General features: G+C 56.0%; 53 protein-coding genes and 1 riboswitch (2 of these 54 cut by a window edge). Of the genes, 31 read left to right on the top strand and 22 right to left on the bottom strand.

The window, feature by feature from the left end; translation table 11 throughout:
- Positions 1 to 559, top strand: the 3' portion of a protein-coding gene (aroG, locus tag F3J37_RS09080; RefSeq protein ID WP_166933060.1) for a 3-deoxy-7-phosphoheptulonate synthase AroG. It extends 494 nt beyond the left edge of the window; the window shows 559 of its 1053 coding nt (coding positions 495–1053); its start codon lies beyond the left edge, outside the window; its stop codon occupies positions 557 to 559.
- Between the two features lie 63 nt (positions 560 to 622).
- On the opposite strand, the gene gpmA is transcribed toward aroG, so the two are convergent.
- The 6 genes from gpmA to modE form a co-directional block, all read right to left on the bottom strand.
- Positions 623 to 1375 carry a 2,3-diphosphoglycerate-dependent phosphoglycerate mutase gene (gene gpmA / locus F3J37_RS09085; protein ID WP_034821185.1) on the bottom strand — a complete coding sequence of 251 codons (753 nt, stop codon included), beginning with the start codon at positions 1373 to 1375 and terminating at the stop codon, positions 623 to 625.
- 152 nt (positions 1376 to 1527) lie between these two features.
- Complete coding sequence (gene galM, locus F3J37_RS09090) at positions 1528 to 2562, bottom strand: galactose-1-epimerase (protein WP_166933062.1); 1035 nt, start codon at positions 2560 to 2562, stop codon at positions 1528 to 1530.
- Complete coding sequence (gene galK, locus F3J37_RS09095) at positions 2556 to 3704, bottom strand: galactokinase (RefSeq protein WP_166933064.1); 1149 nt, start codon at positions 3702 to 3704, stop codon at positions 2556 to 2558. The genes galM and galK overlap by 7 nt, the downstream gene beginning before the upstream one ends.
- Positions 3705 to 4748: a galactose-1-phosphate uridylyltransferase gene (gene galT, locus F3J37_RS09100; RefSeq protein ID WP_038648145.1), complete on the bottom strand. Its 1044-nt coding sequence runs from the start codon at positions 4746 to 4748 to the stop codon at positions 3705 to 3707.
- 303 nt (positions 4749 to 5051) lie between these two features.
- On the bottom strand, positions 5052 to 6524 hold the full coding sequence (gene modF / locus F3J37_RS09105) for a molybdate ABC transporter ATP-binding protein ModF (RefSeq protein WP_166933066.1): 1473 nt from the start codon (positions 6522 to 6524) through the stop codon (positions 5052 to 5054).
- 76 nt (positions 6525 to 6600) lie between these two features.
- Positions 6601 to 7383, bottom strand: a complete 783-nt coding sequence (gene modE / locus F3J37_RS09110; protein ID WP_166933067.1) for a molybdenum-dependent transcriptional regulator — start codon at positions 7381 to 7383, stop codon at positions 6601 to 6603.
- A 117-nt stretch (positions 7384 to 7500) separates the two neighbouring features.
- Here modE and F3J37_RS09115 point away from each other — a divergent pair, with 117 nt between their 5' ends.
- The 4 genes from F3J37_RS09115 to modC all read left to right on the top strand — a co-directional run bounded on the left by F3J37_RS09115 (position 7501) and on the right by modC (position 10309).
- Entirely contained in the window at positions 7501 to 7659 is a 159-nt protein-coding gene (locus tag F3J37_RS09115; protein WP_013508338.1) for an AcrZ family multidrug efflux pump-associated protein, read from the top strand.
- Positions 7660 to 7788: 129 nt separating this feature from the next.
- The gene (gene modA, locus F3J37_RS09120) at positions 7789 to 8562 is read left to right on the top strand and encodes a molybdate ABC transporter substrate-binding protein (protein WP_097117398.1); all 774 of its coding nucleotides are present in this window, start codon (positions 7789 to 7791) and stop codon (positions 8560 to 8562) included.
- Positions 8559 to 9251, top strand: coding sequence for a molybdate ABC transporter permease subunit (modB, locus tag F3J37_RS09125; protein ID WP_166933069.1), 693 nt, complete (start codon positions 8559 to 8561; stop codon positions 9249 to 9251). Before modA ends, modB begins: the two co-directional genes overlap by 4 nt.
- Positions 9251 to 10309 (top strand): molybdenum ABC transporter ATP-binding protein ModC, encoded by a 1059-nt coding sequence (gene modC, locus F3J37_RS09130; RefSeq protein ID WP_166933070.1) that lies wholly within the window; start codon positions 9251 to 9253, stop codon positions 10307 to 10309. Before modB ends, modC begins: the two co-directional genes overlap by 1 nt.
- 154 nt (positions 10310 to 10463) lie before the next feature.
- Here the strand turns inward: modC and F3J37_RS09135 are convergent, their stop codons facing one another.
- Entirely contained in the window at positions 10464 to 11282 is an 819-nt protein-coding gene (locus F3J37_RS09135) for a pyridoxal phosphatase (RefSeq protein ID WP_166933072.1), read from the bottom strand.
- Between the two features lie 149 nt (positions 11283 to 11431).
- On the opposite strand from F3J37_RS09135, the gene pgl reads away from it, so the two are divergent.
- Complete coding sequence (gene pgl / locus F3J37_RS09140; protein ID WP_166933073.1) at positions 11432 to 12427, top strand: 6-phosphogluconolactonase; 996 nt, start codon at positions 11432 to 11434, stop codon at positions 12425 to 12427.
- 34 nt (positions 12428 to 12461) lie between these two features.
- On the opposite strand, the gene F3J37_RS09145 is transcribed toward pgl, so the two are convergent.
- Together F3J37_RS09145 and bioA are read right to left on the bottom strand one after the other, a co-directional pair.
- Positions 12462 to 12938 (bottom strand): kinase inhibitor, encoded by a 477-nt coding sequence (locus F3J37_RS09145; RefSeq protein ID WP_166933074.1) that lies wholly within the window; start codon positions 12936 to 12938, stop codon positions 12462 to 12464.
- A gap of 70 nt (positions 12939 to 13008) precedes the next feature.
- Positions 13009 to 14301 carry an adenosylmethionine--8-amino-7-oxononanoate transaminase gene (bioA, locus tag F3J37_RS09150; protein WP_166933076.1) on the bottom strand — a complete coding sequence of 431 codons (1293 nt, stop codon included), beginning with the start codon at positions 14299 to 14301 and terminating at the stop codon, positions 13009 to 13011.
- Positions 14302 to 14388: 87 nt separating this feature from the next.
- On the opposite strand from bioA, the gene bioB reads away from it, so the two are divergent.
- From bioB to bioD, 4 genes are read left to right on the top strand one after another with little or no spacing between them, the layout of a single operon-like run.
- Positions 14389 to 15420, top strand: a complete 1032-nt coding sequence (gene bioB, locus F3J37_RS09155; protein WP_034821141.1) for a biotin synthase BioB — start codon at positions 14389 to 14391, stop codon at positions 15418 to 15420.
- On the top strand, positions 15420 to 16571 hold the full coding sequence (bioF, locus tag F3J37_RS09160; RefSeq protein WP_166933078.1) for an 8-amino-7-oxononanoate synthase: 1152 nt from the start codon (positions 15420 to 15422) through the stop codon (positions 16569 to 16571). The genes bioB and bioF overlap by 1 nt, the downstream gene beginning before the upstream one ends.
- Positions 16555 to 17310, top strand: coding sequence for a malonyl-ACP O-methyltransferase BioC (bioC, locus tag F3J37_RS09165; RefSeq protein ID WP_166933080.1), 756 nt, complete (start codon positions 16555 to 16557; stop codon positions 17308 to 17310). The genes bioF and bioC overlap by 17 nt, the downstream gene beginning before the upstream one ends.
- Entirely contained in the window at positions 17307 to 17981 is a 675-nt protein-coding gene (bioD, locus tag F3J37_RS09170) for a dethiobiotin synthase (protein ID WP_166933082.1), read from the top strand. Before bioC ends, bioD begins: the two co-directional genes overlap by 4 nt.
- A gap of 197 nt (positions 17982 to 18178) precedes the next feature.
- Here bioD and F3J37_RS09175 read toward each other — a convergent pair whose 3' ends face one another.
- On the bottom strand, positions 18179 to 18895 hold the full coding sequence (locus F3J37_RS09175; RefSeq protein WP_034821129.1) for an ABC transporter ATP-binding protein: 717 nt from the start codon (positions 18893 to 18895) through the stop codon (positions 18179 to 18181).
- A 908-nt stretch (positions 18896 to 19803) separates the two neighbouring features.
- Between F3J37_RS09175 and uvrB the strand changes: the two genes are divergently transcribed.
- Positions 19804 to 21825, top strand: a complete 2022-nt coding sequence (gene uvrB, locus F3J37_RS09180) for an excinuclease ABC subunit UvrB (RefSeq protein WP_034821123.1) — start codon at positions 19804 to 19806, stop codon at positions 21823 to 21825.
- A 143-nt stretch (positions 21826 to 21968) separates the two neighbouring features.
- Here uvrB and F3J37_RS09185 read toward each other — a convergent pair whose 3' ends face one another.
- Positions 21969 to 22868 (bottom strand): gluconeogenesis factor YvcK family protein, encoded by a 900-nt coding sequence (locus F3J37_RS09185; protein WP_034821119.1) that lies wholly within the window; start codon positions 22866 to 22868, stop codon positions 21969 to 21971.
- A gap of 194 nt (positions 22869 to 23062) precedes the next feature.
- Positions 23063 to 23197, top strand: a riboswitch (molybdenum cofactor riboswitch).
- On the opposite strand from F3J37_RS09185, the gene moaA reads away from it, so the two are divergent.
- From moaA to F3J37_RS09220, 7 genes are all read left to right on the top strand, one after another.
- Entirely contained in the window at positions 23186 to 24172 is a 987-nt protein-coding gene (moaA, locus tag F3J37_RS09190; RefSeq protein WP_166933084.1) for a GTP 3',8-cyclase MoaA, read from the top strand. It overlaps the preceding riboswitch by 12 nt.
- A gap of 17 nt (positions 24173 to 24189) precedes the next feature.
- Positions 24190 to 24705: a molybdenum cofactor biosynthesis protein B gene (moaB, locus tag F3J37_RS09195; RefSeq protein ID WP_034821116.1), complete on the top strand. Its 516-nt coding sequence runs from the start codon at positions 24190 to 24192 to the stop codon at positions 24703 to 24705.
- A gap of 2 nt (positions 24706 to 24707) precedes the next feature.
- Positions 24708 to 25193, top strand: a complete 486-nt coding sequence (gene moaC, locus F3J37_RS09200; RefSeq protein ID WP_097117386.1) for a cyclic pyranopterin monophosphate synthase MoaC — start codon at positions 24708 to 24710, stop codon at positions 25191 to 25193.
- Positions 25186 to 25431 carry a molybdopterin synthase sulfur carrier subunit gene (gene moaD, locus F3J37_RS09205; RefSeq protein ID WP_166933085.1) on the top strand — a complete coding sequence of 82 codons (246 nt, stop codon included), beginning with the start codon at positions 25186 to 25188 and terminating at the stop codon, positions 25429 to 25431. Before moaC ends, moaD begins: the two co-directional genes overlap by 8 nt.
- A gap of 2 nt (positions 25432 to 25433) precedes the next feature.
- Positions 25434 to 25886, top strand: a complete 453-nt coding sequence (gene moaE, locus F3J37_RS09210; RefSeq protein WP_166933087.1) for a molybdopterin synthase catalytic subunit MoaE — start codon at positions 25434 to 25436, stop codon at positions 25884 to 25886.
- A gap of 82 nt (positions 25887 to 25968) precedes the next feature.
- Positions 25969 to 27063, top strand: coding sequence for a DUF1615 domain-containing protein (locus tag F3J37_RS09215; RefSeq protein WP_166933089.1), 1095 nt, complete (start codon positions 25969 to 25971; stop codon positions 27061 to 27063).
- 57 nt (positions 27064 to 27120) lie between these two features.
- Positions 27121 to 27828, top strand: coding sequence for a Bax inhibitor-1/YccA family protein (locus tag F3J37_RS09220; RefSeq protein WP_034821101.1), 708 nt, complete (start codon positions 27121 to 27123; stop codon positions 27826 to 27828).
- Positions 27829 to 27999: 171 nt separating this feature from the next.
- Here F3J37_RS09220 and F3J37_RS09225 read toward each other — a convergent pair whose 3' ends face one another.
- Genes F3J37_RS09225 through F3J37_RS09235 form a run of 3 tightly spaced genes read right to left on the bottom strand, consistent with a single transcriptional unit; the run spans position 28000 to position 30976 of the window.
- A complete protein-coding gene (locus tag F3J37_RS09225) occupies positions 28000 to 28974 on the bottom strand; it encodes a lysylphosphatidylglycerol synthase domain-containing protein (RefSeq protein WP_166933090.1) in 975 nt (324 codons plus the stop codon).
- Positions 28974 to 30218, bottom strand: coding sequence for a cardiolipin synthase ClsB (gene clsB / locus F3J37_RS09230; protein ID WP_166933091.1), 1245 nt, complete (start codon positions 30216 to 30218; stop codon positions 28974 to 28976). The genes F3J37_RS09225 and clsB overlap by 1 nt, the downstream gene beginning before the upstream one ends.
- Positions 30215 to 30976: an endonuclease/exonuclease/phosphatase family protein gene (locus tag F3J37_RS09235; protein WP_058961602.1), complete on the bottom strand. Its 762-nt coding sequence runs from the start codon at positions 30974 to 30976 to the stop codon at positions 30215 to 30217. Before F3J37_RS09235 ends, clsB begins: the two co-directional genes overlap by 4 nt.
- 176 nt (positions 30977 to 31152) lie before the next feature.
- On the opposite strand from F3J37_RS09235, the gene F3J37_RS09240 reads away from it, so the two are divergent.
- The 3 genes from F3J37_RS09240 (at position 31153) to dusC (ending at position 34211) form a co-directional block, all read left to right on the top strand.
- Complete coding sequence (locus tag F3J37_RS09240) at positions 31153 to 31545, top strand: YbhQ family protein (RefSeq protein ID WP_034821088.1); 393 nt, start codon at positions 31153 to 31155, stop codon at positions 31543 to 31545.
- A gap of 298 nt (positions 31546 to 31843) precedes the next feature.
- Positions 31844 to 33250, top strand: a complete 1407-nt coding sequence (gene rhlE, locus F3J37_RS09245; protein WP_034821085.1) for an ATP-dependent RNA helicase RhlE — start codon at positions 31844 to 31846, stop codon at positions 33248 to 33250.
- Between the two features lie 4 nt (positions 33251 to 33254).
- Positions 33255 to 34211, top strand: a complete 957-nt coding sequence (gene dusC / locus F3J37_RS09250) for a tRNA dihydrouridine(16) synthase DusC (RefSeq protein WP_058961601.1) — start codon at positions 33255 to 33257, stop codon at positions 34209 to 34211.
- Between the two features lie 7 nt (positions 34212 to 34218).
- On the opposite strand, the gene F3J37_RS09255 is transcribed toward dusC, so the two are convergent.
- Positions 34219 to 35397, bottom strand: coding sequence for a glycosyltransferase family 4 protein (locus F3J37_RS09255; protein ID WP_166933093.1), 1179 nt, complete (start codon positions 35395 to 35397; stop codon positions 34219 to 34221).
- 493 nt (positions 35398 to 35890) lie between these two features.
- On the opposite strand from F3J37_RS09255, the gene F3J37_RS09260 reads away from it, so the two are divergent.
- Positions 35891 to 37096, top strand: coding sequence for an MFS transporter (locus tag F3J37_RS09260; protein WP_166933094.1), 1206 nt, complete (start codon positions 35891 to 35893; stop codon positions 37094 to 37096).
- On the opposite strand, the gene ppk2 is transcribed toward F3J37_RS09260, so the two are convergent.
- Both ppk2 and F3J37_RS09270 read right to left on the bottom strand, forming a co-directional pair.
- Positions 37093 to 38013 (bottom strand): polyphosphate kinase 2, encoded by a 921-nt coding sequence (ppk2, locus tag F3J37_RS09265; protein WP_166933096.1) that lies wholly within the window; start codon positions 38011 to 38013, stop codon positions 37093 to 37095. The two genes, F3J37_RS09260 and ppk2, sit on opposite strands and share 4 nt — an antisense overlap.
- Before the next feature lie 12 nt (positions 38014 to 38025).
- Entirely contained in the window at positions 38026 to 39642 is a 1617-nt protein-coding gene (locus tag F3J37_RS09270) for an inorganic phosphate transporter (RefSeq protein WP_166933098.1), read from the bottom strand.
- A gap of 165 nt (positions 39643 to 39807) precedes the next feature.
- On the opposite strand from F3J37_RS09270, the gene F3J37_RS09275 reads away from it, so the two are divergent.
- Positions 39808 to 40833 (top strand): transporter, encoded by a 1026-nt coding sequence (locus F3J37_RS09275; protein WP_034821067.1) that lies wholly within the window; start codon positions 39808 to 39810, stop codon positions 40831 to 40833.
- 170 nt (positions 40834 to 41003) lie between these two features.
- On the opposite strand, the gene F3J37_RS09280 is transcribed toward F3J37_RS09275, so the two are convergent.
- The gene (locus F3J37_RS09280; RefSeq protein WP_034821064.1) at positions 41004 to 42086 is read right to left on the bottom strand and encodes a L,D-transpeptidase family protein; all 1083 of its coding nucleotides are present in this window, start codon (positions 42084 to 42086) and stop codon (positions 41004 to 41006) included.
- 198 nt (positions 42087 to 42284) lie between these two features.
- On the bottom strand, positions 42285 to 44099 hold the full coding sequence (locus F3J37_RS09285; protein ID WP_058961596.1) for a glycoside hydrolase family 15 protein: 1815 nt from the start codon (positions 44097 to 44099) through the stop codon (positions 42285 to 42287).
- A 118-nt stretch (positions 44100 to 44217) separates the two neighbouring features.
- On the opposite strand from F3J37_RS09285, the gene F3J37_RS09290 reads away from it, so the two are divergent.
- Positions 44218 to 44997, top strand: a complete 780-nt coding sequence (locus F3J37_RS09290; protein WP_034821059.1) for an SDR family oxidoreductase — start codon at positions 44218 to 44220, stop codon at positions 44995 to 44997.
- On the opposite strand, the gene F3J37_RS09295 is transcribed toward F3J37_RS09290, so the two are convergent.
- Positions 44994 to 45569 carry a DedA family protein gene (locus F3J37_RS09295; RefSeq protein WP_034821056.1) on the bottom strand — a complete coding sequence of 192 codons (576 nt, stop codon included), beginning with the start codon at positions 45567 to 45569 and terminating at the stop codon, positions 44994 to 44996. The two genes, F3J37_RS09290 and F3J37_RS09295, sit on opposite strands and share 4 nt — an antisense overlap.
- 168 nt (positions 45570 to 45737) lie before the next feature.
- Here F3J37_RS09295 and F3J37_RS09300 point away from each other — a divergent pair, with 168 nt between their 5' ends.
- The 3 genes from F3J37_RS09300 (at position 45738) to F3J37_RS09310 (ending at position 50116) form a co-directional block, all read left to right on the top strand.
- Positions 45738 to 46325, top strand: a complete 588-nt coding sequence (locus F3J37_RS09300; RefSeq protein ID WP_038648059.1) for a Yip1 family protein — start codon at positions 45738 to 45740, stop codon at positions 46323 to 46325.
- Between the two features lie 190 nt (positions 46326 to 46515).
- Positions 46516 to 47445 carry a D-alanyl-D-alanine endopeptidase gene (gene pbpG / locus F3J37_RS09305; protein ID WP_034821245.1) on the top strand — a complete coding sequence of 310 codons (930 nt, stop codon included), beginning with the start codon at positions 46516 to 46518 and terminating at the stop codon, positions 47443 to 47445.
- Between the two features lie 226 nt (positions 47446 to 47671).
- Positions 47672 to 50116: a DUF3772 domain-containing protein gene (locus tag F3J37_RS09310; RefSeq protein WP_166933100.1), complete on the top strand. Its 2445-nt coding sequence runs from the start codon at positions 47672 to 47674 to the stop codon at positions 50114 to 50116.
- A gap of 35 nt (positions 50117 to 50151) precedes the next feature.
- On the opposite strand, the gene dld is transcribed toward F3J37_RS09310, so the two are convergent.
- Positions 50152 to 51861 (bottom strand): D-lactate dehydrogenase, encoded by a 1710-nt coding sequence (gene dld / locus F3J37_RS09315; protein WP_166933102.1) that lies wholly within the window; start codon positions 51859 to 51861, stop codon positions 50152 to 50154.
- 155 nt (positions 51862 to 52016) lie between these two features.
- Between dld and bglX the strand changes: the two genes are divergently transcribed.
- Positions 52017 to 54314, top strand: coding sequence for a beta-glucosidase BglX (gene bglX / locus F3J37_RS09320; protein WP_160867825.1), 2298 nt, complete (start codon positions 52017 to 52019; stop codon positions 54312 to 54314).
- Between the two features lie 220 nt (positions 54315 to 54534).
- On the top strand, positions 54535 to 55398 hold the full coding sequence (locus F3J37_RS09325) for an oxygenase MpaB family protein (protein ID WP_166933103.1): 864 nt from the start codon (positions 54535 to 54537) through the stop codon (positions 55396 to 55398).
- Between the two features lie 2 nt (positions 55399 to 55400).
- On the opposite strand, the gene F3J37_RS09330 is transcribed toward F3J37_RS09325, so the two are convergent.
- Positions 55401 to 55694, bottom strand: coding sequence for a hypothetical protein (locus tag F3J37_RS09330; RefSeq protein ID WP_166933104.1), 294 nt, complete (start codon positions 55692 to 55694; stop codon positions 55401 to 55403).
- Between the two features lie 225 nt (positions 55695 to 55919).
- On the opposite strand from F3J37_RS09330, the gene F3J37_RS09335 reads away from it, so the two are divergent.
- Together F3J37_RS09335 and F3J37_RS09340 are read left to right on the top strand one after the other, a co-directional pair.
- Positions 55920 to 57029 carry a suppressor of fused domain protein gene (locus F3J37_RS09335; protein ID WP_166933106.1) on the top strand — a complete coding sequence of 370 codons (1110 nt, stop codon included), beginning with the start codon at positions 55920 to 55922 and terminating at the stop codon, positions 57027 to 57029.
- 175 nt (positions 57030 to 57204) lie between these two features.
- A protein-coding gene (locus tag F3J37_RS09340; protein ID WP_097117347.1) for a methyl-accepting chemotaxis protein crosses the window boundary here: on the top strand, positions 57205 to 57671 show its start. It continues 1429 nt past the right edge of the window; 467 of the gene's 1896 nt are visible here — the first part of the coding sequence; the start codon lies at positions 57205 to 57207; its stop codon lies off the right edge, out of view.

The following is a 57671-nucleotide window of genomic DNA, read 5'->3' on the forward strand; positions in this document are numbered from 1 at the left end:
TACCACCGAATCCCAGGTGCATCGTGAACTCTCTTCCGGTTTATCTTGCCCGGTCGGCTTCAAAAACGGCACCGATGGCACCATCAAAGTGGCCATCGACGCGATTGGTGCCGCCAGCGCGCCGCATTGCTTCCTCTCCGTCACCAAATTCGGTCATTCGGCGATTGTCGAAACCAGCGGTAACGAAGATTGCCATATCATTCTGCGCGGCGGCAAAGAGCCGAACTACAGCGCAGAACACGTGGCAGCAGTGAAAACCGGTCTGGAGAAAGCGGGCTTGCGTCCGCAGGTGATGATCGACTTTAGCCATGCCAACAGCAGCAAGCAGTTCCAGCGTCAGATGGTGGTCGCTGATGATGTGGCGCAGCAGATCGCGGGCGGTGAGCAGGCGATTACTGGCGTGATGATCGAGAGCCATCTGGTGGAAGGGAATCAGAGCCTCGACAGCGGTAAAGAGCTGGTTTACGGCCAGAGCGTCACCGATGCCTGCATCGGCTGGGAAGACACCGAGAAAGCCTTGCGTCAACTGGCGCAGGCGATCAAACAACGCCGTGGCTAATCGCTTAGCGCGCAATAAAAAAGGCCAGACTCGTGTCTGGCCTTTTTGTTTATAAGCCGGGAATTACTTGGCTTTACCCTGGTTAGCCACGGCTGCAGCTTTCGCAGCAATCTCGTCGGCATCACCCAGGTAGTAACGCTTCAGCGGTTTGAAGTTCTCATCGAACTCATACACCAACGGCACGCCAGTTGGGATGTTCAGTTCGAGGATTTCATCTTCGCTCAGGTTATCGAGGTATTTTACCAACGCACGCAGTGAGTTACCGTGTGCTGCAATGATCACTTTCTCACCGCTTTTAATGCGCGGCAGAATGCTTTCATTCCAGTAAGGAATAACACGTTCGATGGTCAGTGCCAGGCTCTCGGTGGTTGGCAGCTGTGCGTCGGTCAGTGATGCGTAACGTGGGTCGTGGCCCGGGAAACGCTCATCCGCACGATCCAGTTCTGGTGGAGTGATGGCAAAGCCACGACGCCACTGTTTTACCTGATCGTCGCCGTATTTGGCGGCGGTTTCAGCTTTATCCAGACCCTGCAGCGCACCGTAGTGACGCTCGTTCAGACGCCAGGTTTTCTCAACCGGCAGCCACGCCTGATCCAGCTCATCCAGCACGTTCCACAGGGTGTGGATGGCGCGTTTCAGCACGGAGGTATAAGCGAAATCAAACACGAAACCTTCTTTCTTCAGCAGCTGACCGGCTGCTTTGGCTTCGGTGCGACCTTTGTCTGACAGATCCACGTCATACCATCCGGTGAAGCGGTTTTCCTGGTTCCACTGGCTTTCGCCGTGTCGCACCAGAACCAGCTTAGTTACGGCCATAGCTTAACTCCTTAATGCTTGATGTTTCGATGATTATAGAAACCGGCTGCGGCCACCTGAAAAGCGGCACACTGATAGCGCCATACCATAGCGGAAAACATCGCACGGCGTAAGCCTGTCGCTAACGCAGTGCGCGTTTTTCATCCGCTGGCTTACTGCGGGGTGAAGCGATAACGCGTCACAGACTGCCAGCGATCGCCGGGTTGCAGCCAGCAATCAGGCTGCGGCCACTCGGTATGGTTGGGCGAATCCGGTAAAAATTCACTCTCCAACGCGATGCCCTGGAAAGCAGTATAGCTGCCCTGTTCACGGGCGCGTGTTCCATCCAGATAGTTGCCGGAGTAGAACTGCAGCGCCGGTGCTGCGGTAAACACGGTCAGCGCCAGCTTGCCATCGGCCGACCACAGTTCGGCGGCGGGCTGAGTGCTGTCGCCAGCGGTGCTGAGCAGAAACGCGTGGTCATAGCCTTTCACCGTTTTTTGATCGTCATCGGCGAGGAAGTCATCCATCACACACTTCGGTTGATTGAAATCGAAGCTGGTGCCGGCCACGGCTTTCAGTGGCGCGTTAGGGATGCCTTCGCTATCGACCGGTAAGTAACGATCCGCGTGCAGTTGTAAGCGATGCTGGCGTGCATCGCCATGATGCGCGTCAAGATTGAAGTAAGCATGGTTGGTGAGGTTCACCGGGCAGGGCTTGTCGGTCTGCGCGTCATAGGTGATCGACAGGCAGTTATCATCGTCAAGATGGTAAATCACTTCGGCAATCAGGTTGCCAGGGAAACCCTGATCGCCATCGGGTGAATCGATACGATAGTGCACTTCGGTCTCGCTCTGGCTGACAATTTGCCAGCGGCGCTTATCGAAGCCTTCCGGTCCGCCGTGCAGTTGATGCGCACCCTGATTAGCGGCCAGCAGCAGATTTAGCGGCTTAAGCTCAGCCGAAGCGATGCGGTTGGCGTAGCGGCCCACCGTCGCGCCAAGGTAAGCATCCTGATGCAGATAGTCCGATGGTGTGGCGCAGCCCAGCAGCGCTTCACGCACGCTGCCATCCTGCATCGGCACGCGCGCGGAGAGCCAGGTCGCGCCCCAATCCATAAAAGTGACCACCATGCCGTTGCGATTGCGCAGCACGGTCATGCGCCACGGTTGCCCGTCTGGCGCATGAGAGTTGACGTCGCTTACCATTGGCCTGCTCCTGCTGACGCTTTGCACACGTAGAAGGTTTCTTTGATGCCGGTCTGCGCTTCGTATTTTTCGGCAACCGCGGCTTTCACTTGATCCACCAGTTCGGTTGGCATCAGTGCCACGATGCAGCCGCCAAAGCCGCCGCCGGTCATACGAACGCCGCCACGCGGACCGAGCTCTGCCTTGACAATCTCCACCAGCTGATCGATAGGCGGAACGGTGATTTCAAAATCATCACGCATTGAGGCGTGGGATTCGGCCATCAGTTCACCCATGCGCTTCAGATCGCCACTGCTCAGCGCATCGGCGGCTTCCAGCGTACGGGCATTTTCGGTGATGACATGGCGCACACGTTTTGCCACCAGCGCATCCAGCTGCGATTCCGACGCGGCAAACTCTTCCAGCGTGACATCGCGCAGCGCCGGTTTGTTGAAGAAGCGTGCACCGGTTTCGCACTGCTCACGGCGGGTGTTGTACTCGCTGCCCACCAGGCTGCGGCGGAAGTTGGAGTTGATGATCACCACCGCGACATCCTCCGGCATCGAGACGGCGCGTGTGCCGAGTGTGCGGCAGTCCAGCAGCATGGCGTGATCGGGCTGACCCAGCGCAGAAATCAGCTGGTCCATGATGCCGCAGTTGCAACCAACGAACTGGTTTTCCGCTTCCTGACCGTTAACCGCAATCGCAGCGCCGTCCAGCTTCAGCTGATAGAGCTGCTGGAACACGGTGCCGACCGCCACTTCCAGTGACGCCGATGAACTCAGACCCGCACCCTGTGGCACGTTGCCGCTGATCACCAGATCGGCACCGCCAAAGCTGGCATCACGCTGCTGCAGGTGTTTCACCACACCGCGTACGTAGTTGGCCCACATCGGCTCTTTTAACGCTTCAATCGGCGCATCCAGCGAGAAGCTGTCTTGTTGATTGTCATAATCAACCGCGACCACGCGCACCTGGCGGTCGTCACGTTTGGCGCAGGCAATCACCGTCTGGTAATCAATGGCGCACGGCAGCACGAAGCCGTCGTTGTAATCGGTGTGCTCACCAATCAGATTCACGCGGCCTGGCGCCTGAATGCTGTGCGTCGGTTGATAGCCAAAGGTGTCAGCGAAAACCTGTTGAGTAGTGGACTTTAATGACATTTATTGCGCCTCGCGGAAATGGATATCGCTGACAGAACGCAGACGTTCTGCTGCCTGTTCCGCCGTTAAATCACGTTGGGTTTCGGCCAGCATTTCGTAGCCAACCATAAATTTACGTACCGTGGCCGAACGCAGCAGCGGTGGATAGAAGTGGGCATGCAACTGCCAGTGATCGTTGGCTTCGCCGTTAAACGGCGCGCCGTGCCAGCCCATCGAGTAGGGAAAGGAGCACTGGAACAGGTTGTCGTAGCGGCTGGTGAGCTGCTTAAGCGCCAGCGCCAGATCGCTGCGCTGCGCCGGGGTGAGATCGGTAATGCGTTTGATATGGGCTTTCGGCAGCAGCAGGGTTTCAAATGGCCACGCGGCCCACCACGGCACCACGGCCAGCCAGTGTTCGGTCTCCACCACGGTACGACTACCGTCTTTCAGTTCGCGTGCGGCGTAATCCACCAGCATCGGCGAACCTTTTTCGTCAAAGTAGCGGCGCTGATTATCATCTTCTTTTTGCGCTTCATTGGGCAGAAAACTGTTAGCCCAGATCTGGCCGTGCGGATGGGGATTTGAGCAGCCCATCGCTGCGCCTTTGTTCTCAAACACCTGCACCCATGGATAGTGCTGACCGAGATCGGCGGTCTGCTCTTGCCAGGTGCGCACAATATCTTCCAGTCCACTGAGCGGCAGTTCCGGCAGCGTTTTACTGTGGTCAGGTGAGAAGCAAATAACCCGGCTGGTGCCGCGTGCGCTCTCACAGCGCATCAGCAGATCGTCGCTTTGCGGCGCATCGGGCGTGTCAGTCATCAGTGCGGCAAAGTCGTTGGTGAAAACATAGGTGGTTTGGTAATCCGGGTTTTTATCCCCGGTGATGCGGGTATTACCAGCACACAGGAAGCAGTCAGGATCATGCGCAGGCAGTTGTTCCAGCGCAGGCGTTTCCTGTGCACCCTGCCACGGACGCTTAGCGCGATGCGGCGAGACCAACACCCACTGATCGATCAATGGGTTATAACGGCGATGCGGATGATCAACCGGATTAAATTTTTCCATAACGAGTCCTGGTAAACGGCAAACGGATCAAAATCACTGCGATCAAGGTAGCACAAAGGCGGGCCCCAAAGCGTGATCCAGTCTGGATAAATGGTATCGTTTACACAAGGTGACGATTCTCATTTTGTGGGGTTATGCGGTGAGTTTGCTGAAATACCAGGCGGGTAAATGGTAGCGGTTACATCGGCTATTCAATGAGGTGCATATCAATGCGCACGCGACAATATAAAGGGTTTAGCAGAAGGCCGGATTGAAGCATAAATATGCCCCTACGATGCAGGGGCGGGGTTGATGACGACGAGGTTAGCGCAAATCATCCTGCTGGAATCCGTATCCTTCATCCTGCTTCACAAAGCTCAGGCGATGAGTAATACACTGCGGCGCATCTTCAGCGTGGTGTGAGACAAACAGCAACTGCGTTCGTCCTTCACCAATCAGCACATCAACAAAGCGGCGCACCAGCTGGCGGTTAATTGGATCGAGCCCCTGCAGCGGCTCATCCAGAATGAGCAGGGTAGGATGTTTGACCAGCGCACGCGCAATCAGCACCAGGCGCTGCTGGCCCCATGACAAACCGTGGAACGGCGCATCGGCCAGATGATTGTCCATGCCCAATAAGGCCAGCCACTGGCGCGCCAGCGCTTTCTGCCGATCCGAAGCGGGTTGATACAAGCCGATCGAATCGAAAAAGCCCGAGAGCACCACGGTGCGCACGTTGCAGCTGACACGATAATCGAGATGCAAACTGCTGCTGACGTAACCAATGTGCTGTTTGATGTCCCAAATGGTTTCACCGCTGCCGCGACGGATACCAAACAGGGTTAAGTCGTTGCTGTAGCCTTGCGGATGATCGCCGGTCACCAGACTCAACAGAGTGGATTTACCCGCGCCGTTGGGCCCCACAATTTGCCAGTGCTCGCCGGGATTCACCTGCCAGCTCAGCCCATCGATCACCGCTTTATCGTTATACGACACCACACCATTACGCAGAACAACACGCGGCGCATCTTCCGCCAGTTGTGGTAACTGATCCGGTGCATCCGCTTCTGGCAACGCCATGCCGTCGAGTTTCTCACTGTGTGCCAGTTGCGCCACCAGTGCTTCTGCCAGTATCGCCTGGCGTTTGCCCACGTGGGTCAGGGTGCACTCGGCCAGCACACCGACCTGTTGCACAAAGTTAGGAATATCGTCAAAGCGGTTGAGCACCAGCACCACGGTAAAGCCATGCTGGTGCAGATCGCTCAGCGTCTCCGCCAGGCTGGCGCGTGAGGCAACATCTAACCCATCGAAAGGTTCATCGAGAATCAATAAATCGGGCTGCGCCATCAGCGCCTGGCACAACAGCGTTTTGCGCGTCTCGCCGGTGGAGAGGTATTTGAAGCGGCGATCGAGCAGATAGGTGATGCCAAACTGCTGGGCCAGCGCCTGACACCGCGACTCATCTTTCACTTCATCCTGAATGATCTGTGCGGCGGTGCGCCCGGTATCGTCTTCGCCTTCACTCAGCAGATCGGTGTTGTTGCGTTCCCACTCCTGCGCCACCAGCTTTTGCAGCTGCTCCAGCGAGAGGCGCGTGCGACGCTGAAAGTCCTGGGTAACCGCGCCTTTACCCGGCGAGAGTTCACCAGAAAGTGCGCGCGCCAGGGAGGATTTACCGCTGCCGTTGGCGCCGACAAAGGCCCAGCTTTCGCCGCTGTTGACAGTCAGATCGTTGAGGGACAGTGCTCGGGTGTCGCTAAGGTGAAATATTCCTTGCGAAATTTGCAATGAAGCCATGATTCATTCCGTTTTATGCATCGTGTTACTCAGTTGTAGCGAGCGACGCAGACGAAGTCAAATCATGGCCTGGATTTCAGAGCAGTGTGGCGATGATGGCGTGTTCGGCATTAAAACTGGCGGTCACGCTGTCGCCAGGCTGCAGATTCTGCTGTTGAACCTGCGCGTTATTCACCGTCGCGCACAGGGTTTCACCGCTTGGCAGTGTCATCAACACTTCGCTGACCTGTTCACCCGGCTCAATGGCGCTGATCGTTACCTGCAATTGATTATCGCTGTTTACCGCATCCCGGCTCACCTGAATCCACGGCGCTTTGATCAGCACCAGCACCTCTTTGCCGCTGTCGAGTTGCAAACGTTCGGCACTGCGTTCGGTGATTGCCACCTGCAAACGCGTGACGCCATCGGCCAGTTGAACCTCAATGTGCTGCTGCACCTGATGGTGATCGCGCGCCATCACCGTGCCAAATAGCTGATTGCGCGCACTGGTTTGCAGGGAGAAACGCGCAATCGCCGCCAGTAAACTGTCGAGCGGCAGGCTGTCGTTTTGCAGCGCATCAAAGGCTTTCTGCTGGATCTGCTCCATCAGGTGAAACAGCTGAATCAGACGCTCGCCATAGCGCGTCAGCTGCGCGCCGCCGCCGCCTTTGCCTCCGGTGGCGCGGTCGACTAAGGTTTGATCAGCCATCTGATTCATGTCGTTGATGGCGTCCCAGGCACTTTTGTAGCTGATACCCGCTAACTTAGCGCCCTGGCTGATGGAGCCGGTTTCCTGCACGCGTTTCAGCAGTTCGATGCGGCGTGGGTCGGCAAACAACTTCTGCTGAAGACGAATATGAAGAGAAAGTTCTGCCTGCATGTCAGCTCCTTAAGTGAGTAAGACAAGTGTAAGGCCAAAAGTAAAAGCACGAAAAGGGCAGTGCGTTTTTTTCCCTAACCGTTACAATCACTTTTTTATTTTCTGCGTGAGGTTTCCATGCTGGAACTGCTTAAAAGCCTGGCTGTGGCTGTCATCATGGTGCCAATTGTGATGGCCATTATGCTCGGTCTGATTTACGGCCTGGGTGAAGTGTTCAACGTCATCTCCAAATTTGGCCGCCGCGACGATCGTCCTGCCAACAGCTCGCAACACTGATTTTATAAGCGCCCGCATTCAGCGGGCGTTTTTTCTTTAACTTCCCCTCAATTCTGCCGATATTAAGTTCATGACAGCATTTGTCCCTGCGTTGTATTATCAAATATATAACGTAACAAGGAGTAAAAAATGCTGAAAATCAATTACCGCTGGGCTGCTGTTACCGTACTGACTGTTTCCATGGCCGGTCACGCTGTGGCGGCAGAGAAGATCACCGTGTTTGCTGCGGCATCGTTAACCAATGCGATGCAGGATATTGCCACGCAATATCAGAAAAAAAGCGGCGTTGAAGTGGTATCGTCCTTCGCCTCATCCTCGACGCTGGCGCGCCAGATCGAACAGGGGGCACCGGCCGATCTGTTTATCTCTGCTGACCAGCAGTGGATGGACTACGCAGTGGATAAAAAGAGTGTGGTGGAGAACACCCGCTACACCTTGCTGGGCAATGATTTAGTGTTGGTGGCACCGAAAAGCGACAGCGCAAAAGCGGTGACTATCAATGCAAAAACTGACTGGAAAAGTTTGCTGAAAGGCGAGCGTCTGGCGGTGGGCGATCCGGATCATGTCCCGGCAGGGATTTATGCCAAAGAAGCCCTGCAAAAGCTGGGCGCGTGGGATACGGTGTCGCCGCAGCTTGCACCGGCTAACAACGTCCGTGCCGCATTGGCGCTGGTTGAACGCAATGAATCACCGTATGGCATCGTGTACGGTTCTGATGCGGTTGCCAGTGACAAAGTGCAGGTGGTAGGACGCTTCCCGGACGATAGCCACAAGCCAGTGGAATATCCGATGGCGGTGGTAAAAGATCATCAGAACGCAACGGTTGAAGCCTTCTACAAATATTTGCAGGGGCCGGACGCCGCTGCTGTGTTTAAACAGTATGGATTTGCGCCGAAGAAATGATACTCAGTGATCCCGAATGGCAGGCCGTTTTTCTCAGCTTAAAAGTCTCCAGCGTAGCGGTGCTGTTTAGCTTGCCGTTTGGCATCATGATGGCCTGGATTCTGGCACGTTGCCGGTTTCCAGGTAAAACCTTACTCGACAGTCTTATCCATTTGCCGCTGGTATTGCCACCGGTGGTGGTGGGATATCTGTTGCTGATTGCACTGGGCCGACGTGGATTCATCGGCGAGTGGCTTTACGACTGGTTCGGTTTCACCCTGGCCTTTAGCTGGCAGGGCGCGGTGTTGGCTTCAGCAGTGATGGCGTTTCCTTTGATGGTGCGGGCGATTCGTCTGGCACTGGAAGCGGTGGATACCAAACTGGAACAGGCAGCACGCACGCTCGGTGCCGGTCGCTGGCGCGTGTTCTTCACTATCACCTTGCCGCTTACGCTCCCGGGTATCATTGTCGGTACCGTTCTCGCTTTCGCCCGTTCACTGGGTGAGTTTGGCGCCACCATCACCTTCGTTTCGAATATCCCCGGCGAGACGCGCACCATTCCCTCGGCGATGTTCACCCTGATTGAAACCCCCGGCGCAGAAGGCACTGCCGCACGCTTGTGTGCGGTGGCCATTGCGCTGGCGCTGTTATCGCTAGTGGCTTCCGAGCTGCTGGCACGCTGGGGCCGCAAGCGGTTAGGGGCAGCCTGATGCTTAATCTCAATATTTCCCAGCTGCTGGGCGATCACCAACTGGACGTCAACGTGCAGATCCCCGGCAGCGGCATTACGGCGATCTTCGGTGTGTCCGGCGCGGGAAAAACCTCGCTAATTAACGCGATTGGCGGTTTGACACAGCCGCAAAGCGGCCAGATTCAGCTCAACGATCGTCTGCTGTTTGATTCGGCGACGCAGGTCAATCTGCCGCCGGAAAAACGCCGCGTTGGCTATGTGTTCCAGGACGCTCGGCTGTTTCCGCACTATCGGGTGCGCGGCAATTTGCAATATGGCATGGCAGCTGCCATGAAGCCGCAGTTTAACGCGCTGGTGGCATTACTGGGCCTCGAGCCCCTGCTGAGCCGTTTTCCGGCCTCGTTGTCAGGCGGCGAGAAACAGCGCGTGGCGATTGGCCGTGCACTGCTTACCGCGCCCGACATCTTATTGATGGATGAGCCGCTGGCGTCGCTGGATCTGCCACGCAAACGCGAATTGATGCCATATTTGCAAAAGCTGGCGAAACAGGTCGATATTCCGATTCTTTATGTCTCGCACAGCCTGGATGAAATTCTGCAACTGGCGGACAACGTGCTGGTGCTCGACAACGGCAAGGTCAAAGCCTTTGGCTCGCTGGAGAAGGTGTGGAGTAGTGCAGCCATGCGCCCGTGGCTGCCGATAGCCGATCGCAGCAGCGTGCTCAGAGTGCAGGTTCTGGAACAGCATCCCGATTACCCGATGACGGCACTCTCTTTGGGGGATCAGCATATCTGGGTAAGCCGTGTTAACCAGCCGCTGAAAACCGCACTGCGTATTCGTATCGCGTCCGGTGATGTGTCACTGGCCTTACAGCCGCCACAAAACACCTCGGTACGCAATATCCTGCCAGCTCAGGTGGTCGAGTTATTAGAGATTGACGATCAGGTTGAAGTTAAGCTGCGTATTGGCATTAGCGAGCTGTGGGCGCGAATTTCGCCGTGGGCGCGAGATGAGCTGGGGATCCGGCCCGATCAATGGCTGTATGCGCAAATTAAGAGTGTGGCGATCACGGCTTGACCTTAGGGTCATCAAGGGCGATCAGACAAAATGTGTGCGATGTGCGGATGAAAGCACCCGGTGTGACCCTCATTATTAACGATGAGGTGCAGCAGCGGCCGCACCTTAAGCATTCGCAAGGTGCGCCCTGATGCGCACCGCGAACATCCTGTGCTTACAGGACTTCCTGATAAATCACTTCGGCAATACCTGGCTCCAGATTGGTGCCAATCACTTTTTTGCTGCGCGCTTTAATCGCCTCATCAGCATTGCCCATCGCCACGCCTAAACCGACCTGTTCCAGCATGCTGAGATCGTTGTAGTTATCGCCGAACGCCAGCACATCCTGCATGCTGAAGCCCTGGCACTCTACCCACTGTGCCAGACGCTTGCCTTTGCTGTTGCCCGCCTGCGCGATATCCACCTGATCGTGCCACGACCATTCACACGCCAGGCCGAGTTCGGCCTCAGTGCGTTCAGCGAACTGCTGCAATGCACGGGTGTCAGGATGCGAAAGAGCGAACTTCCAGATGGATTGCGCATCCAGCGCCGCCTGCGCCAGGCTTGGCACCTGCAGGAACAGAGGACGCTGCGCTTCCGGCAGGGATTGTGCCCAGTTCAGGGTGCGGGTCACATGGCCTGTCGGCTCCTGATACAGCATGGCATCATCGACATACAGCAGGCCGTGAATGTTCTCCTGATCGAGCATCTCAATCACGCGGCTCGCCTGGCTTTTTTCCAGCGGATCGGAAGCCAATACCTTTTTCGCCTGATAATCGTACAAGTAGGTGCCGTTACAGCAGATTGCGGGTGTATCCAACTGCAGCGCCTGATAAAAAGGATGAATGGCGCAGTGGTGGCGACCGGTCACAATCAGCACTTTGACCCCCGCCTGTTGTGCGCGGGCTAAAGCTTCGATCGATTCAGGCAAAATGGTTTTTGTGGGGGTCAGCAGGGTGCCGTCAAGGTCAAGGGCGATTACGCGGTAGCTCATTACACTTTCCGTCCGGGAGTTAGCAAAGCATTGAGTCTACACCCGGCAGCGGCCCTGAGACAAAAAACAGGGCACAAATGAATCCAGCGCGGCAAAATGAAACGCGCTACAGTTATCCCTTTCATCAGGCAGCGAATAAGGAAAAACGCATGAAACAAGTCGTGTATACCGCCAGTCCCGAGAGCCAGCAGATCCATGCGTGGCAGTTGCAGGAAGATGGCGCACTGACGTTATTGCAGGTCACGGATGTGGCCGGTCAGGTGCAGCCGATGGTGGTGAGCCCGAAGAAAGATTTCCTCTATGTCGGTGTTCGTCCGAATTTTCGCGTATTAGCGTATCGCATTGCGGCCGACGGTTCTCTGAGTCTGGCGGGTGAAGCGCCACTGCCGGGCAGCCCAACGCATATTTCGACCGATCGCCAGGGTAAATTCCTGTTCTGCGGTTCTTACAATGATGCATGCGTCAGCATCAGCCCGATCGACAGCGATGGTTTGCCGCAAGCCCCAAGCCAGGTGATTGGCGGCATGGATGGCTGCCATTCAGCCAATATCGATCTCAGCAACCAAATGCTGTTTGTGCCAGCACTGAAGCAGGATCGTATCTGCCTGTTCCAGCTTAACGCCGATGGCACTCTGGCACCGCGCGAGCAAGCACAGGTCACCACGGTTGAAGGTGCGGGTCCGCGCCATATGGCATTCCATCCAAATGGCGCGTACGGCTATGTGGTGAATGAACTTGATAGCACCGTGGATGTGTGGGCACTGAACAACGTGCATGGTCAGGTTGAGCGTGTGCAGAGTCTGGATATGATGCCAAAAGATTTCAGCGACACGCGCTGGGCGGCTGATATCCATATCACGCCAGACGGCCGTTTCCTCTACGCCTGTGATCGCACCAGCAGCACCCTTACTGCATTTAGCATCAGCGAAGATGGCTCAGTGCTGGCGATTGAAGGTTATCAGCCGACCGAAACTCAGCCGCGCGGCTTCAATATCGATAACAGCGGTCAGTATCTGGTGGCGGCAGGTCAGAAGTCGCACCATATCGAAGTCTACAAGATTGCCGATCGCGGTCTGTTGCAACCGCTGGCGCGCTACGCGGTAGGACAAGGTCCGATGTGGGTGGTGATTCACACCCTGGATTGATGATAAAACGGCGCCATTCGGCGCCGTTCTCATTTCAAGAATACAGAACTGTGATCGACGCGCTTGCCAGTGCATGGAAGTGCACATTAAAGCCGACCATGGCGCCGCTCGCGCCGGCGTCGACATCAATCTTATCGGTGTCCATCGCGTGCACCGTAAAGATATAGCGATGCGGATCACCCTGCGGTGGTGCTGCACCACCGTAGCCGGTTTGTCCGAAATCGGTACGGGTTTGAATTGCACCTGGAGGCAGTTCGACCACGCCTGAACCAGAGCCTTGCGGCAACTCGGTGACGTCAGCCGGAATATTTGCCACGACCCAGTGCCACCAGCCAGAACCGGTGGGGGCATCCGGATCGAAGCAGGTCACCACAAAACTCTTTGTCCCAGCAGGCACTTCATCCCACGCCAGATGGGGTGACAGATTGTCACCCTGACGTCCCATCCCATTGAAAACGTGACGTTCGGGCATTTTATCGCCGTCTTTAAAATCCTGGCTAACTACGCGCATGACTTCTCCTTTTTCCGTTGTGCAGTGTGCTCTCCATCATGGTGGAAAACGCGCGCCACTTCCAGTTCGCTTAGGCCAGGAAATGTGCCTCAACGTCCAATGCCGCGCGCACCGCCTGGGTTAACTGCGCCAGCTCTGCGGCAGAAATCAGATAAGGTGGCATCAGATAGATCAGCTTGCCGAACGGCCTAATCCATACGCCACGCTCGACAAAGAATTGCTGCAGCGCCGCCATATTGACCGGTGAACGCGTTTCAATCACACCAATCGCGCCCAGCACGCGTGCATCCACCACCGCATGATGCTCACGCAACGGCAACAACTCACGACGCAGTTGCTGTTCAATCGCCGCCACCTGCGCAGGCCAGAGTCCCTCGTTGATCATTGTCAGGCTTTCAACAGCCACCGCACAGGCTAGCGGATTGCCCATAAAGGTCGGGCCATGCATAAAGCAACCTGCCGCACTGCGGCTAATGGTGTCGGCCACTTCGCGCGTGGTCAACGTGGCGGAGAGCGTCATGGTGCCGCCGGTCAGCGCTTTACCGAGGCAGAGAATATCTGGCGTAATCCCGGCGTGCTCACAGGCAAACAGCTTGCCGCTGCGGCCAAAGCCGGTGGCGATTTCATCGGCAATCAGCAGGATACCGTAGCGGTCGCACAGCTCACGCACCTGTTGCAGGTAGCGCGGGTGATAGAAACGCATACCGCCTGCGCCTTGCACAATCGGTTCAAGGATCACCGCGGCAATGTCGCGATGGTTCGTCTCGGCTAACCGGGCGAAATCAGCGAAGTCCGCATCGTTCCACTCGTCATCAAAACCGCACTGCGGCGCAGCGGCAAACAGATGCTCGGGCAGATAGCCACGCCACAGGCTGTGCATCGAATTTTCCGGATCGCACACCGACATGGCGGCGAAGGTATCGCCGTGATAGCCGCGTTTCAGCGTCAGGAATTTTTGTCGCGTTTCACCGCGCCCCAGCCAGTACTGCAACGCCATTTTCATCGACACTTCGACGGCAATCGACCCCGAATCGGCAAGGAACACGCACTCCAGCGCTTCAGGGGTCATCTCGACCAGTTGACGGCTTAATGCCACTGCCGACGGATGGGTAATGCCCCCAAACATCACGTGTGACATCTGCGCCATTTGCTGCGTCAGCGCCTTGTTGAGACGAGGATGGTTATAGCCATGAATCGCTGCCCACCACGACGACATCCCATCAACCAGTTCACGTCCATCGGCCAGCTGGAGCTGGCAACCGTGCGCCGCGACCACCGGATAACAGGGCAGGGGATCGCGCATTGACGTGTAAGGATGCCAGATATGCTGGCGGTCAAAGTTGAGGTCGTCTTGGGTGAACATCGATCTTGTAAACCATTTTGAAAAGATTTAGTTTACAAGTATAACCACGTTAATCGTCGGGATGAACCCCTTTTTTTGGAGTAAGCAATGGCAAACCGCTGGACACTGACACAAGCCCAGGCTCTGTTCGATAAACCTTTCCTTGAGCTGATGTTCGAAGCGCAGCAAGTTCACCGTCAGCATTTTGACCCGCGTCAGGTGCAGGTCAGTACGCTGCTGTCGATCAAAACCGGTGCCTGCCCGGAAGATTGTAAATACTGCCCGCAGAGTGCGCGCTACAAAACCGGGCTGGAGTCCGAGCGGCTGATGGAAGTGGAAGCGGTGCTGGAATCGGCGCGTAAAGCCAAAGCGGCAGGATCAAGCCGCTTCTGTATGGGTGCTGCGTGGAAAAACCCGCACGAACGCGACATGCCGTATCTGGAGCAGATGGTGCAGGGCGTTAAAGCCATGGGCATGGAAACCTGCATGACGCTGGGCACGCTGGATAACACCCAGGCGGAGCGTTTGGCCAGCGCCGGGCTGGATTTCTACAACCACAACCTCGATACCTCGCCGGAATTCTACGGCAGCATCATCACCACCCGCAGCTATCAGGAACGCCTGGATACGCTGGATAAAGTGCGCGGCGCAGGCATCAAAGTCTGTTCTGGCGGCATCGTTGGTTTGGGTGAAACCGTGAAAGACCGCGCTGGCTTGCTGGTGCAATTGGCGAACCTGCCGACACCGCCCGAGAGCGTGCCGATCAACATGCTGGTGAAAGTCAAAGGCACGCCACTGGCCGATAACGATGACGTTGAGCCGTTCGACTTTATCCGCACTATCGCCGTGGCGCGTATTATGATGCCATCGTCACACGTCCGCCTGTCCGCGGGTCGTGAGCAGATGAGCGAACAGACGCAGGCGATGTGCTTTATGGCCGGCGCTAACTCGATTTTCTACGGCTGCAAGCTGCTGACCACGCCAAACCCGGAGGAGGACAAAGATCTGATTCTGTTCCGCAAGCTGGGCCTGAATCCAGAACATACCGCCACTACCGCCGGTGATAACGAACAGCAGTATCAGCTCAGTGAGCAGCTGGTGCATGCTGATACCGAGCAGTTCTACAACGCGGCGGTGTGATGGGCTGGTCATCTCGCATCGAACAGGCGCTGGCGGCGCGACGTGATGCCGATGGCTGGCGTCTGCGACGCCGGGTTGAACACAACAGCGTGCGCGAGATAACGCTGGAGGGGCGTTCATACCGGCACTTCTCCAGCAATGATTATCTCGGGCTGAGCCAGCATCCGGCGGTGATTGCGGCCTGGCAACAGGGCGCGGCAGAGGCGGGAGCGGGAGCGGGCGCATCGGGTCATGTGACGGGCTATAGCCGTCATCATGCACAGTTAGAAGAGCAGCTGGCTGACTGGCTGGGCTATAAACGCGCACTGCTGTTTATCTCTGGCTTTGCCGCCAACCAGGCGGTGATCCACCTGCTGGCTGAAAAGCAGGATCGCATTCTTGCTGATAAGCTGGCGCATGCTTCATTACTGGATGCTGCCAGCCACACTCCCGCCACATTACGCCGCTTTGCGCACAACCAGCCGGAGAGTCTGGCAAAACTGCTGGCTAGCCCGTCGGAAGGCGGTACGCTGGTGGTGACCGAAGGCATATTCAGCATGGATGGTGACAGCGCACCGCTCGCCGCTCTTGCTGAAGAGACGCGCCGCGCCAACGGCTGGCTGCTGGTGGATGATGCGCACGGTATTGGCGTGCACGGTGAGCAGGGGCGCGGCAGTTGCTGGCAGCAGGGCGTGAAGCCGGAATTGCTGATTGTCACTTTTGGCAAGGGCTTTGGCGTCAGCGGTGCAGCGCTGCTGTGTGACGATGCTACTGCGGATTACGTCGAACAGTTTTCACGCCATCTGATCTACTCCACCGCGATGCCACCGGCACAGTGTTGTGCGCTGCTGGCGGCGCTGCACCAGATCCAGCAGGGCGATGAACTGCGTGAGCGGCTGAATAGTCATATTGCGCGATTCCGGGCGGGTGCCGCTGATTTGCCCTGGCAACTGATGCCATCAGCCAGTGCTATTCAGCCGTTGATCGTCGGCGAAAATAGCGCGGCGCTGGCGTTGTCACAACGACTGGCACAAGCGGGATGCTGGGTTAGCGCCATTCGTCCTCCGACGGTGCCGCCGGGCACGGCGCGGCTGCGCATTACGCTCACTGCTGCCCATCATAACGACGATATTGATCGTCTGCTGGAGGCGCTGTATGACGCTGCAGGTTAACAAGCTAGCGGTCGCCAAAGCGTTTGGCCGTGCGGCACAGCATTACGAGCAGCATGCCGAGCTGCAACGGCAGAGCGGCGATGCGCTACTGGCGCTGGCACCCGCGGGGTTCGGGCCCCATCTGCTGGATGCGGGCTGTGGCACCGGTTGGTACAGCCGCTACTGGCGCGATCGTGGGCGCGAACTGACGGCGCTGGATCTCTCCAGCGCGATGCTGGACGCCGCGCGTGAGCAGCGCTCGGCGCAGCACTATCTGCAAGGCGATATCGATCATCTGCCGCTGCCGGATGCGTGCGTCGATGGCGTGTGGAGCAATCTGGCGGTGCAGTGGAGCAGCGATCTGCGCCTGGCGTTGCAGCAGTTTTTGCGCGTCACACGGCCGGGTGGCAGCGTGCTGTTCTCAACCTTGCTCGATGGCTCCCTGCATGAAGTGCATGAAGCCTGGGCTCGGTTAGATGGCCGTCAGCACGCCAATCGTTTTCTCAGCGCAGCGCAGTTCTCTGCCGCTCTCACAGGTTTACCGGCGCAGTGCCAGCCGCAGACTATCACGTTGCATTTCCCCAGCGCGCTGAGTGCCATGCGTTCTTTGAAAGGCATTGGTGCTACGCATCTGCACGACGGCCGTGGCGCACAGCCGCTCACACGCTCGCAGCTCACGCAACTGGAGCAGCACTGGCCGCAGGATACGCAGGGTTATCGTCTTAGTTATCACTTGATGTACGGAGTTTTGAGCAAATGACACGCTGGTTTATTACCGGAACGGATACCGAAGTGGGCAAAACGGTCGCCAGTGGCGCACTGTTGCAGGCGGCAAGCGCAGCAGGTTTACGCACCGCAGGATACAAGCCCGTGGCATCGGGCTGCGAGATCACCCCAGAGGGCGTGCGTAACAGCGATGCGCTAGCGTTGCAGCGCTACAGCAGCCTGGCGCTCAGCTATGAGCAGGTGAATCCACTGGCATTTGTCGAGCCGACGTCACCGCATATTGTCAGCGCGGAAGAGGGCAGGCCGATTGCGTTTTCTGCGCTGTCAGCCGGATTGCGAGCGCTGGAGCAGCAGGCCGAATGGGTATTGGTTGAAGGTGCGGGCGGCTGGTTTACGCCATTATCCGAGACGCAGACCTATGCTGACTGGGTCGACGCGGAACAACTGCCGGTGATTCTGGTGGTGGGGGTGAAGCTAGGTTGTATTAACCACGCGATGCTGACAGCGGAAGCGGTGAAGGCGCGAGGGTTGCGGTTAGCCGGTTGGATTGCCAATGATATTCAGCCGCCAGGTAAACGACATGCCGAGTACATGGCCACGCTGCGTCAACGTATTGATGCACCGTTCCTCGGTGAAATTCCCTATCTGGACAGCGAAGCACAACAGGCCGAGTGCGGTCAGTATTTAACGTTGCCGCAGTCATGAGCCTGTTTCAGATGCGCATTCATGCGCACTCTACTTCATATCGCCCGTAGGATCGTTATGGATGGCGATTCGATGTCAGGTACGCAACAGTGCGCACCTGACATCATTTCGTCCGTAGGGCCGCCATAGACCAGCACCTTCAATGTCAGAATGTGATGCAACATTTTGGCTGCAGTTTATCGATGGCGACCACATCATCATGTCGCTGTCAGCCACTTATTCACCGTCACATCATCCAGCAAAGCGACTTTACCCTGCGCCACATTGCGACCACGGTGAAGCAGCAGGAAATAGTCTGCCACGCGGCGGATGAAGGAGACATGCTGCTCCAGCAGTAAAATGGTCAGGCCGTAATCGCGATTAAGACGGCGGATCAGGTTGCCCATCTCCTCTTCCAGCCACGGCGACATTCCTTCGGTCGGCTCATCCAGAATCAGCAGTTTAGGTTGCAGCACCAATGCTCGCGCCAGTGCCAGCTGCTGCTGTTGATCCATCGGCAATTCGCCACTGCGCTGATGACGCAAGGAATAGAGTGCCGGGAACAGATCAAACACCATTTCAGGAATGGCACGGCTGCGATCGTCCTGAGCGGCCATCAGCGCGATCATCAAATTATCTTCCACGCTCATCTGCGAAAAGATATGGCGACCTTGCGGCACATAGCCAATCCCCATGCGCGCACGCTGTTCGGCGGGCTGCAGCAACAAATTCTCGGGTGGCGAGCCATCTTCCTGCCAGATCATTGAGCCACTGTTAATAGGCAAGCGACCCATAATGCAGTTCACCAGCGTGGTTTTGCCCATGCCAGGACTGCCCAGCACACCCGTACAGGTGCCGGGCGGCAGATCGAGATCCACATCCCAAAGGATATGGTTGTGACCGTAAAACTGATTCACCGAACGTAAACTCAGCATCTGACATACTCCTTCCAGATTATTTGCCTGAATGCTCCCGCTCTGTGTCGTCTGGCATACAGTCGTGCACGATTAAGGTGGACACTGCTGTTGATGGCCTGCAAGGCAAGCCGTATGGACTCGTCACTCCATCGTTAAACTACTGCAATTACCAGGCCAGGTTAATGGAACGGGATATTCTGAGTCAGAATCCAGCGAAAGCGGGCTTAAAAGGTGAGAAATACTTAATAATCCCACTGAGTAATAACCTGACTGCACTTTGACGGTGCTGAATGCTTAACGTTTCTGGTGCATCTGTTCACTGATAAGGCAATCACTGAAGAAATAAGTGGTCTTAAGGCATGGTTTTTACGAGAACAATGGTGCTTGACTTGCCAAAAGGATAGTTAAAGCGGTTTAAGGCAGGCGGAAAAAAAAACGAAAAAAAAATATTTCGCACGCCAGGATAAGAGCGGGGAAAATTATACACAGCTGATGGGCTCGGGGCTGGATTCAGTTATCCACTATTCCTGTGGATAACCTTGTGCATTAGCGACTGAAAACCGCGTGGAAGCGAGGAAATACGCGGCCTGCATACATTATGCTGCGAAACTGGACTTTAGAACCATTACCAATAAAATCAGCAGGTTAATTAAAAGCAAGCCTGAGATTTTTCTGCCTTGTCATCGGACTGCAATTTAATGACGCTCTCTTGACAAATGTTAAAAGCGTCACGGCTCTGGGGATAACCTTGCGCAACAAGCTTTTGTCTTTTGCCGCTTAAATTGCACTGAAGCGAGACAGGTGCTTTCCCCGTTATCGTGCAAGATATCTGTAAATATATCCAGTATTTTTTTCTGGCAAATTCGTCATAGCAGAGTAGAATTATCAGCCTGCTCGCTGACATCTTCTGCAGGAACCGCAAAACCATGAGTAAAGCCTTCAAACTCAACTCTGATTTCAAACCTTCAGGCGATCAGCCTGAGGCCATTCGTCGTCTTGAAGAGGGGCTGGAGGATGGTCTCGCACATCAAACCCTACTGGGGGTAACCGGATCGGGTAAAACCTTTACCATCGCCAACGTGATTGCCGATCTCAATCGCCCGACGATGGTGATGGCACCAAACAAAACGCTGGCGGCGCAGTTATACGGTGAGATGAAAGAGTTCTTCCCGGATAACGCCGTGGAGTTTTTTGTCTCTTATTACGATTACTACCAGCCTGAAGCCTATGTGCCGAGTTCCGACACCTTTATTGAGAAGGATGCGGCGGTCAACGAGCACATTGAACAGATGCGTCTCTCAGCCACCAAAGCGATGCTGGAGCGCCGTGATGTGATTGTGGTGGCCTCGGTCTCGGCGATTTACGGCCTGGGCGATCCCGATCTCTATCTGAAAATGATGCTGCACCTTACGCGCGGCATGATTATCGACCAGCGCAGCATTCTGCGCCGTCTGGCGGAGCTGCAGTATACCCGCAACGATCAGGTGTTCCAGCGTGGCACCTTCCGCGTGCGTGGCGAAGTGATCGACATCTTCCCGGCTGAATCCGACGACATCGGCTTGCGTGTCGAACTGTTTGACGAAGAAGTTGAGCGTCTGTCGCTGTTCGATCCGTTGACCGGGCAGATTGAGTCCGTGATCCCGCGTTTCACCATCTATCCGAAAACGCACTACGTGACGCCACGCGAACGTATTCTGCAGGCGATGGAAGAGATCAAGGTCGAGCTGGTGGATCGTCGCAAGGTGCTGCTGGAGAACAATAAACTGCTGGAAGAGCAGCGCATCAGCCAGCGTACCCAGTTCGATCTCGAAATGATGAACGAACTCGGCTACTGCTCTGGCATTGAAAACTACTCGCGCTATCTCTCGGGTCGCGGTCCGGGCGAGCCACCGCCGACCTTATTTGACTACCTGCCCGCCGATGGATTGCTGGTGGTGGACGAATCGCACGTCACCATCCCCCAGATTGGCGGCATGTATCGCGGCGACCGCGCACGTAAAGAGACGCTGGTAGAATATGGCTTCCGCTTGCCTTCGGCGCTGGATAACCGTCCGATGCGTTTTGAAGAGTTTGAAGCGCTGGCACCGCAAACCATCTATGTTTCGGCCACGCCGGGTAACTATGAGCTGGAAAAATCCGGTGACGAAGTGATTGATCAGGTGGTACGTCCCACCGGGCTACTGGATCCGATTCTGGAAGTGCGTCCGGTCGCCACTCAGGTGGATGACTTACTATCAGAAATTCGCAAACGCGTGGCGATCAATGAACGTGTGCTGGTCACTACGCTGACCAAACGCATGGCGGAAGATCTTACCGAATATCTGGTGGAGCACGGCGAGAAGGTGCGCTATCTGCACTCCGATATCGATACGGTTGAACGTATGGAGATCATTCGTGATTTGCGTCTCGGTGAGTTCGATGTGCTGGTGGGCATCAACTTACTGCGCGAAGGTCTCGACATGCCGGAAGTGTCGCTGGTGGCGATCCTCGATGCGGATAAAGAGGGCTTCCTGCGTTCCGAACGCTCACTGATCCAGACTATTGGCCGTGCGGCGCGTAACATCAACGGTAAGGCGATTCTGTACGCTGATAAGATCACCCCTTCGATGGAACGCGCGATGGGCGAAACCGAACGTCGTCGTGAGAAGCAGCAGCGTTACAACGAAGAGAATGGCATTGTGCCGCAGGGCCTCAACAAGAAAATCACCGATATTCTTGAGTTGGGCAAAAACGTGGTGAAAACGCGCGGTAAGGGCAAAACCGCCTCACGTGTGGCGGCAGAAGAAGAGGCCAACTATCTGGCGCTGACGCCACAAGCCATGCAGAAGAAAATTCACGAGCTGGAAGTGCAGATGCAGCAGCACGCGCAGAATCTGGAGTTCGAAGAGGCCGCCAGTGTGCGCGACCAGTTGCACCAGCTGCGCGAGTTGTTTATCGCCGCCTCCTGATAGAAGCGAGAGGGTTTTGGCCGTCATCAAATGACGGCCCGACGAAAGCTTTCGTTAAGTCCTGTGAATAGCGCCCCCTACGCTGGCAGCGTTCTATACCTCTCTGCGTAGAAAGCGCAATCACGCGCACGACTTTCGCAAGGTCACACCGCCTGAATCGCATGTTCCAATGCAATCCGCAGCAGCTGGCGATCGTGGCGATACTTGATATCGGCGGCCTCCAGCGGTTCACGTACAATCAGGCGATCTTCCACACCGCTGACGTCTGCTGACGGGCTGACCACCACGGCATCAATCACTCGCCTGCCGATGGCTTTTTCCATCATTGCCAGTTTATCCGCCACCGTCAGGCTGGCGGCCGGGCTTAACTCACGTCCAAGATTGCCAATAAACACCATGGTGGCGGGCGTACGGCGCAGCGCGCGTGCCATCTCCTCCATCAGCAGAATTGGCATCAGGCTGGTGTAAAAACTGCCTGGGCCAATCAGGATCAAATCCGCTTCCGCAATCGCATCCAGTGCTTCTTTAGTGGGAGTAACATTGGGATGCAGCATCAACTCTTGCGGCGGTAGCTTCATTTCATCAATTGCCGTTTCGCCATACACCATATTGCCTTCGCAATCCTGCGCCACCAGGTCTACCGGTTGCTCCGACATCGGAATCAAGAAGGCATCGACTTTGAGCAGATTGCGAATGATGTTGATGGCTTCCAGCGGCCGCACGCTAAGGTGATCGAGCGCTTTGAGCATCAGATTACCGAGGTTGTGACCGGCCAGTTCGCCGTTACCGGCAAAACGGTATTCAAACATTGCCGACGCTACGCTCGGTTCCATGATCAACTGGTTCAGGCAATTACGCATATCTCCCCAGGCAATACCGCCTTCCGAACGACGAATGCGTCCGGTGGATCCGCCGTTATCGGTGGTGGTCACGATGCCGGTCAGGCGTGAGCCCAGCGGTGCCAGCGCCGACATCACACGACCCAGGCCGTGCCCGCCGCCCAGTGCTACCACGCGATCCAAATCTGCCAGGGTACGATTCATGCTGTTCCTTTTAACTGACAACTGCAGGTTGTCGTGCAGTTGAAGTGATGTGTATCAATATCTGCCGCGCATTTTACCGTATCCTGCGGCGAAAATGCGGTGAAAAAACGTTATGTATCAATATATATAGCGAAATTCACTGATGGATGCGAGGGAGAAATCGCGCTACCATTCGAATTAACCGTGTTGTCCACAATGACAACAGACTCCCAAGCCTTGCATGCCTAAGTCATAACGATATGGATGCCTGGCCGCAGCATCGCTGCCAGGGTGCAGAAAGAAATGACTGCATCTCCCGTATTTGGAAAGGTGTTCAGGTGCCACAATTTACAGATGCCTATGCGCGCAGCTTCTACTACTTGCGCCTGTCGGTCACGGATGTGTGTAACTTCCGTTGTACCTACTGTTTGCCGGACGGCTATAAACCGAACGGTAATCACAATAAAAGTTTCCTCTCGCTCGACGAGATTCGTCGCGTGACGCGTGCCTTTGCGGCCGCGGGCACGGAAAAAGTGCGCCTGACCGGCGGCGAACCCTCCATGCGGCGTGACTTCACCGATATCATCGCAGCAGTACGTGAAAACGCCGCCATTCGCCAGATCGCCATGACCACTAACGGCTACCGAATGGCGCGAGACGTGCGCGCGTGGCGTGATGCCGGGCTCACCCACATTAACGTTAGTGTCGATAGCCTCGATGCACGCCAGTTTCACGCCATCACCGGCCAGGACAAATTCGCGGAAGTGATGGCCGGAATTGATGCCGCGTTTGACGCCGGGTTCGAGAAGGTCAAAGTCAACAGCGTGCTGATGCGCGATCTCAACAGCCACAGCCTGGCGACCTTCCTCGACTGGATCCGCATCCGTCCAATTCAGCTGCGCTTTATCGAACTGATGGAAACCGGCGAGGGCGGTGATCTGTTCCGTCGTCATCACATCTCGGGTGAGGTGATTCGCAATCAGCTGATCATGCAGGGTTGGCAACGCCAGTCGCGCGGTCGCAGTGACGGACCCGCTCAGGTGTTCCGCCATCCTGACTATCAGGGTGAAGTCGGTTTGATCATGCCTTACGAAAAGGATTTTTGCGCCAGCTGCAACCGCCTGCGCGTGTCGGCAATGGGTAATTTACATCTGTGCCTGTTTGGCGACGGTGGCGTCTCGCTGCGCGATTTACTGGCATCCGACGATCAGCAGGGCGAACTACAGGCGCGTATTGCCCACAGTCTCGGGCAGAAAAAGCAGACGCATTTCCTGCATCAGGGCAACACCGGCATAACACAAAACCTCTCTTTCATTGGCGGCTAAACACAGGAGTTACAGCCATGGGTAAACCTACCGGCGAGTTTGTCGCCTTGAATGTGGCGGTGATGACCGTCTCGGACAGCCGTGATGCCAGCAATGATAGCTCGGGCGACTACTTGCGTGAGGCACTGACAGAAGCCGGGCATCAGGTGGTGGATCGCGCGATTGTGCCTGACAACCGTTACCGCATTCGCGCCACCGTGTCGCGCTGGATTGCCAGTGATGATGTGCAGGTGGTGATCGTCAATGGCGGCACCGGATTTAACAGCAAAAACAGTACGCCGGAAGCGCTGCTGCCGCTGTTCGACCGTGAAATTGACGGCTTTGGCGAACTGTTCCGGATGATCTCATACGAAGAGATTGGCAGTTCCACGCTGCAATCACGCGCGGTGGCCGGGCTGGCGAATCAGACGCTGATTTTCGCCGTGCCGGGATCAACCAATGCCTGCCGTAGCGGTTGGGAACGCATTATTGAAGAACAGCTGGATGCACGCACGCGCCCTTGTAATTTTGTCTCTCATTTGAAGAAGTTGTAAGCATGTCATCATTAACTCATATCAATGCCGCTGGTGAAGCCCATATGGTGGACGTCTCCGGCAAAACTGAAACGGTGCGTGAAGCCCAGGCTGAAGCACTGGTGCTGATGAGCGCGGAAACGCTGCAGATGATCATCGACGGCAGCCATCATAAAGGCGACGTGTTCGCCACGGCGCGCATTGCCGGCATTCAGGCCGCGAAACGCACCTGGGAGTTGATCCCGCTGTGCCATCCGCTGATGTTGAGCAAGGTGGAAGTGACGCTGGTGGCCGAGCCTGAGCACAACCGCGTGCGCGTCACCTCTCGTTGCCGTCTGACCGGAAAAACCGGCGTGGAAATGGAAGCGCTGACCGCCGCATCGGTGGCCGCGCTGACCATTTACGACATGTGCAAAGCGGTGCAGAAAGATATCGTGATTGATCAGTTGCGTCTGCTCAGCAAAAGCGGCGGTAAATCCGGCGACTTCCAGGCGGTGGCACATGATTAAGGTGCTGTTTTTTGCCCAGGTGCGTGAATTGACCGGCACCAGCGCGTTAGAGCTGAAACCGGAATATCAGGATGTAGCAACCTTGCGTGCAGCGCTGGCGGAGAGGAGCGATCGCTGGGCGCTGGCGCTGGAGTCCGGCAAATTGCTGGCAGCGGTCAATCAGACGCTGGTACCGATGAGCCACCCGCTGCGTGCGGGCGATGAAGTGGCATTCTTCCCGCCGGTCACCGGAGGATGAGCATGGCCACTCGTATTCGCGTCGGCGTTGAGCCTTTTGATGTTGGCGAGGAGTATCGCCAACTCGCCGCGCATGACAGTGATGGCGCGGTGGTCACCTTTACCGGCAAAGTGCGCAATCACAATCTCGGTGACAGCGTAGCCGCTTTAACCCTGGAACACTATCCGGGTATGACGGAAAAAGCGCTGGCGGAAATAGTCGCAGAGGCGCGTCAGCGCTGGGCGTTGCAGCAGGTGACGGTGATCCATCGCGTGGGCGAGCTGTTCCCTGGTGATGAAATTGTGTTTGTGGGCGTCAGCAGCGCCCATCGCAGTAGCGCATTTGCTGCTACCGAGTTCATCATGGATTACCTGAAAACCCGTGCGCCGTTCTGGAAGCGTGAAGCCACCGAACAGGGCGATCGTTGGGTCGATGCGCGCGACAGCGACCATCAAGCCGCCGAACGCTGGAAGTAGCGCGTAAAACCGACCTGCTCTGATAGCCGTAGCGAGTTGAAAACGTTAAGGTACGGGTTTTGCTGGCCTGTCAGGGAACAAGATGAATACCACTAAAATGCTCAAAGGCGCGGCGCTGCTCACCGCGCTGGTACTGGCCGGATGTAGTACCAAAAAAGAACCGCAGGCCCCCGCGCGGCAACCTGCCGACGTCAAATCTCAGATTCAAAAGTTACTGCCGAGCGATGTCAGCCAAAAAAGCGCCTGGGCAGACGACATCTACACCGCGTTTCGCGTCCAGCAGATCGATCCCAGCGCCAGTAACGTCTGTGCGGTGATCGCGGTCACCGATCAGGAGTCCAATTTCAGTGCCGATGCGCCTGTGCCCGGTTTACCCAAAATCGCCTGGGGTGAAATTGACCGCCGCGCCGCCAAAGTGCACGTTCCCGCCTTCTTAGTGCGCACCGCCTTACTGATTAAATCGCCCACCGGGGAAAGCTACGCCGCGCGACTGGATAAGGTGCGCAGTGAGAAAGAGCTGAGCGCAATTTTCGATGATTTCATCGATATGGTGCCGATGGGGCAGAAGCTGTTTGGCAATCTCAATCCGATTCACACCGGCGGCCCGATGCAGGTCAGCATTGAATTTGCCGAAGCGCATGCCAAAGGTTATCCGTATTCAATTGATGGCTCGATTCGCCGTGAAGTCTTCACGCGTCGTGGCGGCATCTATTTCGGTACGCTGCATTTGCTCGGCTATCCGGCGGATTACAGCCAGATGCTGTACCGTTTTGCCGATTTCAATGCCGGTTGGTACGCCAGCCGCAACGCCGCTTTCCAGGCAGCCGTAGCGCGCGCCAGCGGCATCAAACTGGCGCTGGACGGTGACTTAATTATGTACGGCAGCGAGCAAGCGGGTTCCACCGAATTAGCGGTGCGCACGCTGAGCAAGCAACTGGATATGAGCAATCGGGAAATTCGTCGCGACCTGGAGAAGGGCGATACGGAAAGCTTCAGCAGCAGCACGCTCTGGAAGCAGACGTTTATTCTGGCTGATAAAATGGCCGGTAAACGCCTGCCGCGCGAGATGCTGCCGGGCATTAAACTGGAGAGCCCGAAAATCACCCGCAATCTGACCACCGCCTGGTTTGCCCAGCGCGTAAATGGCCGATATCAGCAGTGCTTGACGCGCCGTTGACGCAATGCGGTGTAGACTCCACACTTAGAGCGTTTGTCTAACTTAAAGAGGTGCATCATGGACCGATATCCACGTAATGATTCAATCGTGCAGCAGGCGTCAACCGGGCTGCAGACATATATGGCGCAGGTCTATGGCTGGATGACCTGCGGCTTGCTGCTGACCGCGTTTGTCTCCTGGTTTGCAGCGCGCACGCCGGCGGTGATGGAGCTGGTGTTTGCAAATCGCATCACCTTCTTCGGGCTGATCATTGTGCAGCTGGCGGTAGTCTTTGTGCTGTCGGGCATGGTGCATCGTCTGAGCAGTACCTTAGCCACCGGGCTGTTTATGCTCTATTCAGCGCTAACGGGCCTGACGCTGGCGAGTATTTTCCTCGTCTACACCTATTCCTCTATCGCCAGCACCTTCTTCGTGACAGCGGGCATGTTCGGTGCCATGAGCTTCTACGGTTACACCACCAAGCGCGACCTAAGCCGCTTTGGCAGCCTGCTGTTTATGGCATTGATTGGTATCGTACTGGCGTCACTGGTGAACTTCTGGCTGAAAAGTCCGGCGCTGATGTGGGCGATCACCTATATCGGCGTAGTGGTGTTTGTCGGTCTGACCGCTTATGACACCCAGAAACTGAAATCGATTGGTGAAACCATCAACGTTAATGACAAAGAGAATCTGCGTCGTTACTCAATCATGGGTGCATTGACGCTGTATCTCGACTTCATCAACCTGTTCCTGATGTTGCTGCGTATTTTCGGCAACCGTCGTTAACTCTGCAGCACCGCTTCTGGCTGGTATCAATGCGCCCCCTGCAACATCCGAACAGGATGCTTGTAGGGGGCGCAATTCATGACAGGCAACGTGCATCAATGTAAATCTGCACAGAATTTTGTCGGGTGCGCCATTGATGGCGCCCACCGCGCGCGAGTGATTTCTCCCCGATTATCCCGCGTCTGATTTGGCCATCTTCTGTTCATTCTTCTGCCGCAGATGTTTAGCGCGACTCTCCAGCATCAGATACAACACCAGCGCCAGCAGCAGCGGCAAAATAAAGTACAGCACGCGATAGGCCAGCAGGGCGGCAATGATGGTGCCGTGCGAAACATGCTCGCCAGCCAGCAGCGCCAGAAATACCGCTTCAAGCACCCCGATGCCCGCCGGAATATGAATGATCACCCCCGCAATACTGCTGATCAGTAACACCCCCAGTACCTGCGGATAATCCACCTGACGCGCCAGCAGCAGCCAGATAATGGTGCCCATCACCAGCCAGTTCGCGCTGGAGACGGCAAACTGAATCAGCGCCATGCGCAGCGACGGCAGCTGTAAATGTTGCCCCTTTATCGTCCAGCGACGTTTTTTCGCAAAGGCACAGGCCCACAAATAAATCGCCACCAGCACTAACAGCACGGCACCAATAATGCGCAAAGTATTTTCGCCAATAAACCAGCGCGGCGGAACCGGCACCATGCCGGCGACAAACACCACGCCCGCCAACAGGAGATAGCCCAGCCAGTTGGTGGCAATACTCATGGAAAAGATGCGTGTGATGGTGCCCCCGGGCAGGCCAAGCCGTGAATAGAGGCGATAGCGCATCGCCACGCCGCCAACCCAGGTGCTGAGCGTCAGGTTAAAGGCGTAGCAGATAAACGACACCAGCATCACCTGACGCTTCGCCAGCTTGTGTCCACAGTAGGCGCGACCGATTAAGTCATACACGCCATAGGTGAGATAGCTGACCACCACCAGCGCCGCTGCGCCCAGCACCACATAGCGGTTGTAGCCGACGATCACCTGATATACGTCCTGCCAGTTCACTTTGCGCGCGTAGATCACCAGCAGTACGATCACCGCAATAAAGAACAGCCAGGTGAGGATTTTCTTTGTCCACTGCCAGCGCGAATGTTTTTTGCTCATCAGGGTTTCGCTCCTTCGTTGCCGGTTTCGACCCGATCCTGGGTTTCCATTTCCGGTTGCACCGGGGGATCAACCTGCGCCAGTAAAGGCGTATGCGCGGGCAACCAACCGGCAATGGCCGGGAAGTGACGCAGGAAATGGAACACAATCACACTTTTGGTGAGATGCCACCAGGTGCGCGGCGGCAATTTGTCATCCTGCACACGCACACAATCGTGCTGAAGCAGGGCTTCCAGGTTGTCACGCAGCGTCTGATTGAAAGTGCGATCGTGCACGATGAGATTGGCTTCCAGATTGAGCGATAAACTCAGTGGGTCGAGATTGCTGGAGCCTACCGTGGCCCAGTGCTGATCCTGCACCGCAATCTTGCCGTGCAACGGGCGGCGGCAATATTCGTAGACCTCAACCCCGGCATCCACCAGATAGTTATAGAGCATCTCGGCGCCCACTTTAACAATCGGCATATCCGGTTCACCCTGCACGATCAGCCGTACACGCACGCCACGCTGTGCGGCACTGCGCATTTCACGTAACAGGCGATAGCCAGGGAAGAAATAGGCATTAGCGATGATGACGTCCTGTTTGGCCTTGCGCAGCATATCGAGATAGTGCTGCTCAATGTCGTCGCGATGGTCGTCATTGTCGCGATAAACAAACAACACCTGTGCCTCACCGGGCATCGCATTAACCGCCAGCCGCTGTGAACGTCCTCCCCACCAGCGTCGCGTGGTCTGCTTGCTACCGATGGCCTGCTGTACATAGCGAGCAATATCCAGCACCACCGGCCCCGTCACCTCGACCGCATAATCCTGCTTTGCCTCCGGGCCGTAATCGGTATTGTGCTCTGCAGAGAAGTTGATGCCGCCCACAAAGGCGAGGGCATCATCGACCACCACGATTTTACGATGCAGACGACGGAACACGTTGGTGCGCATGCCCAGCACCAGCGGGCGCGGATCGTAATAGAGAAAACGCACCCCGGCCTCCGTCAGCGTGTTCACAAAGGCGTCGGAGAGATCGTGTGAACCATAGCCATCCACCATCACTTCGACTTTCACGCCACGCTGCGCCGCCGCCAGCAGATCGCTATGCAGTGCGTTGCCGACGTCGTCTTCAAACAGAATAAACGTCTCCAGCAGCAACGAACGCTCGGCACGCTGAATCGCTGCTGAAACGCAGGGGAAGAACTGCTCGCCGTTCTCCAGCAACCGCAACTGATTGCCCTCACGCCAGCTGAAATTCATAGGAAGATCTCCACGGCCAGGGGGGCGTGATCGGAAAGGTGTGACCAGGGTTTGACCGGCAGCGCCCAGGGCTGGCTCACGGTGGCGTTGCGGATATAAATACGATCCAGTCGCAGTAGCGGAAAACGTGCCGGGAAGGTACGTGCCGGGCGGCCGTTTTTCATGCTAAACACTTCCTGCAATCCCGCGCTGCGCTTCAGGAAGCGATTGGCGTGCACTTGCCAGTCGTTGAAATCTCCGGCCACCACCAGCGGCGCATCATGCGGCAGGGCATTGATGCGATCGCTCATCATCTTCATCTGCGCCTGGCGATGCTGTGCTTTAAGCCCTAAATGCACACAGATGACATGCAGCGGATCGGGGCGGTCCGGCAGGCGAATCTGGCAGTGCAACATGCCGCGTTTTTCACTTCCCGCCACAGAAATATCGAGATTTTCATATTCAATAATGGGGAAACGTGACAATATCGCGTTCCCGTGATGTCCCTCGGGATAAACTGCGTTACGGCCATAGGCAAAATCATGCCACATGGTATCGGCCAGATACTCGTAATGAGAGTTTTCCGGCCAGTTCTCAATGTGCAGTGAATGGATAGCGTGGGTGCCCATCACCTCTTGCAGGAAGACAATATCCGCCGAGGTGGCGCGGACTGCGTCACGCAATTCCGGCAGGATAAAGCGACGGTTAAAGCTGGTGAACCCCTTGTGGGTATTGATCGTCAGGACTTTAAATGAAAATCCTTGCGTGTTTTGTGGCATACTTCGACGCGCTCCTTTTCATCATCAACAGCACAAAGTGTAGTCTTTGTCACAAATGGGTGGTGAAGGGCGCAGAAAATTAGGGCGTTATCCGAAATTTGCTTTACATTGAGGAAATCCGTCTGGCCGCAGCCAGATACACTTGGGCGACCTGTTGGGTCTGCCAGGAGAAGAGAATGAAATGGTCTAATCGTGTTCAGATCGTTACCGGTCAAACCTGTTTGCATATTGCGATGCACCTGCTGGTGATCGCCGCGCTGGTTTGGGGCTGGAAACACAAGGCGCTGGTTGAAGTGAGCAGTACCCTGGTAGCAGCTTATGCGGTGGTGTTTATCGCCATGCTGGCTCTGCAGCGTAGTGCCCGTTTGCGTCGCATGGGTGACGCGCTGGAAGAAGTCACAACAACGTACTACTTCGGCGCAGCGATGCTGACGCTGTTCCTGATCTCTCGCTTCATCCACAACAACCTGTTGATCGGTTGCCTGGGCGTGGTGATGTTGGTGGGTCCGGCGCTGGTATCCTTGCTGGCGAAAGAACCCGCGCATCGCGTGGAGAAAAAGCGCAGCTAAGCGAAAGCTCAGTTGCGAACCGAAAGGAGCCGCATGCGGCTCCTTTTTTATGCGCAGCGCAATGACGGGCGCAGAGAGCAACGGCACGACTCGTGCCACGACGGGAAGACTACCAACATCATGTTACAGCGCCGTGACTATTGTCAGTCGCGGTGGCCGCGGAAACCTGCTAAACTCCCGCCCTTACGCATGGTAGTTTGTGCCCTTTTCACACGTGAGCCCAACAGGCTTGCGTCATATACCCCCTGAAAACTACATCGCTGACGGCGAACAGGGCGGTTCGGAGTAATACACCTGCATGTCATTTGACTCTCTCGGCTTAAGTGCCGATATTTTGCGTGCGGTAGCGGAACAAGGCTACCAGGAACCGACGCCGATTCAGCGTCAGGCCATTCCCGTGGTGCTGGCGGGCCGTGACCTGCTGGCGAGCGCCCAAACCGGTACCGGTAAAACCGCCGGTTTCACGCTGCCATTGTTGCAGCGTCTTTCTGCCAATCCGAGCACGGCGCGTGGTCGCCGTCCGGTGCGTGCACTCATCCTCACCCCAACCCGTGAACTGGCGGCGCAGGTGGGCGAGAACGTTCGTGAATACAGTCAGTATCTTAATATCCGCTCACTGGTGGTCTTCGGTGGCGTGAGCATCAACCCGCAGATGATGAAACTGCGCGGGGGTGTGGATGTGCTGGTGGCGACGCCAGGCCGTCTGCTGGATCTGGCGCATCAAAATGCGGTCGATCTGTCACAGGTTGAAATTCTGGTGCTGGATGAAGCGGATCGCATGCTCGATATGGGCTTCATCCACGATATCCGCCGTGTACTGGCGCGTCTGCCGGCGAAACGTCAGAATCTGCTGTTCTCTGCCACCTTCTCGGATGAGATCAAAACCCTGGCGGAAAAACTGCTCACCAACCCGGAGCAGGTTGAAGTGGCGCGTCGTAACACCGCCTCTGAGCAAGTTTCACAGCAGGTGCACTTCGTTGATAAGAAGCGTAAGCGGGAACTGCTGTCGCTGATGATTGGTCGCGACAACTGGCAGCAAGTGCTGGTGTTCACCCGTACCAAACACGGCGCCAACCATCTGGCTGAACAGCTGAACAAAGATGGCATCACCGCAGCGGCAATCCACGGTAACAAAAGCCAGGGCGCGCGTACCCGCGCGTTAGCTGACTTCAAATCCGGTGGCATTCGTGTGCTGGTGGCAACGGATATCGCCGCGCGTGGTCTGGATATCGAAGAATTACCACACGTGGTGAACTACGAGCTGCCAAACGTGGCGGAAGATTACGTCCACCGTATTGGTCGTACCGGCCGTGCTGCGGCAACCGGCGCTGCGCTGTCACTGGTGTGTGTCGATGAACACAAACTGCTGCGTGATATCGAACGCCTGCTGAAGCGTGAAATTCCGCGCATTGAGCTGGAAGGTTTCGAAGTGGACCCTAGCATCAAAGCGGAACCGATCCAGAACGGTCGCCAGCAGCAGGGTCGCGGCCAGGGCCGTGGTCAGGGTGGCCAGGGGCGTGGGCAGGGCGGTAACGTCTCTCGTCCGCACAGCGGCAACGGTCAGCGTCCGCAGGGTGGCAATGGCGCACGTCCACAGGGCGAAGCGCGTCCTGCACGTCGTCAGGGCAGCAGTGCCGCTCAAAACGCGCCAGCCGCCAACAGCGGTCGTCGTCGTCCGGCAGCGAAAAAGAGCGGGAACATCTAACGCGATGAGGGTATTACTGGCGCCGATGGAGGGCGTGCTGGATTCGCTGGTACGCGAACTGCTCTCCGGGGTAAATGATTATGATCTGTGCGTTACTGAGTTTTTACGCGTGGTCGATCAGCTGCTGCCAGTAAAATCCTTCTACCGTTTGTGTCCCGAGCTGCACAACAGCAGCCGAACGGCTTCCGGTACGCGCGTGCGTATGCAGCTACTCGGACAATATCCTGAGTGGCTGGCAGAAAACGCCGCGCGTGCGGTAGAACTCGGCTCCTGGGGCGTCGATCTCAACTGCGGTTGTCCATCAAAACTGGTGAACGGCAGCGGCGGCGGCGCCACCTTACTCAAGGATCCTGAGCTGATTTATCGCGGCGCGAAAGCGATGCGTGAAGCCGTGCCCGATCACCTTCCCGTCACGGTGAAAGTGCGTCTGGGATGGGATTCGGGTGAGCGTCGCTTTGAAATTGCCGACGCAGTGCAGCAGGCCGGGGCCAGCGAACTGGTGGTGCACGGCCGCACCAAAGAAGATGGCTACCGCGCTGAGAGCATCAACTGGCAGGCGATTGGTGAAATTCGCCAGCGTCTATCGATTCCGGTGATCGCCAACGGTGAGATCTGGAGCTGGCAGGATGCGCAAGACTGTCTGCGCATCACCGGTTGCGACGCGGTGATGCTGGGGCGCGGTGCGCTCAACATCCCGAACCTCGGCCGTGTGGTGAAATACAACGAAGCGCCGATGCCGTGGCCGGATGTGGTCGAACTGCTGCTGAAGTACACGCAGTTGGAGAAGCAGGGCGATACCGGCATGTATCACGTCGCCCGCATCAAACAGTGGCTCGGTTATCTGCGTAAAGCCTATAACGAAGCCGATGGGCTGTTCAGTGAGATCCGCACTCTGCGCGTATCTGCTGAGATTGCCACGGCAATTGAGCGCCACGCCCTTCAGTTAACCGCACCGGTTTAACCCTCCCTCATTTAAACGCCGTTGTGTAGTGCATCTGCTTGCTGGCTGAATAGAAGTGAGCAAGTTGCTCGCTGAATTTTCCCGGATCGTGCTGCTCAGCAATTCGCTTCAGTGATTGCGCAGAATATTGCGTGATCACGCCCGGATTACGCAAAATATCAATGATATGCCCCTTAAGCTGTTGCACAATTTGTCGGCGTATCTGCAGTTTGCTCTCCTCAGAATCAACCACATACTCATATTCGTCATTGATCGGCTGCTGAATCAGCCACCCTGTACCGGGTGGATTGATCTCCGGCAAGGCGCGAATGTTGGTGGTGATCACCGGACAGCCACTGGCTTGCATCTCCAGCACCGAGAAGCCGTAAGTATCCTGCCAGCTGGGCAGCAATCCCACGTGCGAATGCTGCAGCAAGGTCAGCACCTGATTGTTGGGCAGGGTGGTGAAATGCTGAATGTGCGGCGAGATTTTGATGAGGTGTTCAATGCGCGCGTAGAACGCCTCATCATCCTGAAAATGTCGGTGGGCGATATTATGCCGTTGCGTGATGTCACCGATTAGCGTCACCTGAATCTGACCGCGAGTGAACACATCCTCTTCAGTTAATTGGGAGATAGCCAGCACCACTTCCGCGCCGCCTTTGCGATAGAACTCATTGCCGATAAAGATGAAACGAATTTCTCCCGGCGAGATCAGACGCGGTTTGACGCACAGCAGCGGCTGCGGCGGATGCAGGACGTGGAGCTTGTGTCTGACGGCGGCTTTGATCGCGGGAAAGGCGTCGAGCAGCTTCAGCTGGATGTTAAGCGTCGATTGCGAGATGGCAATCAACGTCAGGCATTCCGTTCTGGCGATTAATTGCAGTTGCGACTTCAGTTGAGGATTGTCGAACTTCGCCACTCCAGGCACCGGCAGTACGCGCGGGATTTCGGTTTCAAAAGTGGCGATCCAGTTCCTTTTGGTGTCGGCCACTTCGTTGAAGAGGTGAATGACATCCGCATCATGTGGCAACAAGCCGGGGAGCGGGAGAAAAATAAATTGTTTATTTTTATGTAAGATTCTTGCTCTGACGGCATTTAAATAGAAGTAGATATTCTTTTTGCGAAAATCAATATATTTATTGTGTGGGTTGGTGATGATATTTCTTTTTTCAGGATATCCGCTTCCACTGGTGATTATCTTCATAATCTCTCCTGGTCGGTAGGGAACAGAATGAACAGAGGTTAGAGATGGGGTTAATCAGGTGCGAGGGTTCCACGTCATCGTGTAGATTACGCACCGAAAGTAACGATCAAAGTTTGATTGAATAATCTGTAACCTAAAGGCAATCAGGGGCGGGATCTATGTCTTAATGTGAATGATTGCGCGCGCCTCTCTCTGCACTCATTCGACCTGAAGGGATTAACAGTTGGTTTTGCTGCTCTTTTAATGGAATGTTTTTGGTTAATCGTTTTCCGATTATTGTTTTTTTTCAGATTTGTCAGAACAATGCGTAAATGAAATTGAATTAAGTTTGATTATTAATGGAAAGTGAAATTACCGAGGCGACATTTCAATAAAAGCGATAATAGAAATATACAGAATTAAGCCATGACACAGTTCCAGGTAAAGTCAGGTTCAAGCTCAACGCTAATTGCGCTATAGTAGCGTTTCACATTCATTTGTAATGCCATCACTTATGTCTGACGCCGCTGTACTGAGTCATGCTCAGTTAAATAAACGCATCATTTCCGTTATTGTCTTCACCTTCTTCTGCTATCTCTCAGTAGGGCTGCCGCTCGCGGTGCTGCCGGGATTTGTGCATAACCAGCTGGGTTTCAGCTCGTTCATCGCCGGGCTGATCATCAGCCTGCAGTACTTCGCCACGCTGCTCAGTCGTCCGCATTCGGGCCGCCTGGCCGATCGCTATGGCCCGAAACGCGTGGTGATGATGGGATTGGTGTGCTGCGGCATGAGCGGCGTGCTCTCTCTTCTCGCCGCGTTGTTTACCGCAACACCCATGCTGAGTCTGGCGCTTTTAGCGCTGGGTAGGCTGTTTTTGGGCGTGGGAGAAAGCTTTAGCAGTACGGGTTCGACACTGTGGGGAATGAACCTTGTCGGACCGCTGCAGACGGCGCGTGTGATCTCCTGGAATGGCGTTGCCACCTACTTTGCGATGGCGATAGGCGCACCGCTCGGAGTGCTGCTCAATCAAATGTTCGGCATCAGCGGGTTTGCCGGACTCGTGGCGTTGATGGGCGTGATTGGTTTCTGCATGGCGAGTCGTAAGGCGGCGGTCAGCGTCACAGCGGGCGTGCGTATTCCTTTTCATCGCGTGGTCAGCCGCGTCTGGCTGTTCGGGCTGGCTCTGGGCTTCGGCACCATCGGCTTTGGCGTCATCTCGACGTTTATCACGCTCTATTTTGCCAGCCGCGACTGGAGCGGTGCCGCCTTTGCCCTGACTTTGTTCAGCCTGGGCTTTGTGCTGGTGCGACTGGCCGGTGGCCGCTACATCACCCGTTTCGGCGGCTTGAAAGTGTCGTTGGTGTCGTTTGTGCTGGAGTGTGCTGGTCTGCTGTTAATCTGGCAGGCCGACAGCAGCTGGCTGGTGGATATCGGCGCGTTCCTGACCGGCGGTGGTTTCTCGCTGGTGTTCCCGGCGCTGGGTGTGGAAGCGGTAAAACGTGTGCAGCAACAGGATCAGGGATCGGCGTTGGGGACGTATTCGGCGTTTCTCGATTTAGGGCTGGGATTGACGGGTCCGGTGGCGGGGTTGCTGATTGGTCATTGGGGGATGCAGTCAGTGTATCTGGCGGCGGCCCTGATGGTGCTGGGCGCATTTGCCATTACGTTGCGTCTGCAACAGCAGCACGGCCGCCAGGCAGCCGTGCAAACTGTTCATTAATATTTCTCTGGCACCACCATGTTTTCAGGAACTGGCGCGCGGCGATAATCTTCATGACGTTCGCGCGCCGGTAGCATAATGGTTTTGCTCTCGCTCTCTTCGTAGGGCACCTGTTGCAGCAGATGGCTGATGCAGTTCAGACGCGCACGCTTCTTATCCACACCTTGTACCACCCACCATGGCGCTTCAGGAATATGGGTGCGCTCCAGCATCTCTTCTTTCGCTTCGGTGTAATCTTCCCAGCGGCGACGACTTTCGAGATCCATCGGGCTCAATTTCCACTGTTTCAGCGGATCGTGGATGCGGCTCAGGAAGCGCAGCTCCTGCTCTTCATCGGTAATCGAGAACCAGTATTTGATGATCTGAATGCCGCTGCGGGTCAGCATTTTTTCGAATTCCGGCACGCTGCGGTAAAACTCTTCCACTTCGGCTTCGTTACAGAAGCCCATCACGCGCTCAACGCCTGCGCGGTTGTACCAGCTGCGGTCAAACATTACCATTTCACCGGCTGCAGGCAAGTGAGCGATGTAGCGCTGGAAATACCACTGTGTTTTCTCACGATCGTTCGGTGCGGGCAGGGCGGCGACGCGACAGGTGCGCGGGTTTAAACGCTGGGTGATACGCTTGATCACCCCGCCTTTCCCGGCGGCATCACGGCCTTCAAACAAAATCACCACGCGATGTCCGGTACGCATCACCCAATCCTGCAACTTCACCAGCTCGCCCTGCAGATGTAGCAGCTCACGGAAGTAGCGGCGGCGAAAGGCCTTATCGCCTTCCTGCTGTGGCTCACCATTATCATTGAAGCGTAGATCGTCCAGCTCCATTTCCAGCTCTTCGTCGTAGCTGTCGTAAAACTCCTGCAGCAGACGCGCATTAAAGGTCTCGCTGTGGAAGCTATTGTCGTGTGTCGCCATGACTTTTCCCCGTTACAGATGAATAAACAGAGCGTAAAGCAGCCCTGAAAGTAAGACCGAGACCGGCAGCGTCAGTACCCACGCCAGCGCGAGGTTACGAATCGTTGAGAGCTGCAGACCAGATTTGTTGGCGGCCATTGAACCCGCTACGCCTGATGACAGCACGTGCGTAGTGGAGACCGGCAAGCCGAAGACATCCGCTGCGCCGATGGTCGCCATCGCCACCAGCTCCGCACTGGCACCCTGTGCGTAGGTCAGATGGGTTTTGCCGATGCGCTCACCGACGGTGACCACAATGCGGCGCCAGCCCACCATGGTGCCGAGGCCAAGGGCAATTGCGACCACCACTTTCACCCACATCGGGATGAAGCGCGTGGCGGCATCCAGCTCTTTCTTCACCGCAGTAAGATTGCTGGCAATCTCTTCCGGCAGCGCGACTTTGGCCGATTGCAGATGTTTGATGGTTTCGGAGGCAAGATACATATCGTTACGGGTGTTGGTCACTGCCCGGGCAGGGATATTTTCCACCGCACCATAACGGCGGATCTGATCGCCGATATCGCCCAGCATCATGCCAAGGGCAGGGAGTACCTGAGGGCGATTCTGGCTGGTGCGCACAAACTCGGTCAGTACTTCACGCGGTGCGGGCATTGCAGCCGGTGCCGGTTGCAGCGTTAGCAGTTGCTGTTCAGTGACCTGAGTTAACGCGGCCACGCGCGGGATTTGATCCGGCGGCAGCGAACGGTTCAGGGCGTAGGCAATCGGCATGGTGCCGACCAGAATCAGCATGATGAGGCCCATGCCCTTCTGACCGTCGTTTGAACCGTGGGCAAATGAGACACCGGTACAGGTCAGGATCAGCAGGCCGCGAATCCATGCCGGTGGAGGCTGATTGCCCTTTGGTGCTTCATACAGCTGGCGGTTGCGGATAAAGGCCTTCATCGCCAGCAGCAGGAGCGCCGCACAGATAAAGCCGACAATCGGCGACAGCAGCAGGGCGTAACCCACTTTGATCGCCTGATCCCAATCCACACCGCTGGTACCACTACGACCATGCAGCAGGGCATTCGCCACGCCCACGCCGATGATCGAACCGATCAGCGTATGCGAAGAGGAGGCTGGCAGGCCGAAATACCAGGTGCCGAGGTTCCAGATGATGGCCGAGAACAGCAGCGCATACACCATGGCGAAGCCGTTGCCGCTGCCTGCCTGCAGAATCAGCTCCACCGGCAGCAGCGAGATAATGCCAAACGCCACCACGCCGCTGGAGAGCAACACGCCGAGGAAGTTGCAGAAGCCAGACCACACCACGGCCACACCCGGCGACAGCGAATGGGTATAAATCACGGTGGCGACAGCATTGGCGGTATCGTGGAAGCCGTTAACAAACTCAAAGCCGAGCGCAATCACTAAAGCCACGCCCAGCAGCAGGAACGGCGTATAGCTGGTGACAGGCGCGCCGGTCTCCTCCACGTCATTAAACAGGTTGATGGCGGTGAACAACAGGCCGCCGCATAGCAGGATCAGGAAGATGATGCGTGAGATTTTTCCGTTGCCCGGGTTAAGATTCGGGCGTCCGTTTTGGGACGATGATGTTGATGTAGATGCAGGTAAACTGTTTTCAGCCATAACACACCCCGGTGTGGATTGACGATGCTCGATTGGCATCCGTTACCCGCAGTGTGATACGTGGTTTGTATGACAGAATGATGATCGCGATCACGCTCTGTCATCTTGCTGTAACACGGCTGTCGCAGTCTGTGGATCTGACCGCTTCGGGATCCTCACGCTGCCATGCTCCAGCCTGTCTTGCCGCTTGCCTCATTGCCGGACTTCAATAATGAAGTGGCCGGACTTATCCATGGGTATCTGTTCACGCCGGAAGCACCGCCACAGCGGCTCAACGCGCGTGAAGCTTCGCAGCTCGCGCAGCAAAATTTGCCGGAATCCTATTTTCTTTGGCTACACATCAACCTGAATCATGCCCGTGCCGAGCGCTGGGTTCAGGACCACTTTAGTGTAGACGATGATTTTTTCGATGAGATCCATTCTGCTTCACCGCGCACACGTTTGGCCCATCAAAACGATGCGCTGCTGGCGGTGCTCAATGATGTGACGTTCAGCAAAGAAGAGCGCAGCACACAGAACGCGACGTTGTGGATTTGGTGCTGTGCGCACACCATTGTCACCGCGCGTTATCGCCCGGTGGGAATGATTGAACGCATGCATCAGCAAATTGATCGTCTCCCGTTCGCCGAGCCGGATGCGATGCTGTTGTGGTTGCTGGGTGAGCAGGAAGCGCAATTAGAGCAAGTGGTGCGTCGCTCCAGTCAGGCGGTGGATGCCATTGAAGAGCGTTTGCTCAGTGCAGCGATTAAAACCAACCGCAGTGAGTTGGGCCATTTGCGCCGTATGCTACTGCGTGTGCAGCGTTTGCTGGCACCGGAACCCGCCGCGCTATTTCGTTTGTTAAATCGGCCACCAAAGTGGCTTAAGCGCGAACCGTTAAGTGAATTGCGCATCTTTACGGAAGAGTTCAGCGTGGCATTGAATGACCTGGCGGGACTGATGGAACGCATTCGCTTGTTGCAGGAAGAGATTGCCGCGAGTTTGATGGAGCAGAGTAACCGCACGCTGTTTTTACTGACGGTGATCACCGTGCTGGCGCTGCCGATTAACATCATTGCCGGCTTTTTCGGTATGAACGTGGGCGGGATTCCGCTGGCAAATAATCCGCACGGTTTCTTACTGTTGGTGATTGTGGTGCTGGTGTTTACCCTGGTGGCGGGCTGGCTGGCGCTGAGACGGCGGCGGGAATGATGCCCAGGCATCCAGGCGCGCATCAAGGGACTACCGGGCACACAGGTAACAGATCAGAACGACCACATAAGTCACAATTTTGTGGTCAGTCGATTCGGGTAATACGTTTTTGCGCCCATAAAAAAACCAGCCGCAATGGGCTGGCTTTTTACTGTATGGCGAGTCAGCGATTACAGGCTGTTGCCGGTCGCTGGTGCAGGCTGAGCAGCCGGAGCCACATCACTCTGCGGTGCAACGGCGCTGGCACCTTGCGGAGTCATCGGCTCTTCTTTCGGCGTGGCGTCAGAAGATTCCTGTACCGGCACCGGAGCAGGCATCACTTCACCCTGCGGACCGTTGATTTTAGTCGGCATACCGTTACGTGCCTGGATAGCGTTGTTGACTGCATCCTGGTTAGTGCTGCCATCGGCAATCACTTTGGTTACCGCAGCGGTCAGCGTAATCGGCACCACTTCACGTGAGTTGAACTGCTCTTCGGTAGTAGAGAGTGGGTTGTGCACTTCTACATAGCGAGAACCATCTGGCTCAACGGTGGCTTTCACCGGCTGATCGATAAACTGTACGCGAGTACCAACCGGCACGTTGTCGAACAGCCATTTGATGTCGTCAGCGCGCAGACGCACACAGCCGTGGCTCACGCGTAAACCGATACCGAAGTTGGCGTTAGTACCGTGAACTGCGTACAGGCGGCCGATATACAGCGCATACAGGCCCATCGGGTTATCCGGACCTGCCGGGAATACCGCTGGAATGCTTTCGCCACGTGATGCGTATTCTGCGTGCATCGCTTTGGTCGGCGTCCAGGTTGGACCGGCTTTTTTACGCTGAACCGTCGTGGTCCAGTTCACTGGCGTGTCTTTGCCCAGTTCGCCGATACCGATTGGCAGCACAACCACGGTCTTGGTGCCTTTCGGGTAGTAGTAAAGACGCATTTCCGCGCTGTTGATCACGATGCCTTCACGCGGGGCGTCAGGCAGGATCAGCTGCTGAGGGATCACCATTTTGGTGCCCGCTTTTGGCAGATAAACATCAACGCCCGGATTGGCTTCCAGCATGTTGCTGAGGCCCATCTGGTACTGAGCAGCGAAGGCTTCCAGCGGAAGTCGGCTGTCATCAGGCACGGTGATTTCAAGGTTTTCGCCGATCAAACGGCTGTTAGCCGCTGGCAGCGGATACACTACTGCGAATGCCGACTGGCTGAACGCCGCCAGTACTAAAGCAAGTGAAGCGAACGCGCGAATGCTCTTTTTCATGTTTTTCAAGTCGTTATAGCCGTGTTTCAGGCTTGTCAGTGTGTCGAATCCATCTTGGTCTCAATGACCCGGTGCGCATTATATGTGCATAGGCGCAGTGATGGGAATCAGGATTTTCAATGGCTGATGATACTTTACTTAATTAGTGGGCATTTCCCGACCCATCTCGTTGCCGTACCGCCCAAAATGTGAATTTTCTTAAGGCTGCCACAGCGTCACTTCATTACTCAATTTACGATTGAGGAAAAAAGCGGCACTGATTAACGCCAGATGCGACAGCGCCTGCGGCATATTCCCCAGCGCTTCGCCATGCGTAGTAAATTCCTCAGCGTACAATCCCAGGGGATTGGCATAGCTCAGCAGCTTTTCAAACTCAAAATGCGCCTCATGCACGCGCCCGGCTCGCGCCAGACACTCCACATACCAGAAGGAACAGGCGGCAAAGGAACCTTCACCCCCGGTTAAGGCATCGGCAGGCGTTTCGCTAATGTTATAGCGGCGCACTAAACCGTCGCTCACCAGGTGGGTTTTAATCGCGTCAAGGGTGGCGATCCAGTCAGGATCGGTAGAGCTGACAAAGCGCACCAGCGGCATCAACAGCATGGATGCGTCCAGGAACTTGCCGCCGCGTGTGGCGGTGAAATGGCCCAGTTCCGGGTTCCAGAAGTTTTGCCAGATGTCGTCGCGAATTTCACTGCGCACACGATCCCAGCGCTCATACGGCATTGGCAACGAACGCTTCAGACCGAGACGCAGGGCGCGATCCAACGCCACCCAGCACATCAGGCGCGAATGCAGAAAGTGCTCCGGCTCACCGCGCATCTCCCAGATACCGGCATCGGGCTGGTTCCAGTTGCCGCAGACATAATCAATCATGTCGGACACATGCCGCCAGCCACGTTGTGAAATGGCTTCACCGTATTTATTGGCAAGGTAAATGGCATCCATCAGTTCGCCGTAAATATCCAGCTGGGTCTGCCGCCACGCATCATTGCCGATGCGCACCGGGCGCGAGTTGGCATAGCCGGAAAGATTGAGCAACTCGGTTTCATGCAGTTCGGTGCCGCTGTCCAGGCGATACATCACCTGCAGGTGTGGCGTGTCGTCATGACTGTGCTCGACGCAGCGCCCCACCCAATGGGTAAAGTCTCGCGCTTCTTCCACATAACCCAGCCGCATCAGCGCATACATGCTGAAGGAGGCATCGCGGATCCACGAGGCGCGATAATCCCAATTGCGCTCGCCGCCTAACTCTTCCGGCAAACCAAAGGTCGCTGCAGCCGCAATCGAACCGTGCTGTTTCGAGGTAAGCAGTTTGAGTGCCAGTGCGGATCGCGTCACCATTTCCTGCCAGCGTCCGCGATACGTGCTGTGGCTGCTCCAGCGCCGCCAGTAGGCCAGTGTGTCGCTGAAGCACTGTTCAGTGGCAATCTCCGCCACGAAGGGATCGTCATCGCTGCCAAATACGAACTCAGCAGATTCCCCGGCTTTGAGGGTAAATTCGGCAACTGCACTGTGGTTTTCACGGGTCATCACCACTGTAGCACTCAGCCGTAACGCGGGCTGGCCTTCAGCAAGAAAGGCCACGCCACCGGGGCGCAGTTCGGTATGGGTTTCAGCACGGGCATAATCATGGCGCGGGGCGCACAGCAAATTGAAGGTGGCCGAGCCGCGCACCATTTTGACCCGACGTACCAGTCGCGGCACTTTATTGGGCTGGTCGCAGATCGGCATGTAATCGGTGATCTCCGCCACGCCCGCATCGCCCAACCAGCGCGTCTGTAAAATATTGGTGTCCGGTAGATAGAGCTGCTGCTGGCGCGCATTTTTCCAGTCGGGTGCCAGTGAGAACAGACCGGCATCATCGCCATCCAGCAACGCAGCAAACACGGATGGGCTGTCTAACTCGGGCCAGCAGAGATAATCAATGGTGCCCTCATTGGCGATCAATGCACAGGTCCGTAAATCCCCAATCACGCCGTGATCATCAATTCTGCGTTTAATTTTGCTCATCCTGCCTCCTTGACTGCATCTGATTGTTAACTATAGACGAAAGGGTTTTTTCGGCTGATCCGAGGCACAGATCGATAACTTCTATACTGTGAGGACACCCATCACGCAGGAGAATGTTATGGCACTGGGCAAACAGAAAGTGGCCGTGGTTACCGCATCCGATTCCGGCATTGGCCGCAGCTGTGCCGTCATGCTGGCCGAAGCGGGCTACACGTTAGGGATCACCTGGCGCTCAGATGAGGCGGGGGCGCAGGAAACAGCGCGACTGGTCGAAAGCAAAGGGCAAACCGCACAGGTGCGACAGCTGGATCTCTCCGATCCGCAAGAAGGGGGCAAGCAACTGGCGCAGCTCATCAATTCACTGGGTCGCATTGACGTATTGGTCAACAATGCGGGCGTGATGATGAAAGCCGATTTTCTCGACGTCACCTTTGAAGATTGGCGCAAAACGTTCAGCGTCGATGTGGATGGTTCATTTATCTGCGGACAGATCGCCGCCCGCCATATGGTCGATCAGGGCGATGGCGGGCGCATCATTAACATCACTTCAGTGCATGAACACACTCCATTGCCGGATGCCACCGCTTACACCGCGGCGAAACATGCGCTCGGCGGTCTGACCAAATCGATGGCGTTGAGTTTGTTGCCCCATCACATTCTGGTGAATGCGGTTGCACCGGGCGCGATTGCCACTGCGATGAACCATCTGACTGACGATCAGGCGCGCAGCACACGTATGCCGGAAATTCCGATTGGACGGCCCGGCGATACGCGTGAAGTGGCAAGTTTAGTCGCGTGGTTGTGTTCGGAATGGGCGACCTATACCACCGGACAATCGTTTATTGTTGACGGTGGCTTTATGTTGGCCAACCCACAGTTTAAAGGTTATCACCACTAATCCGCCCGGCGGCGGTTCCAGCGGCGAATCACGTAACGCAGCGCGATGCCGAACACAATCGCCGCCACCAGCCACAGCAAATGTTTAAGATGCTGGTCGAGTTTATGCAGCCACGGAGTAATGATCTCCCCGGCGAAGTAACCCAGGGTGACAAAGATCAGCGACCAGAGCGCGGCGCCTATCACGTTGAGCACAAAGAAGCGCAGCGGTTTTAACCGGCTGGTACCGATGATGATCGGGCCAATAATGCGGAAGCCGTACATAAAGCGTACGCCAATCACAAACAGACTCGGGCGCTTCTGAATCAGGCGATTGGCTTTACGAATGGTATCTTCATGTTTACGGAAACGGCGCAGAATTCGCGTACCGTAGCGACGGCCCAGCCAGAACAGCAGCTGATCGCCGATAATTCCTCCCACCATCGCGGCCAGCACCACGCCGGTGAAGTGCAGCAGGCCTTCATGCGCCGCCACACCGCCCAGCAGGGTAAAAGTTTCCCCTTCCGCGATACAGCCAATCAGCAACGCCAGATAGCCGTACTGCGTAATTAATCCATTGATATCGAGATGCAAATTTTCCTCCCTGTCGCGAGTGATTCAGGTAACAGTTTATACGCCAGCGGCTTTTTTTGTGCCGCTGTCCGCAAAAACAGCCGCGCCGATTATACTTGAAGGGAAGCTGCCTGAGTGAGACAGCCTGATCGCTGAAGTGGCAGCCCGTCGCATCAGAGGAGTGATTTTATGAATCATGTCTGGGGTCTTCTGGCGCATCCTAACCAGGAAATGCGCGATATCAAGCAAGAAAACGAGAGCGTTTCGCACCACTACACCCACCATGTTTTGATGATGGCAGCGATCCCGGTGATCTGTGCCTTTATCGGTACCACACAACTGGGCTGGAATCTGGGCGAAGGGCAGTTCGTACAACTCAACCTGCTGACCGGCATCGGTCTCGGCATTCTTTTCTATCTGATTATCTTAGGCGGCGTGGCGGTGATGGGCCGCGTCATTCATTGGATGGCGCGCGATTATCCGCAGCGTCCCAGCGTTCAGCGCTGTACCGTGTTTGCTGGCTATGTCGCTACCCCGTTATTTATTAGTGGGCTGGTGGCACTTTATCCGCTGGTGTGGCTGTGCGTGTTGGTCGGCGCAGTGGCGTTACTCTATACCGGTTATCTGCTTTACGTCGGCATTCCGGTGTTCCTCAATATTGATCGTGAAGAGAGCATGCGCTTCTCAGGATCGACACTGGCGATTGGTGTGCTGGTGTTTGAAGTGCTGCTGGCACTGACCGTGGTGTTGTGGGGTTACGGACCACGATTGTTCTAACCTGCAACGACACCGTGAACGGGAGGCCATTAGGTCTCCCGTTTTTTTAACGCTCAGAAACAATCTACCTAAGAAATTTCGCAGATAAGCGCGTATTATGCTGCTGCCAGCCCGCATCCCGTCTGGTTTGATGCGCGCGGCCTGTGTCTTAAACACGGCGCAAAACTCCTTACCGGATTTTTTTGACACGATGTCTGTAAAAATGCGTATTTCCTTGCTGTCGCTGGCGCTGTTTGTCGCCGCACCGGCAGCTGTCACTCCGGCACTGGCCGCGCCTGCTGCGCTGTCTAATCTGGCGCCGATTGCCCAACCGCAAATCGCCTCCGGCAGTGCCATGATTGTCGATCTTGAAACCAATAAAGTGCTGTTCTCCAGCCATCCGGATCGTGTGCGGCCTATCGCGTCACTCACCAAGCTGATGACTGCAATGGTGGTGCTGGATGCGAAACTGCCGATGGACGAGATGCTGTCGGTGGATATCAGCCACACGCCAGAGATGCGCGGTGTGTTCTCGCGCGTCAAATTGAACAGTGAAATCAGCCGCCGCAATATGCTGCTGCTGGCGCTGATGTCATCGGAAAACCGTGCTGCCGCCAGCCTGGCGCATCACTATCCAGGTGGCTATGACGCCTTTATCCGCGCGATGAATGCCAAAGCGCGTGCGCTGGGCATGACGCATACCCACTATGTTGAACCGACAGGTTTGTCGATTCACAACGTCTCCAATGCGGAAGACTTGATCAAGCTGGCAAAAGCCACGCGTCAATATCCGTTGATTGGTGAATTGAGCACCACCAAAGAAGATACGGCGGTGTTTAAGCATCCGAACTATGCGCTGCCGTTCCGTAATACCAATCACCTGGTGTACAAAAACGACTGGCGTATCGCATTGACTAAAACTGGTTATACCGATGAAGCCGGCCACTGCCTGGTGATGCGCACGGTGATCAATAACCGTCCGGTGGCGCTGGTGGTGCTGGATGCGTTTGGCAAGTACACCCACTTTGCCGATGCCAACCGTCTGCGCGACTGGCTGGAAACCGGCAAAGCGGCGCCGGTTCCGGCAGCGGCGCTGGCCTACAAGAAGCAGAAATCGTCGCAAACGGCCAGCAACGAGTAATCACGACGTCTGTTTCCCTTCACAGATGCACAATGGATTGTGCGTCTGTGAGTGCTTCCGATTGGCGGGATAAGTCCTCCCGAATGACCAAAAAAATCCCTAATCGTCAGCACCAATGTTTTCGTGCTTCATTCCTATAGTTTCCGCTTCGGCTACGCTCTACACTGGCCGCCATCTAAAGTTAACTGGCATTTATCGGCTGTCATTGCGCTGGAATCTCACTCATATGTACAAGCTTCGTTCGCTATTTACCCCATTTATACTGCTGCTGGTGCTGTTAAGCCCGGCACTGAGCTACGCGGATGACAACACTGCCGCCGCGGCTCAGCAAGAGGACGCCGCACCCAAGGTCAATCCTGCGGTTGAGCTGCCGAAAATGCAGAAAATCCTCGACAAGATTAAAGGCCAGGTGTCAGGCGATACCAATGAGAGCCAGCTCAACCAGCTCAATGAGATGGCGCTGGAGCTATCCGGTAACGCAGAAACTTTAGGCCAGGCGCTGATCCCGCAGCGTCAGCAACTGGATGCGCAGCTAGCGGTACTGGGTCCGGCACCGAAACCGGACAGTGGCGTGAAAGAAACGCCGGAAGTGACGCGCAAACGCGCCTCGCTGGAGAGCCAGAAAAGTAAACTGGACGATCAAATCAAGCAGGCCGATGGCATTAAAAATGGCGCGCTGGTGCTTTCCTCCCAGATCGTCAACCTGCGCCGTGATCAGTTGAAGAGCCAGCTGGCGCTGAACTCTGGTAGCATCCTGGGGCCGCGCTTTTGGGCGCCCATGGTCAGCCGTCAGGATTTAGATGGCGAGAAAATCAGCGACTTTATCGCTGAATTGCAGGACACCGCTGCACTCTCCTGGGAGCCTGGCTGGCGCTTTGGCACTATCGGCTGGTTGATTGCGGCCATGCTGGTGATGACGCTGGGGCGTCGTTACAGCGAAGAGTTTCTCGCCTGGGTGAGCATCCACAAAATGCCGGAAGGGCGTTTGCGCCGTAGTTTCCTGGCGGCAGCGATTGCGCTGACCACCTTGGCCGCGGTGGTGCTGACCTTTAACTTTATCGCGCTGGCGTTTACCCGCCGTGATGAAGTCTCGACTGACGTGCAGGATTTTGTTGAGCGTCTGGTACAACTCAGCGTCTATTGCGGTTTGATCGCCGGCTTGGGCCGTGCTTTCCTGTCGACGCGCCGTCCGAGCTGGCGATTGCCAAGCATCTCCAATGAAGTCGCGCAGGCGCTGAAGCCGTTCCCGCCGATTACCGCTGCGCTGGTGTTTATTTTCCAGACCGCAGAGTCCTTTAACTACAGCGTCGGCACCAGCCTGAACACCACCATCTTCGCCAACGGCCTGACGGCGCTGTTGATCGGTACCACCGGCCTGGCGATTAGCATGCGTACCAACCGCGTTCGCCGTCGCCTGGCGCAAGAGGGGAATCCACCGGAAGCGCGTCCCACTGTCGTTGGGCTGGTTCAGCTGGCGTTGACCCTGACCGCGCTGGCGATTCTGATTTCGTTGATCATCGGTTATGTCACGCTGGCCCGCTTCCTCGGTTATGAGGTGATTTGGTGCGGCATTCTGTTTGGCTCGTTCTACTTCCTCAGCCATTTGATCAATGACGGCTGTGAAAGCCTGTTTTCTACTAACAACGCCACCGGCAAACGTCTGCAGACCTCGTTAAACATTGATGAGCGTCATCTGCAGCAGGCGGCTACACTGCTCGGTGCTATTGGTAAAACCGCATTGATCGGTATTGTGGCGCTGGCGCTACTCAACGGCACCTTTGCCTCGTCGACACCGATTGAGCTGATTCAGAAAGTGATTGAGTTCTGGGGCGGCAAAGGGCTGGAGTCGTTGAACATCGTGCCCGCGCACATGGTCAATGCCATCCTGTGTCTGGTGGTGGGGATTTACGTACTGCGTTCGGTGCGTCGCTGGCTGGATAAAGATTTCCTGCCGAAGACCACCATGGACGTGGGCATGCGCGTGTCGCTGGTGACGCTGTTCAGCAATATCGGCTATGTGCTGATCATTCTGCTGACGCTGTCGATTATGGGCCTGCAGTGGAACAAACTGGCGTGGATCGTCAGTGCCTTGTCGGTCGGTATCGGTTTCGGCTTACAAGAGATCGTGAAGAACTTTATCTCCGGTTTGATTCTGTTAACCGAGCGCCCGGTAAAAGTGGGCGATCTGGTGAGTATCAGCGGCATTGAAGGGGATATTCGCCGTATCAATGTGCGTGCCACCGAGATTCAGCTGAGTGATAAATCCACGGTGATTGTGCCGAACTCACAGTTCATCTCACAGAACGTGCGTAACGCCACCATGGGCAATGCACAGGGTGTTGTGACCATTATGTTGACCTTCCCGCTGGATATTGATCCGGTGCGCGTGCGTGAGATTCTGCTGGAGGTTTACCAGGAGAACGAGCGCATTCTGGAAACGCCTGAGCCATCCGTCTCATTCAAGGATTTGACCTCTGCGGGCATCGTGTTGAGCGTCACCGGCAACGTGGCGGGCCAGCGTCAGATCTCCAGCGCTAAGAGTGACCTGCTGTTCGATATTCTGACGCGCCTGCGCAAAGAGGGCATTGTGCTGTCCACACCGCAGACGATGATTATCGAACGTCGAGCCGTGCCAGCGGCCACGCAGGAAGAGGGCGAGCAACTGCCATAATCCATTGGGCGGCTCTCGGGCCGCCCATTAATTTATCAAGCCTTAACCGCCCAACCTCTCTGTTTGCTGGTTTTGCCAATCCCCGGATTAAAGGTATTGGTCGGATCGAGCTGACGATAAAACGCCTGCAACTGCGGTTTCGCCTGATACAGATGCCCGACGTTGTGCTCGGCGGGATACTCGGCACCACGCTCGCTAAGGATCGCCAGCATCTTCTCCTTCAACGCATGCGCATCCACGCCTTTCTTCACGATGTAATCCTGGTGGAAGACATGACAGAAGAAGTGGCCGTAATAAAGGCGATGACTCAGATCGTTATCAAACTCCGCCGGTAAGCGCTCAAACCAATCCTGATCGTTACGACGCAGCGCGATATCCAGCGCCAGAATATCTTCCACTTCATCCGCATGCACCGCGTGGTAGCGCACTGCGGCACCGGCAGCGGCGAAGCGATGCAGGAAAGCATGTGCGCCTTCCTTGCCGTCACAGGCAAAGAACTCGCCACCGCCTTCGCGAAAGTATTCGTGCAAATACTCCTGCGCTTCCGCTACACCTTCACCGGACATTTTCAGCATCAGGTGATGCTCAAACTTATCGCGATACTGCTTCATACGTTTCGGCAGATGGGCAGGCAACCAACCGCTGATGCGCTGCAATACGCGATCGGTGAAGTGCGGTTTAACAAAACTGAGCTTACCCAGCCAGGCATCCACCCGACCTTTCAGCGTGAAGAACAGTGGCATTTTGTCGGTGCCGAGCTTATCGATCATCACAAAAGTGTCTTTGCCGTACACTTCGGCGATATCGAAAATGTCGCGGTGCATGTATTCGCCCGCTACCGGTAAGTTTTTAAACTCCGCCAGGATATGGCGGCGCAGATCGCCCAATACCGCCGGATCGTTAGTGCCAATATAAAACACCTGCTGCTTCGGTTCGCTGGGGAAGGTATCAAGACGCACGGCGAATACCGCCAGTTTGCCCGCGCAACCCGAAGCCTCGAACAGGCGGCGCTCATCGGCGTTGAAGCGAGCGGGTGTATCCGCATGGATATCGCGCACGCGTTCTGCATATTCATGATCTGAAGCATGACGTTCATCCCAGCGCACATCGCTCTGCTGCCAGCGATCGTCATCCAGTCGACCGAGCATCTCTTCCGGCGAGTGGCCGAGATCCATGCCGAGATGATTGACCAGCTTCAGTTTGCCGTCGGCATCAATCTGCGCATAAAGCGCCATTTCGCTGTAGGCCGGGCCGCGTTTGATCAGTGAACCGCCGGAGTTATTACAAATCCCGCCCATTACTGATGCGCCGATACATGAGGAGCCAATCACCGAATGCGGTTCACGTCCGAGCGGCTTGAGGGCTTTTTCCAGCTGATACAGCGTGCTGCCAGGGAAGGCGAGGATCTGCTTACCGCCCTCGATCAGCTGCAATTTATCGAGGCGCAAGGTGCTGATGATCACCACTGGACGATCGTAATCATTGCCATTAGGCGTGGAGCCTTCGGTCAGGCCGGTGTTGGCAGCCTGCATCAGAATCACCGCATCGGCCTGAACCAGCGCCTGCAGCACACGCCACAGCTCCAGCAGTGAACCCGGGAACACCACCGCCAGCGCATCGCCTTCACCGGAGCGGAAACCCTTACGATAGCGTGCGGTCTGTTCCGCCTCAGTTAACAGGTGTGAAGGGCCGACGAGGCGGCGCAGTTCAGCCAGCAGTGTAGGGTGTGAGGTGTTGTTATTCATGAACCTGTCCTTGTCGTTAACGTTGCGCATCTACTTTAGCACGCGTCAACGGCATGGTCGCGGTGTGACATCGGTGGCTACCTGCTATCCTGAACTTGTGGCACACTGGCCCGGTTATTTCGATATTGCGCAGTCACTTAAGAGAACCCGACCTGATGAAATGGATTTGCTCTGTTAGCCTCGCTGTTTCCCTTGCCATGCAGCCTGCCTTCGCAGATGACCTGTTTGGCCCCCATCCGATGACTGAACAGGCGCGTGACGCCTTTGTTAACCAGCTGCTCGGCAAAATGACCCTTGATGAAAAAATCGGGCAGATGCGCTTGATCAGCGTGGGGCCAGACACGCCAAAAGAGGCGGTGCGCGACATGATCCAGCACGGTCAGGTTGGCGCAATCTTCAATACCGTCACGCGTCCGGATATTCGCGCGATGCAGGATCAGGTGATGCAACTCAGCCGCCTGAAAATTCCATTGTTCTTCGCTTACGACGTAGTGCACGGTCAGCGTACTATTTTCCCGATACCGCTCGGCCTCGCGGCCAGCTGGGATCTGGATGCGATCGGTGAAGTCGGCCGCATCTCCGCTTATGAAGCCGCCGACGATGGTCTCAATATGACTTGGGCGCCGATGGTGGATGTTACGCGCGAGCCGCGCTGGGGACGCGTGTCTGAAGGCTTCGGAGAAGACACTTTCCTGTCCTCGCAAATGGGCAGCGCGATGGTGAAATCCATGCAGGGCAAAAGCGCCGCTGACCGTTATTCGATCATGACCAGCGTGAAGCACTTCGCTGCCTATGGCGCAGTGGAGGGCGGACGTGATTACAACACCGTGGATATGAGCCCACAGCGCCTGTTCCAGGATTATCTGCCACCGTACAAAGCCTCGCTGGATGCCGGCAGCGGCGGCGTGATGGTGGCGCTTAACTCGCTCAACGGTACGCCTGCTACGGCGGACGGTTGGTTGCTGAAAGACCTGCTGCGCGGTGAGTGGAAATTCAAAGGCATTACCATCAGCGATCACGGCGCGATCAAAGAGCTGCTGAAGCACGGCGTGGCTAGCGATCCGCAGGATGCGGTGCGTATTGCGCTGAAGTCCGGCATCGATATGAGTATGAGTGATGAGTACTACAGCAAATACTTGCCTGGGCTGGTAAAGAGTGGCGCCGTTACCATGGCGGAGATCGACGATGCCGCGCGTCACGTGCTGAACGTCAAATATGATATGGGCTTGTTTAACGATCCCTATAGCCATTTAGGGCCGAAAGGTAGCGATCCGCAGGACACCAATGCCGAGAGCCGTCTGCATCGTGCCGAAGCGCGTGACGTGGCGCGTAAGAGCATCGTGCTGCTGAAAAACTGGCATGAAACCTTACCGCTGAAAAAAGACGCCACCGTGGCGCTGGTGGGGCCATTGGCCGATAGCCAGCGCGATATTATGGGCAGCTGGTCAGCCGCGGGCGTGGCGAAACAGTCGATTCCGCTGCTGCAGGGGGTACGCAATGCGATGGCGGGCAAAGGCACCGTGCTGTATGCCAAAGGGGCCAACATCACTGATAACAAAGGTATTCAGGACTTCCTCAACCTCTACGAACAGGCAGTTAGCGTGGATAAACGCTCGCCGCAGGAATTGATTGATGAAGCCGTTGCCCAGGCGAAGAAAGCGGATGTCGTAGTCGCCGCTGTGGGTGAAGCGCAGGGGATGGCGCATGAGGCCTCCAGCCGCAGTGACCTGGTGATTCCGCCAAGCCAGCAAAAACTGCTGGCGGCGCTGAAAGCGACCGGTAAGCCGCTGGTGATTGTGTTGATGAACGGTCGTCCGCTGACAGTTGTCAACGAAGATCATATGGCTGATGCGATGCTCGAAACCTGGTTCAGCGGCACCGAAGGGGGGAATGCGATTGCGGACGTGTTGTTTGGCGATTACAACCCATCGGGCAAACTGCCGATGTCCTTCCCGCGTTCTGTAGGCCAGCTGCCGATCTACTACAACCACTTGCCAACCGGTCGTCCGTATAACTTCGCGAAGCCGAACAAGTACACCTCGCATTACTACGATGCGGTGAATGGCCCGCTGTATCCGTTTGGTTACGGTCTGAGCTACACCACTTTCACCGTTTCGCCGGTGAAAATGTCCGCCAAAACCATGCCGCGCAATGGATCCGTTGAAGCGAGCGTCACCGTTACCAACACCGGCAAACGTGATGGTGCCACAGTGGTGCAGATGTATCTCAACGACCCGGTGGCCAGCATCAGCCGCCCAGTACAGGAGCTGCGTGGCTTCAAACGCATCATGCTGAAAGCGGGCGAGTCACAGACCGTAAGCTTTAAGATTGATGTGGATGCACTGAAATTCTGGAATCAAAAAATGCAGCATGTCGCCGAGCCGGGCAAATTCAACGTGATGATTGGCCTCGATTCGGTACGCACCCAAGACGGGCAGTTTGATTATCTGTAAGCGTTAGTGCGATTTGGCACAGGGTCAGCAGGAATGCTGTCCCTGTAATGCTATGCTGGCGGGGTGTTGTCAGGTTGACCTAAAAACCAATCTGACAACGCCATGCTTGCCAGGTTTTCAGGATTGGCCTGAGTGCTGATCCTGTAATGCTTTGCTTGCCAGATTTTTACAGGGTTGGCATTTATGCCTGCTACGTCAATCAGCTCATCATCCAGACACCATGAATCTTCGTAACCGCATCCAGCAGCAAGTCTTTCGCCTGAATGGCCTCGCACTGAACGAATTCGATATCTCGCAACCGTTGGGCGATCCGGGTCTGTTTGGCCCCGATCATGTGATTTGGCGTGTGCACGGTGATTTCCCTTCGATGTTGTGTGGTGGCATCTGCGCCTTGATGCTGCAAATGCTGCATCCAGCCGCGCTGGCGGGGGTGTGGGATCACTCTAACTTTCGTCAGGACATGCTGGGCCGTTTACGGCGCACCAGCCAGTTCATCGCTGTCACCACCTTTGGTAACACACAGGATGCCAACATCCTGATCGAGCGCGTTAAAGGCATCCACCTGCGCGTTACCGGTGTTGATAACGCCGGGCAACCTTACGCCGCCAGCGATCCGCATTTACTGACCTGGGTGCACGTGGCGGAAACCAGCCGCTTCCTCGCCGCGCATCTGCGCTATAAAAATCCGCAGCTCTCACTGGCCGAGCAGGATCGCTATTACGATGAAGCGGCGCTCATCGCCGAAGCACTGGGTGCGGAAAAGGTGCCGAAAACGGTGCAGGCGGTGGACGCTTATCTGCAGTCCATGCGCCCGGAACTGATTTGCGATGAACGCACGCTGGAAGTGATGCAGCTATTAATCAATGCACCGGCCCCAAGTTGGCAGGCGAAACCGGCGATGCGGGTGATGCTAAAAGCCGGGATGGGGTTGTTACCGGACTGGGCGCAACAGCAAATTCAGCAGCCGATTAGCCCATTGACACAGTGGCGCGTGGATAAAGAGATCGCGGTGATTGCCGGTTTGCTGCGCTGGTCGATTCAGCGCGGGGCTTATTCCCGCGCCATGCAACGCATGGGACGCTAACGCTACAAATGCAGCTCGTCCTGCTTTTTGGTGTAGGTGCGCGGTGTGCGGGCTTCACGTTTAAGGGTGAGCTGGCGCTGCTGATAATGATGAAGCAGCATCCCTAAGCCCACTCCCAGCAGCGCTAATGGCAGCAAGCTGTAGTAAATGTCGATCGGTAACAACACCAATAGCATCGCACCACCGAGCATAAACGTGAGCGCTGACATCACCCATGTATAGCGAAGAAACAGCCACACTAAAATCGCGAAAATCACGACATCGCGCAGGTTCAAATCGAGGTTTTGCAGCACCATGCTGAGCAGCTCCGCAAGGAGGAATGTGCAGACAATAGCATGCGAGGCGGCAAATGAATCGCGAATTAATTTGAAGTTTGTCAGGGCGTTGTGCTGGCATTCATCAGTTATTCTCACGCTTCCTGACTGCACTTTGAGAGTTTTACCCTTGTGTCACATGGTGCGAGTGCCGATCCTGCTCTATTCTCAGGGAAAATGGATCCCTCAAGGCTTTGTCGAGGCGTTATGACACACCAACCTCTGATTGCTGAGGTGCCAAATCAGCAAAACACACTCACCGCCATCGTCGAACAGGATGCGCGCACGGCCTACTTTTACATCTGGCCCAACGATCTGTTTCGCAGTCAGTATGCGGTGCGCGGCTGCTGGCTGCGCAATCTGTTGCCTGCACCGGCGCGTGAAGATCGTGAAGCGATGGAGCAGGGCATTGCGCCTCTGCTCAGCGCAGAGTATTGCCGCACCTTAGAAGCCGAGCCGATGCTCGACCCTGCCGGTCTACAGATTCTGTGGGAACCGAGTGATGACGGTGCAGCCCTGTGGTATTACGGCCAACTGCTGGCGGTGATCCCCGGCTGGAGTCTGTATCAGGATAAGCAGGTGAGTTTCTCTGCTGGCTGCATCAAAGAGAATCGCCTGACCGCACCGCTCGGATCCGCTTCCACCAATGATTACTATGCACGCGCCGAGCAGCAGCGCCACTTCTGGCGTGACTGGCATGACGGCCATTTATGGGATGTTGTGCAGCATGAGCTGATGCAGTGCTACCAGGCGCAGTTTGGTGAGTCGGTAAAGTATTACGCTATCGACCAAGGGAGCTGGCCGCCAATGGCCATCTCTCAGCACTGGCACAATGGCGTGTGGGTTTTTCTCACGCTGGGTATGGGGATTCGGCCCATGCCGCAGGTGGATTACCTGTTTGATGAGCTGGCCCCGCAGTACCGCCGTGTTGAGCTGGCGATGGCAGTAGACGGTGAAGTGATGACCGAAGCCAATGCGGTGCAGATGGCCAGCGCGCTGGCGGAATTCGCGCACCTGCCGTGGGCGCGGCTGACGTGGATTGGCGAAGGGCACACGCTGGCATCGGAAGTGGCGCCAGTGGGCTTCGAGAGTTTCCTGCTGGCCAATGGCTTAGCACCGGAAGTTGCCCAGTTCCGACTGCCCAAGCGCGATGGCGATCGTCCGAATCTGCTGTGGGCGACACCGATCACCGAAGCGGAACGTCAGTTTGCTCAGGCCGACGATCGCGGTGGACAACAGCTGCTGCAGCGTTTGCAGGCAGAAGGTAATGACCATATATTTCGGCCACGTCAGGAAGTGGTGGATCCGCCGCAATAGCCCTCTCTGCGGGCGGTTGCCCGCACCCTGATGAGTAAGCGCAACGTTAGTCACCCTCCTAATGATCACCTAAATCAACTATTTGCATTTTTGTGATCTTGCTCACCTCAAGTTCCTCTGTAACACGCCGTTAACCTCGATCAGGCAACTCGCCAACCAGGGTAAGGGCACACTGATGTTAAAAACTACACAATCTCGTTTTACCGCGACGTTGGTCGCATTTTTCGTGGTGCTGATGCTGGTTACCGTGGTGGTGATCAATCAGTTTGTGGCACCGCAGTTGAGTCAAAACGAAAGCCGATTAGTGCGCTATGAGGTGGATGGCCTGGCGGGACGTATTGTCGAACAGATGAACCGCGTGCAGGCGCAGCAACGTGCCATTACCGAAGCCGCAGGCGTGATGGATAGCGCGGCCATCGACAACTTGCTGCCTGCGCTGGTGAACCAGTATCAGGACAGCAACGTATTTGGCGGCGGTATCTGGCCGCTGCCTAATCGCCGCGATCCGGCGAAGGAAAAAGACAGTTCGTTCTTCGCCCGTAACGCCAGCAACCAGTTACAGGTCAACACTTACTGGAACTCCGACGCAGCGGACAAATACTGGGAGCAGCCGTGGTACAAAGACGGTATGGCCGCGGCCAA

The organism is Candidatus Pantoea communis (assembly GCF_011752685.1).
Classification (GTDB): Bacteria; Pseudomonadota; Gammaproteobacteria; order Enterobacterales; family Enterobacteriaceae; genus Pantoea; species Pantoea communis.

Coding starts and splice junctions, on each gene's coding strand:
- galM (WP_166933062.1), bottom strand. CDS start 2,562: ATGGTAAGCGACGTCAACTCTCATGCGCCAGACGGGCAACCGTGGCGC.
- F3J37_RS09275 (WP_034821067.1), top strand. CDS start 39,808: ATGCTCCAGCCTGTCTTGCCGCTTGCCTCATTGCCGGACTTCAATAAT.
- moaC (WP_097117386.1), top strand. CDS start 24,708: ATGTCATCATTAACTCATATCAATGCCGCTGGTGAAGCCCATATGGTG.
- F3J37_RS09325 (WP_166933103.1), top strand. CDS start 54,535: ATGAATCTTCGTAACCGCATCCAGCAGCAAGTCTTTCGCCTGAATGGC.
- ppk2 (WP_166933096.1), bottom strand. CDS start 38,013: ATGGCGACACACGACAATAGCTTCCACAGCGAGACCTTTAATGCGCGT.
- F3J37_RS09290 (WP_034821059.1), top strand. CDS start 44,218: ATGGCACTGGGCAAACAGAAAGTGGCCGTGGTTACCGCATCCGATTCC.
- bioA (WP_166933076.1), bottom strand. CDS start 14,301: ATGTTCACCCAAGACGACCTCAACTTTGACCGCCAGCATATCTGGCAT.
- bglX (WP_160867825.1), top strand. CDS start 52,017: ATGAAATGGATTTGCTCTGTTAGCCTCGCTGTTTCCCTTGCCATGCAG.
- bioB (WP_034821141.1), top strand. CDS start 14,389: ATGGCAAACCGCTGGACACTGACACAAGCCCAGGCTCTGTTCGATAAA.
- F3J37_RS09300 (WP_038648059.1), top strand. CDS start 45,738: ATGAATCATGTCTGGGGTCTTCTGGCGCATCCTAACCAGGAAATGCGC.
- rhlE (WP_034821085.1), top strand. CDS start 31,844: ATGTCATTTGACTCTCTCGGCTTAAGTGCCGATATTTTGCGTGCGGTA.
- galK (WP_166933064.1), bottom strand. CDS start 3,704: ATGTCATTAAAGTCCACTACTCAACAGGTTTTCGCTGACACCTTTGGC.
- F3J37_RS09255 (WP_166933093.1), bottom strand. CDS start 35,397: ATGAAGATAATCACCAGTGGAAGCGGATATCCTGAAAAAAGAAATATC.
- bioF (WP_166933078.1), top strand. CDS start 15,420: ATGGGCTGGTCATCTCGCATCGAACAGGCGCTGGCGGCGCGACGTGAT.
- modB (WP_166933069.1), top strand. CDS start 8,559: ATGATACTCAGTGATCCCGAATGGCAGGCCGTTTTTCTCAGCTTAAAA.
- modE (WP_166933067.1), bottom strand. CDS start 7,383: ATGCAGGCAGAACTTTCTCTTCATATTCGTCTTCAGCAGAAGTTGTTT.
- gpmA (WP_034821185.1), bottom strand. CDS start 1,375: ATGGCCGTAACTAAGCTGGTTCTGGTGCGACACGGCGAAAGCCAGTGG.
- F3J37_RS09225 (WP_166933090.1), bottom strand. CDS start 28,974: ATGAGCAAAAAACATTCGCGCTGGCAGTGGACAAAGAAAATCCTCACC.
- pbpG (WP_034821245.1), top strand. CDS start 46,516: ATGTCTGTAAAAATGCGTATTTCCTTGCTGTCGCTGGCGCTGTTTGTC.
- F3J37_RS09335 (WP_166933106.1), top strand. CDS start 55,920: ATGACACACCAACCTCTGATTGCTGAGGTGCCAAATCAGCAAAACACA.
- F3J37_RS09240 (WP_034821088.1), top strand. CDS start 31,153: ATGAAATGGTCTAATCGTGTTCAGATCGTTACCGGTCAAACCTGTTTG.
- modC (WP_166933070.1), top strand. CDS start 9,251: ATGCTTAATCTCAATATTTCCCAGCTGCTGGGCGATCACCAACTGGAC.
- F3J37_RS09260 (WP_166933094.1), top strand. CDS start 35,891: ATGTCTGACGCCGCTGTACTGAGTCATGCTCAGTTAAATAAACGCATC.
- modF (WP_166933066.1), bottom strand. CDS start 6,524: ATGGCTTCATTGCAAATTTCGCAAGGAATATTTCACCTTAGCGACACC.
- dld (WP_166933102.1), bottom strand. CDS start 51,861: ATGAATAACAACACCTCACACCCTACACTGCTGGCTGAACTGCGCCGC.
- pgl (WP_166933073.1), top strand. CDS start 11,432: ATGAAACAAGTCGTGTATACCGCCAGTCCCGAGAGCCAGCAGATCCAT.
- F3J37_RS09270 (WP_166933098.1), bottom strand. CDS start 39,642: ATGGCTGAAAACAGTTTACCTGCATCTACATCAACATCATCGTCCCAA.
- dusC (WP_058961601.1), top strand. CDS start 33,255: ATGAGGGTATTACTGGCGCCGATGGAGGGCGTGCTGGATTCGCTGGTA.
- F3J37_RS09135 (WP_166933072.1), bottom strand. CDS start 11,282: ATGAGCTACCGCGTAATCGCCCTTGACCTTGACGGCACCCTGCTGACC.
- F3J37_RS09235 (WP_058961602.1), bottom strand. CDS start 30,976: ATGCCACAAAACACGCAAGGATTTTCATTTAAAGTCCTGACGATCAAT.
- F3J37_RS09175 (WP_034821129.1), bottom strand. CDS start 18,895: ATGCTGAGTTTACGTTCGGTGAATCAGTTTTACGGTCACAACCATATC.
- F3J37_RS09310 (WP_166933100.1), top strand. CDS start 47,672: ATGTACAAGCTTCGTTCGCTATTTACCCCATTTATACTGCTGCTGGTG.
- F3J37_RS09280 (WP_034821064.1), bottom strand. CDS start 42,086: ATGAAAAAGAGCATTCGCGCGTTCGCTTCACTTGCTTTAGTACTGGCG.
- F3J37_RS09285 (WP_058961596.1), bottom strand. CDS start 44,099: ATGAGCAAAATTAAACGCAGAATTGATGATCACGGCGTGATTGGGGAT.
- uvrB (WP_034821123.1), top strand. CDS start 19,804: ATGAGTAAAGCCTTCAAACTCAACTCTGATTTCAAACCTTCAGGCGAT.
- F3J37_RS09115 (WP_013508338.1), top strand. CDS start 7,501: ATGCTGGAACTGCTTAAAAGCCTGGCTGTGGCTGTCATCATGGTGCCA.
- F3J37_RS09215 (WP_166933089.1), top strand. CDS start 25,969: ATGAATACCACTAAAATGCTCAAAGGCGCGGCGCTGCTCACCGCGCTG.
- galT (WP_038648145.1), bottom strand. CDS start 4,748: ATGGAAAAATTTAATCCGGTTGATCATCCGCATCGCCGTTATAACCCA.
- F3J37_RS09185 (WP_034821119.1), bottom strand. CDS start 22,868: ATGAATCGTACCCTGGCAGATTTGGATCGCGTGGTAGCACTGGGCGGC.
- F3J37_RS09220 (WP_034821101.1), top strand. CDS start 27,121: ATGGACCGATATCCACGTAATGATTCAATCGTGCAGCAGGCGTCAACC.
- modA (WP_097117398.1), top strand. CDS start 7,789: ATGCTGAAAATCAATTACCGCTGGGCTGCTGTTACCGTACTGACTGTT.
- moaE (WP_166933087.1), top strand. CDS start 25,434: ATGGCCACTCGTATTCGCGTCGGCGTTGAGCCTTTTGATGTTGGCGAG.
- bioD (WP_166933082.1), top strand. CDS start 17,307: ATGACACGCTGGTTTATTACCGGAACGGATACCGAAGTGGGCAAAACG.
- moaB (WP_034821116.1), top strand. CDS start 24,190: ATGGGTAAACCTACCGGCGAGTTTGTCGCCTTGAATGTGGCGGTGATG.
- F3J37_RS09145 (WP_166933074.1), bottom strand. CDS start 12,938: ATGCGCGTAGTTAGCCAGGATTTTAAAGACGGCGATAAAATGCCCGAA.
- F3J37_RS09330 (WP_166933104.1), bottom strand. CDS start 55,694: ATGGTGCTGCAAAACCTCGATTTGAACCTGCGCGATGTCGTGATTTTC.
- moaD (WP_166933085.1), top strand. CDS start 25,186: ATGATTAAGGTGCTGTTTTTTGCCCAGGTGCGTGAATTGACCGGCACC.
- bioC (WP_166933080.1), top strand. CDS start 16,555: ATGACGCTGCAGGTTAACAAGCTAGCGGTCGCCAAAGCGTTTGGCCGT.
- clsB (WP_166933091.1), bottom strand. CDS start 30,218: ATGAATTTCAGCTGGCGTGAGGGCAATCAGTTGCGGTTGCTGGAGAAC.